The organism is Natronorubrum marinum (assembly GCF_052040125.1).
Taxonomy (GTDB): Archaea; Halobacteriota; Halobacteria; order Halobacteriales; family Natrialbaceae; genus Natronorubrum.
Genome location: NZ_JBPPFV010000001.1, coordinates 1,793,528 through 1,848,732 on the forward strand (window position 1 = coordinate 1,793,528; position 55,205 = coordinate 1,848,732).

Annotated in this window: 55 protein-coding genes (2 of these 55 running past the window's edge); 29 read left to right on the top strand and 26 right to left on the bottom strand. The window is 64.6% G+C overall.

Annotated features, from left to right (window positions below; genetic code table 11):
- Positions 1-247 carry the end of a competence/damage-inducible protein A gene (locus ACSFC5_RS08825; protein ID WP_440764843.1) on the top strand. Its footprint begins 539 nt before the window's first position, so only the last 247 of its 786 coding nucleotides appear in the window; the start codon falls outside the window, past its left edge; the stop codon is at positions 245-247.
- Here ACSFC5_RS08825 and ACSFC5_RS08830 read toward each other — a convergent pair.
- Positions 226-498, bottom strand: a complete 273-nt coding sequence (locus tag ACSFC5_RS08830; protein ID WP_440764844.1) for a DUF7521 family protein — start codon at positions 496-498, stop codon at positions 226-228. The two genes, ACSFC5_RS08825 and ACSFC5_RS08830, sit on opposite strands and share 22 nt — an antisense overlap.
- Positions 499-571: 73 nt before the next feature.
- Positions 572-922, bottom strand: coding sequence for an ArsR/SmtB family transcription factor (locus ACSFC5_RS08835; RefSeq protein ID WP_440764845.1), 351 nt, complete (start codon positions 920-922; stop codon positions 572-574).
- 294 nt (positions 923-1,216) lie between these two features.
- Between ACSFC5_RS08835 and ACSFC5_RS08840 the strand changes: the two genes are divergently transcribed.
- The 3 genes from ACSFC5_RS08840 (at position 1,217) to ACSFC5_RS08850 (ending at position 2,464) form a co-directional block, all read left to right on the top strand.
- Positions 1,217-1,417 carry a DUF7835 family putative zinc beta-ribbon protein gene (locus ACSFC5_RS08840; RefSeq protein ID WP_436343880.1) on the top strand — a complete coding sequence of 67 codons (201 nt, stop codon included), beginning with the start codon at positions 1,217-1,219 and terminating at the stop codon, positions 1,415-1,417.
- Between the two features lie 132 nt (positions 1,418-1,549).
- Complete coding sequence (locus tag ACSFC5_RS08845) at positions 1,550-2,260, top strand: helix-turn-helix domain-containing protein (RefSeq protein WP_440764846.1); 711 nt, start codon at positions 1,550-1,552, stop codon at positions 2,258-2,260.
- Positions 2,261-2,266: 6 nt separating this feature from the next.
- A complete protein-coding gene (locus ACSFC5_RS08850) occupies positions 2,267-2,464 on the top strand; it encodes a hypothetical protein (protein WP_440764847.1) in 198 nt (65 codons plus the stop codon).
- Positions 2,465-2,473: 9 nt separating this feature from the next.
- On the opposite strand, the gene ACSFC5_RS08855 is transcribed toward ACSFC5_RS08850, so the two are convergent.
- From ACSFC5_RS08855 to ACSFC5_RS08870, 4 genes are all read right to left on the bottom strand, one after another.
- Positions 2,474-3,619 (bottom strand): GIDE domain-containing protein, encoded by a 1,146-nt coding sequence (locus ACSFC5_RS08855; RefSeq protein WP_440764848.1) that lies wholly within the window; start codon positions 3,617-3,619, stop codon positions 2,474-2,476.
- 92 nt (positions 3,620-3,711) lie between these two features.
- On the bottom strand, positions 3,712-4,095 hold the full coding sequence (gene gcvH, locus ACSFC5_RS08860; protein WP_440764849.1) for a glycine cleavage system protein GcvH: 384 nt from the start codon (positions 4,093-4,095) through the stop codon (positions 3,712-3,714).
- Between the two features lie 2 nt (positions 4,096-4,097).
- Complete coding sequence (gene gcvT / locus ACSFC5_RS08865; protein WP_440764850.1) at positions 4,098-5,204, bottom strand: glycine cleavage system aminomethyltransferase GcvT; 1,107 nt, start codon at positions 5,202-5,204, stop codon at positions 4,098-4,100.
- 676 nt (positions 5,205-5,880) lie between these two features.
- Positions 5,881-8,136, bottom strand: a complete 2,256-nt coding sequence (locus ACSFC5_RS08870; RefSeq protein ID WP_440764851.1) for a S8 family peptidase — start codon at positions 8,134-8,136, stop codon at positions 5,881-5,883.
- A 303-nt stretch (positions 8,137-8,439) separates the two neighbouring features.
- Here ACSFC5_RS08870 and ACSFC5_RS08875 point away from each other — a divergent pair, with 303 nt between their 5' ends.
- From ACSFC5_RS08875 to ACSFC5_RS08890, 4 genes are all read left to right on the top strand, one after another.
- Complete coding sequence (locus tag ACSFC5_RS08875) at positions 8,440-8,916, top strand: NYN domain-containing protein (protein ID WP_440764852.1); 477 nt, start codon at positions 8,440-8,442, stop codon at positions 8,914-8,916.
- 281 nt (positions 8,917-9,197) lie between these two features.
- Positions 9,198-10,040, top strand: a complete 843-nt coding sequence (locus ACSFC5_RS08880; RefSeq protein WP_440765036.1) for a TatD family hydrolase — start codon at positions 9,198-9,200, stop codon at positions 10,038-10,040.
- An 83-nt stretch (positions 10,041-10,123) separates the two neighbouring features.
- Entirely contained in the window at positions 10,124-10,702 is a 579-nt protein-coding gene (locus tag ACSFC5_RS08885; RefSeq protein ID WP_440764853.1) for a DUF2150 family protein, read from the top strand.
- Positions 10,703-11,193: 491 nt separating this feature from the next.
- On the top strand, positions 11,194-12,165 hold the full coding sequence (locus ACSFC5_RS08890) for a phosphoadenosine phosphosulfate reductase family protein (protein ID WP_440764854.1): 972 nt from the start codon (positions 11,194-11,196) through the stop codon (positions 12,163-12,165).
- Positions 12,166-12,278: 113 nt separating this feature from the next.
- Here the strand turns inward: ACSFC5_RS08890 and ACSFC5_RS08895 are convergent, their stop codons facing one another.
- The 3 genes from ACSFC5_RS08895 to ACSFC5_RS08905 form a co-directional block, all read right to left on the bottom strand.
- Positions 12,279-12,470, bottom strand: coding sequence for a DUF7333 family protein (locus ACSFC5_RS08895; protein ID WP_440764855.1), 192 nt, complete (start codon positions 12,468-12,470; stop codon positions 12,279-12,281).
- A gap of 88 nt (positions 12,471-12,558) precedes the next feature.
- The gene (locus tag ACSFC5_RS08900; RefSeq protein WP_440764856.1) at positions 12,559-13,329 is read right to left on the bottom strand and encodes a hypothetical protein; all 771 of its coding nucleotides are present in this window, start codon (positions 13,327-13,329) and stop codon (positions 12,559-12,561) included.
- Between the two features lie 114 nt (positions 13,330-13,443).
- Entirely contained in the window at positions 13,444-14,286 is an 843-nt protein-coding gene (locus ACSFC5_RS08905; RefSeq protein ID WP_440764857.1) for an aldo/keto reductase, read from the bottom strand.
- Positions 14,287-14,436: 150 nt separating this feature from the next.
- Here ACSFC5_RS08905 and ACSFC5_RS08910 point away from each other — a divergent pair, with 150 nt between their 5' ends.
- Positions 14,437-15,120, top strand: a complete 684-nt coding sequence (locus ACSFC5_RS08910; protein WP_440764858.1) for a trimeric intracellular cation channel family protein — start codon at positions 14,437-14,439, stop codon at positions 15,118-15,120.
- A gap of 21 nt (positions 15,121-15,141) precedes the next feature.
- Here ACSFC5_RS08910 and ACSFC5_RS08915 read toward each other — a convergent pair whose 3' ends face one another.
- The 5 genes from ACSFC5_RS08915 to ACSFC5_RS08935 all read right to left on the bottom strand — a co-directional run bounded on the left by ACSFC5_RS08915 (position 15,142) and on the right by ACSFC5_RS08935 (position 21,132).
- A complete protein-coding gene (locus ACSFC5_RS08915; RefSeq protein WP_440764859.1) occupies positions 15,142-16,569 on the bottom strand; it encodes an amidase in 1,428 nt (475 codons plus the stop codon).
- 83 nt (positions 16,570-16,652) lie between these two features.
- Positions 16,653-18,011, bottom strand: a complete 1,359-nt coding sequence (gene chrA / locus ACSFC5_RS08920; protein WP_440764860.1) for a chromate efflux transporter — start codon at positions 18,009-18,011, stop codon at positions 16,653-16,655.
- A gap of 321 nt (positions 18,012-18,332) precedes the next feature.
- Positions 18,333-19,709, bottom strand: a complete 1,377-nt coding sequence (locus tag ACSFC5_RS08925) for a geranylgeranyl reductase family protein (RefSeq protein ID WP_440764861.1) — start codon at positions 19,707-19,709, stop codon at positions 18,333-18,335.
- 155 nt (positions 19,710-19,864) lie between these two features.
- The gene (locus ACSFC5_RS08930) at positions 19,865-20,320 is read right to left on the bottom strand and encodes an RDD family protein (RefSeq protein WP_440764862.1); all 456 of its coding nucleotides are present in this window, start codon (positions 20,318-20,320) and stop codon (positions 19,865-19,867) included.
- Positions 20,321-20,391: 71 nt separating this feature from the next.
- Complete coding sequence (locus ACSFC5_RS08935) at positions 20,392-21,132, bottom strand: proteasome assembly chaperone family protein (RefSeq protein ID WP_440764863.1); 741 nt, start codon at positions 21,130-21,132, stop codon at positions 20,392-20,394.
- A 94-nt stretch (positions 21,133-21,226) separates the two neighbouring features.
- On the opposite strand from ACSFC5_RS08935, the gene ACSFC5_RS08940 reads away from it, so the two are divergent.
- Complete coding sequence (locus ACSFC5_RS08940) at positions 21,227-22,138, top strand: RsmB/NOP family class I SAM-dependent RNA methyltransferase (protein ID WP_440764864.1); 912 nt, start codon at positions 21,227-21,229, stop codon at positions 22,136-22,138.
- On the top strand, positions 22,135-22,716 hold the full coding sequence (locus ACSFC5_RS08945) for a DUF7122 family protein (protein ID WP_440764865.1): 582 nt from the start codon (positions 22,135-22,137) through the stop codon (positions 22,714-22,716). Before ACSFC5_RS08940 ends, ACSFC5_RS08945 begins: the two co-directional genes overlap by 4 nt.
- Before the next feature lie 44 nt (positions 22,717-22,760).
- On the opposite strand, the gene ACSFC5_RS08950 is transcribed toward ACSFC5_RS08945, so the two are convergent.
- The 3 genes from ACSFC5_RS08950 to ACSFC5_RS08960 all read right to left on the bottom strand — a co-directional run bounded on the left by ACSFC5_RS08950 (position 22,761) and on the right by ACSFC5_RS08960 (position 25,935).
- Positions 22,761-23,687: a ring-cleaving dioxygenase gene (locus tag ACSFC5_RS08950; RefSeq protein ID WP_440764866.1), complete on the bottom strand. Its 927-nt coding sequence runs from the start codon at positions 23,685-23,687 to the stop codon at positions 22,761-22,763.
- A gap of 92 nt (positions 23,688-23,779) precedes the next feature.
- Positions 23,780-24,205 carry a response regulator gene (locus ACSFC5_RS08955; RefSeq protein WP_440764867.1) on the bottom strand — a complete coding sequence of 142 codons (426 nt, stop codon included), beginning with the start codon at positions 24,203-24,205 and terminating at the stop codon, positions 23,780-23,782.
- Between the two features lie 185 nt (positions 24,206-24,390).
- A complete protein-coding gene (locus ACSFC5_RS08960) occupies positions 24,391-25,935 on the bottom strand; it encodes a DUF790 family protein (protein WP_440764868.1) in 1,545 nt (514 codons plus the stop codon).
- Between the two features lie 121 nt (positions 25,936-26,056).
- On the opposite strand from ACSFC5_RS08960, the gene ACSFC5_RS08965 reads away from it, so the two are divergent.
- On the top strand, positions 26,057-26,719 hold the full coding sequence (locus ACSFC5_RS08965; protein ID WP_440764869.1) for a hypothetical protein: 663 nt from the start codon (positions 26,057-26,059) through the stop codon (positions 26,717-26,719).
- Between the two features lie 57 nt (positions 26,720-26,776).
- Here the strand turns inward: ACSFC5_RS08965 and ACSFC5_RS08970 are convergent, their stop codons facing one another.
- Positions 26,777-27,106: a DUF7501 family protein gene (locus tag ACSFC5_RS08970; protein ID WP_440764870.1), complete on the bottom strand. Its 330-nt coding sequence runs from the start codon at positions 27,104-27,106 to the stop codon at positions 26,777-26,779.
- A 44-nt stretch (positions 27,107-27,150) separates the two neighbouring features.
- Between ACSFC5_RS08970 and ACSFC5_RS08975 the strand changes: the two genes are divergently transcribed.
- A complete protein-coding gene (locus tag ACSFC5_RS08975; protein ID WP_440764871.1) occupies positions 27,151-27,576 on the top strand; it encodes a DUF7522 family protein in 426 nt (141 codons plus the stop codon).
- Between the two features lie 170 nt (positions 27,577-27,746).
- Here ACSFC5_RS08975 and ACSFC5_RS08980 read toward each other — a convergent pair whose 3' ends face one another.
- Complete coding sequence (locus ACSFC5_RS08980) at positions 27,747-29,222, bottom strand: DEAD/DEAH box helicase (protein WP_440764872.1); 1,476 nt, start codon at positions 29,220-29,222, stop codon at positions 27,747-27,749.
- Positions 29,223-29,403: 181 nt separating this feature from the next.
- Between ACSFC5_RS08980 and ACSFC5_RS08985 the strand changes: the two genes are divergently transcribed.
- The 8 genes from ACSFC5_RS08985 to ACSFC5_RS09020 all read left to right on the top strand — a co-directional run bounded on the left by ACSFC5_RS08985 (position 29,404) and on the right by ACSFC5_RS09020 (position 38,688).
- Positions 29,404-30,531: a nucleotide exchange factor GrpE gene (locus ACSFC5_RS08985; protein ID WP_440764873.1), complete on the top strand. Its 1,128-nt coding sequence runs from the start codon at positions 29,404-29,406 to the stop codon at positions 30,529-30,531.
- Between the two features lie 190 nt (positions 30,532-30,721).
- The gene (dnaK, locus tag ACSFC5_RS08990) at positions 30,722-32,656 is read left to right on the top strand and encodes a molecular chaperone DnaK (RefSeq protein WP_440764874.1); all 1,935 of its coding nucleotides are present in this window, start codon (positions 30,722-30,724) and stop codon (positions 32,654-32,656) included.
- A gap of 236 nt (positions 32,657-32,892) precedes the next feature.
- Positions 32,893-34,062 carry a molecular chaperone DnaJ gene (gene dnaJ / locus ACSFC5_RS08995; protein WP_440764875.1) on the top strand — a complete coding sequence of 390 codons (1,170 nt, stop codon included), beginning with the start codon at positions 32,893-32,895 and terminating at the stop codon, positions 34,060-34,062.
- 173 nt (positions 34,063-34,235) lie between these two features.
- Positions 34,236-34,733 (top strand): GNAT family N-acetyltransferase, encoded by a 498-nt coding sequence (locus ACSFC5_RS09000; RefSeq protein ID WP_440764876.1) that lies wholly within the window; start codon positions 34,236-34,238, stop codon positions 34,731-34,733.
- A gap of 202 nt (positions 34,734-34,935) precedes the next feature.
- A complete protein-coding gene (locus ACSFC5_RS09005) occupies positions 34,936-35,535 on the top strand; it encodes a DJ-1/PfpI family protein (RefSeq protein WP_440764877.1) in 600 nt (199 codons plus the stop codon).
- A gap of 188 nt (positions 35,536-35,723) precedes the next feature.
- Positions 35,724-36,470, top strand: coding sequence for a hypothetical protein (locus ACSFC5_RS09010; protein ID WP_440764878.1), 747 nt, complete (start codon positions 35,724-35,726; stop codon positions 36,468-36,470).
- 132 nt (positions 36,471-36,602) lie between these two features.
- On the top strand, positions 36,603-37,148 hold the full coding sequence (hpt, locus tag ACSFC5_RS09015; protein WP_440764879.1) for a hypoxanthine/guanine phosphoribosyltransferase: 546 nt from the start codon (positions 36,603-36,605) through the stop codon (positions 37,146-37,148).
- Between the two features lie 160 nt (positions 37,149-37,308).
- Complete coding sequence (locus ACSFC5_RS09020; RefSeq protein WP_440764880.1) at positions 37,309-38,688, top strand: uracil-xanthine permease family protein; 1,380 nt, start codon at positions 37,309-37,311, stop codon at positions 38,686-38,688.
- A gap of 120 nt (positions 38,689-38,808) precedes the next feature.
- Here ACSFC5_RS09020 and ACSFC5_RS09025 read toward each other — a convergent pair whose 3' ends face one another.
- Complete coding sequence (locus ACSFC5_RS09025) at positions 38,809-40,023, bottom strand: DUF418 domain-containing protein (RefSeq protein WP_440764881.1); 1,215 nt, start codon at positions 40,021-40,023, stop codon at positions 38,809-38,811.
- A 377-nt stretch (positions 40,024-40,400) separates the two neighbouring features.
- Between ACSFC5_RS09025 and ACSFC5_RS09030 the strand changes: the two genes are divergently transcribed.
- Both ACSFC5_RS09030 and ACSFC5_RS09035 read left to right on the top strand, forming a co-directional pair.
- Positions 40,401-40,682, top strand: coding sequence for a MoaD family protein (locus ACSFC5_RS09030; RefSeq protein WP_440764882.1), 282 nt, complete (start codon positions 40,401-40,403; stop codon positions 40,680-40,682).
- Positions 40,683-40,820: 138 nt separating this feature from the next.
- On the top strand, positions 40,821-42,044 hold the full coding sequence (locus tag ACSFC5_RS09035) for an MFS transporter (protein WP_440764883.1): 1,224 nt from the start codon (positions 40,821-40,823) through the stop codon (positions 42,042-42,044).
- A gap of 262 nt (positions 42,045-42,306) precedes the next feature.
- On the opposite strand, the gene ACSFC5_RS09040 is transcribed toward ACSFC5_RS09035, so the two are convergent.
- Positions 42,307-44,193 (bottom strand): S9 family peptidase, encoded by a 1,887-nt coding sequence (locus ACSFC5_RS09040; RefSeq protein WP_440764884.1) that lies wholly within the window; start codon positions 44,191-44,193, stop codon positions 42,307-42,309.
- A gap of 71 nt (positions 44,194-44,264) precedes the next feature.
- Positions 44,265-45,941: an aldehyde ferredoxin oxidoreductase C-terminal domain-containing protein gene (locus tag ACSFC5_RS09045; protein ID WP_440764885.1), complete on the bottom strand. Its 1,677-nt coding sequence runs from the start codon at positions 45,939-45,941 to the stop codon at positions 44,265-44,267.
- Between the two features lie 114 nt (positions 45,942-46,055).
- On the opposite strand from ACSFC5_RS09045, the gene ACSFC5_RS09050 reads away from it, so the two are divergent.
- From ACSFC5_RS09050 to ACSFC5_RS09065, 4 genes are all read left to right on the top strand, one after another.
- A complete protein-coding gene (locus ACSFC5_RS09050; protein WP_440764886.1) occupies positions 46,056-46,721 on the top strand; it encodes an HAD family hydrolase in 666 nt (221 codons plus the stop codon).
- Between the two features lie 239 nt (positions 46,722-46,960).
- Positions 46,961-47,896 carry a DUF7983 family protein gene (locus ACSFC5_RS09055; protein WP_440764887.1) on the top strand — a complete coding sequence of 312 codons (936 nt, stop codon included), beginning with the start codon at positions 46,961-46,963 and terminating at the stop codon, positions 47,894-47,896.
- 159 nt (positions 47,897-48,055) lie between these two features.
- Complete coding sequence (locus ACSFC5_RS09060; protein WP_440764888.1) at positions 48,056-49,012, top strand: phosphatase PAP2 family protein; 957 nt, start codon at positions 48,056-48,058, stop codon at positions 49,010-49,012.
- A 173-nt stretch (positions 49,013-49,185) separates the two neighbouring features.
- A complete protein-coding gene (locus ACSFC5_RS09065) occupies positions 49,186-49,770 on the top strand; it encodes a GNAT family N-acetyltransferase (protein ID WP_440764889.1) in 585 nt (194 codons plus the stop codon).
- A 76-nt stretch (positions 49,771-49,846) separates the two neighbouring features.
- On the opposite strand, the gene ACSFC5_RS09070 is transcribed toward ACSFC5_RS09065, so the two are convergent.
- Positions 49,847-50,086 (bottom strand): DUF8142 family protein, encoded by a 240-nt coding sequence (locus ACSFC5_RS09070; RefSeq protein ID WP_440764890.1) that lies wholly within the window; start codon positions 50,084-50,086, stop codon positions 49,847-49,849.
- A 177-nt stretch (positions 50,087-50,263) separates the two neighbouring features.
- On the opposite strand from ACSFC5_RS09070, the gene ACSFC5_RS09075 reads away from it, so the two are divergent.
- A complete protein-coding gene (locus ACSFC5_RS09075; RefSeq protein WP_440764891.1) occupies positions 50,264-51,946 on the top strand; it encodes an acyl-CoA mutase large subunit family protein in 1,683 nt (560 codons plus the stop codon).
- Positions 51,947-52,028: 82 nt separating this feature from the next.
- Here the strand turns inward: ACSFC5_RS09075 and ACSFC5_RS09080 are convergent, their stop codons facing one another.
- Positions 52,029-52,376, bottom strand: a complete 348-nt coding sequence (locus tag ACSFC5_RS09080) for a hypothetical protein (RefSeq protein WP_440764892.1) — start codon at positions 52,374-52,376, stop codon at positions 52,029-52,031.
- Between the two features lie 232 nt (positions 52,377-52,608).
- Positions 52,609-53,562, bottom strand: coding sequence for an NAD-dependent epimerase/dehydratase family protein (locus ACSFC5_RS09085; RefSeq protein ID WP_440764893.1), 954 nt, complete (start codon positions 53,560-53,562; stop codon positions 52,609-52,611).
- 262 nt (positions 53,563-53,824) lie between these two features.
- Here ACSFC5_RS09085 and ACSFC5_RS09090 point away from each other — a divergent pair, with 262 nt between their 5' ends.
- Entirely contained in the window at positions 53,825-54,805 is a 981-nt protein-coding gene (locus ACSFC5_RS09090) for a DUF1616 domain-containing protein (protein WP_440764894.1), read from the top strand.
- A gap of 17 nt (positions 54,806-54,822) precedes the next feature.
- On the opposite strand, the gene ACSFC5_RS09095 is transcribed toward ACSFC5_RS09090, so the two are convergent.
- On the bottom strand, positions 54,823-55,205 hold the 3' end of the coding sequence (locus ACSFC5_RS09095) for a glycosyl hydrolase family 28-related protein (protein WP_440764895.1). 1,003 nt of this gene lie beyond the right edge of the window; 383 of the gene's 1,386 nt are visible here — the last part of the coding sequence; its start codon lies beyond the right edge, outside the window; the stop codon is at positions 54,823-54,825.

The window sequence follows — 55,205 nt, forward strand, 5'->3', positions numbered from 1 at the left end:
GATTTACACGCCCGCGCCCGAGGGATCGCTGCACGACGCGCTCGAGGGCGTGACCGACGAGTTCGACGTCACCGTCGGCAGCTATCCCCGCAGCGAGGATCGGCCCGGGCGACTGCGCGTGCGGGGAACGGACGAGCGCGCGGTCGAGGCGGCGATAGCGTGGCTCGAGGAACACGTCGAAACGACCGACTCACCGGCGTCGGAGACCGAGAACGAGGGCGGGGATCAACGGTACAGCGAGAGATAGAGCATGCCGAATCCGACGATAAAGGGGACCGTCTCGGCGACGTAAAACAGCGTCGGGGCCGACGAGAGTTGCGAGTTGATCGTCGTGAGTCCGACGCCCATACTGAGGAAGGCAAAGCCGATGAACGCCGATTCCAGCCGCTTCGATTTGGTTTGCGTGTACGACTGAAAGCTGATGAGCGTCAGTCCGAGCGAGAGCGCGAAGACGGCCATCTGCATCAACATGAGCACCGCGTCGACGATTTCGTTCATTCGTACTCACCGATCCGCGACTGGAGCGTGTGTCCGCTACGAGCGTGAATTGTGCCGTGCATCTGTACGGGCGTTATTTCACACCGAGTTCGTCCCAGAGCTTCGTGAACCGGTCCGGCAAGTTCTCTTCCCGGAAGATTCGGACGTCGTACTCGTCGTCTTCTAACGAGATGACGGTGCTGTTGAAGTTACACGTATACTCCTTGTAGTGGTTCCCGTCGTCAGCGACGAGGGTTCGATCCTCGATTAGTTCGTTCTCCTCGAGCAGTTCGAGGCGTCGATAGATCGTCGGCTGGGAGAGATCGAGGCGCTCGGCGAGTTCTTTCGCCGAGCCGGGTTCGCGGCTGATCGAGGCGAGGACGGTTCGAGCGTGCTCGTCCCCGATCGTATTCAGAATTTCCTCGATGGAGGACTCGTCATCCATATGCTATTGCGTTGGGGGACTCATAGCAAAAGGTTTTCCGAGTATCGAGAAGATTCAACGTCACTAACAGGTTCGGCCGAGAGCGACCGATACCGACCGCCGGAGAGGACGTCACGAACGGTTACCGCCGAAACGAACTCTGTGTTCGGTGTCGCCCCGTTTCCGCTGATAATTTTCTGACATACGGCCGATCGGCGGGGGCGTTTTCAGATCGCGAGAACACCTATTTATACCCCTTCTCTCGCTCCGAAGTCCGTGTCGGTGATATATCGTGGATGGATCTAATGGGCAGGTATGGCAACGACAGGTGGCGTATCAAACGGGATGACCGAACCGTGTGACGTCTGTGAAACCAATACCCTGCACGAGGTCAGCATCCAACTCGTGACAGAAAGCATGAACGAAGACAACGCGCAGTACTCCCGCGAACCCTACCGGGTCCGAGAGTGCACACGGTGTGGCAACCGCGACAGTCAGCGAATGAACAACGCGTAACCAGTTCGTATTCCCTTACTACTGGTTTTCTCGGCGTTTCGCGTCGTCTCGAGGAGACGAGACTCGATCGACGCGTAACTGGCGGCGACTCGTCTTCAGTAGGTACTTGAGTCGACCGTCCGACCGTCGTATATGAGCGGCCGTGGGCCAAAACGAGAACTCGCGGAGAAGATAGCCGGGGAGATCACGCTGAGCGACGACCCCGGCGCCACCCTCCGCAAGTGGCGGACCGATTTCGATATCTCGCAGACCGATCTAGCGTCGGAGCTGGACATCTCCTCGTCGGTTATCTCCGATTACGAGAGCGGCCGGCGCGAGAGTCCCGGCATCGGCGTCGTGCGCCGACTCGTCAGGGGACTACTGGCAATCGACGAACGACGGGGCGGCGACCGAATCCGACAGTACGGCCGCGTCCTGTCGGCCGGCTTCGACAGCGACGTCGTGTACGATCTCCAAGAGTACGCGACCTCGATCCCGCTCGCGCGACTCCACGACGATCTCGAGGCGACCGTAGTCTCCCCGGGCAACACCGACCACATCAGCGGCCACACGGTGATCGACAGCATCGAGGCGATCACCCGCCTCTCGAGCGAGGAGTTCTTCCGACTCTACGGCCAGAGCACGAACCGCGTGCTGGTGTTCACCAACGTCACCCGCGGCGAAGGCGTCGGCATCGCCCTGCGCGTGCTCAACCCGACGCCGAACGCCGTGATCCTCCACGGCCTCGAAGAGGACGAACTGTGGGACCACGCGGCTGAACTCGCCCGCATCGACGGCTATTCGCTCGCCGTGACGAACGTCGGCTTAGACGAGATGCTCGAGCGACTCGCCGGCCTCGAGTGACCCAAGATGCTCGACCAACTCGACCGGGCTGAACGACTGACAATCGCGTTGACGGCCGTCTTCGCGGTTACCTTGGGACTACCGTTGCAGACGGAGAGCGCGATCGTTTGGATCGTCTGGGGAGCCGCGATGGTGCTGCTGTCGGGGGCCGCGCTCGTGTTGGTGAATCGATCCGATTCGCCCGCGGACGAAACCGCCGACTGAGCCGACCGGTCAGCCGTGGCCGGCCAGGAGCCACAGGAGACCGATTCCCGTCCCCGTCAACGCGACCGCCGCGAGCGCACAACCGGCGATCGTTCGCCGAAACTGGTGATCGACGCTGCGTTCGCATCCGCTGGCGACGGCGAACTCGCCGAACGAGTCGCTGGCCGTGATCGTCGGGAGCGACGTCAGACGCGAGTCAGTTCTCGGCGTCGGTCCGGATTCGGTGTCACTCTCGCGGCCGTCCTCCGACTCTCCTCGTGCGGTCAGTTCCGCAGTGTCGATCGATTCGATGGACGAGTTGGGACGAGCGACGCCGATGACCGACAGTTCGTCACCCGGTTCGATTCTCCGTTCTCGGTAGCGCTCTCGACGCTCGGTCGGCTCGTACTCCGTCTCACGGACGAGATACCGGAGCAGCGATCCGGACGGGCGATCCCCGCCGGGGACGACCGTCGTCGTCTCGGTCTCGAGTCGAAGCGCAGCGTCCGTCGGGTCGACGGCGATCCGGCCGGTCTCATTCTCGAGGACGAACGTCGTTCGGACGTCGTCGACGGGAATCGTTTCCCGAAACGCCGACGAGAGCAAACCGGTCGAACCGCCGGTCTCGACGTCGTCGTCCGGCGTCGACTCGTCCTCGACGAGGTCTCGAGCGACGGTCAATTCGTAACAGACGGCGTCGCGACCCGAGAGCGGGGCTTCGTGCGAGTCCGTCGACGCTCGAACCGTTCCCGAAACCTGAACGCGGCCCGTCTCGACGGCGGCGGCGTCGACGACGGGCGTTCGTCGAACGGCGGCGTACGTCCGGAGGGTGGTCACCGCGCCGCCCGCGTAGTAGAATCCGGCCCAGACCGCGGCGAAACTCCCGACCAGCAGGACGATAGCGAGCCGTCGCTCACTTCGAGCGCCGCCAAGCGCGACCGGGTACGTGCCGCCGAGCGCGAACGGGAGCCAGGCGACGACCGTCGCGAGCAACGCGATCGACGCGTACTGGCGGATGCCGAGGTCGATGCGCCGACTCCAGGGGAGCCCGGAGCTTTCGCTGTAGGCTGCGAGACCAACGCCGACGAGCCAGACGTGGAGCAACAAGAGGAGCGCGAGGAGGTCCAGCCCCGTGATCGACGAGTACGCGGCGACGCCCGATGACGGGACCGACATAGTGTGTTACTGCGGACAGTTCTCTGTGAGTGAAAGTGCATCTTTCGGAATAACGGATCGGACCGGGGTTGTCGGTCGGAGCGCAGCGACGCTCAGGCGATCTGGTCTTCGTACTCCGCGGCGCTCAGCAGGGCCTCGAGTTCGTCGGTATCGTCGGCGTCGATCTCGAGCATCCAGCCCTCGCCGAAGGGATCCTCGTTGACGAGTTCGGGGGCGTCGAACAGGTCCTCGTTGACGGCCGTGACCTCTCCGCTGACCGGTGCGTAGAGGTCCGAGACGGCCTTGATGGATTCGATGACGCCGAACTCCGCTTCCTGCGTGAGTTCGTCGCCGGTCTCGGGGAGTTCGACGAAGACCACGTCGCCGAGTTCGTCCTGTGCGAAGTCGGAGATGCCGACTCGAACGGTGCCATTTTCCTCGAGTGCCCACTCGTGCGATTCCAGATAGCGTCTGTCGTCGTGAATTTCGAAACTCATAGTTATACGGTATCGATGAAGGGTGTCGTTTCAACTCTTGCCTTTTTGGACTGGCCGCGGACGACGACCTGTAAGGTCGTTCCTGGCTCCGCGTACTCGGTCGGCACGTAGCCGAGCCCGATCGCTTTCTCGAGCGACGGACTCATCGTCCCGCTCGTGACGGTGCCGACGACCCGGCCCTCGGTGTTCGTGATGTCGTAGCCGTGACGGGGGACGCCGCGGTCGATCAACTGGAAGCCGACGAGTCGCTCCTCGACGCCGTCCTCGTTGACCTGCTCGAGGGCGTCCCGACCCACGAACTCGGTGGCCAGATCGACCGTGAAGCCGATGCCGGCCTCGTAGGGGGTTCGCGGATTCGACTCGAGGTCGAAGTCCTGGCCGGCCAGCAAGAGCCCGGCCTCGATCCGCAGCGTGTCTCGAGCGCCGAGTCCGCAGGGCTGGCAGTCGAACAGCGACCAGATCTCCGTCGCTGCCGACCAGGGAACGATCAGCTCGAAGCCGTCCTCGCCGGTGTAGCCCGTCCGGGCGATCCAGCAGCGGACGTCGTCGATCGTCCCGTATCGGGCCTCGAACCGGGAGAGGTCGGTGACGGACTCCTCGGTGACGTCCGCGACGAGATCGGCCGCGTTCGGTCCCTGAACCGCGAACATGGCGTACTCGTCGGTTCGGTTGTCGACGGTCGCCTCGAGGTCCCACTCGTTTCGGTAGCCGATCCACCGTTCGTGGGTCGACTCGTCGGTCCCGGCGTTGGGGACGAAGAGGTAGGTCGGCTCGCCGACGGCTTCGTCGTCGTCCGGCAGCCGGTAGACGACGGTGTCGTCGATGATGTGTCCCTCCTCGTCGGTGATCGCAGCGTACTGGGAGTCACCGACTGCGAGCCGGCCGACGTCGTTCGAGGTGAGCCGTTGCATCAACTCGGTCGCGTCCGGTCCGGTGACGTGAATCTGACCCATGTGCGAGACGTCGAAGATGCCGACGTCATCGCGGACGGCCTCGTGTTCCGTCCGGATGGAATCGAACTCGACCGGCATATCCCAGCCGCCAAACTCCGTGAACTTCGCGCCTCGGTCGGCGTGAACCCCACGTAACGGCGGCGTCTGAAGCGGCATATGCGGGTCATCGCCCGCGGAGTAGTAATGTCTTTTCGTCGGCCGGCGGCAATGCGGGGGTTCCTGCAGGTCAACTAACTGTTTTGGACTCGTGCAAGTCAGTACAGGGCAAGGCGTTACCGGAGCAACGGTCTACTTCTACGATAGCTGCCAAAATCGGCGTGCTGAATACAGAGCGGAGATGCAGCACGACGATCCAATTTGTTTCACGTCGAAGGCAGTGACTATTTGACCACTACACGTTCGAACTAATCGGTATCCTTTTCAACATATTAGTTCGAAAATGGGATTATGATTGAACTCATTATTGGAGTCGCTGTCTTATTCGTGATTCTTTGGGCAGCGGTATACTCCGGGACGAAAGCAGCTCTCCGCTCGTTTTTTCGTCGAGATTACTACGATCTTGACGAAGGGATATCTGGACATGAAAGAGATGATTAAATATATCATCAATAAAATATTCATGTCCTCATCCTGAACGTACGATCTCTGTACTGAACGATCACTACCCTAGCAGATCGGCGCTCAATCTGTGCCACATTCGCGCTCTGTATTCAGCACGACTCGTCCGACATTATCTGTAACTAGGAGGATCCACAGGGGTTAGTTCGCCCAGCGAGTGAGCGACGCGCTGTTACGAGACCGAATCCGCTGAGCCGGTGTCGCTACGACCCAGTTATCGCCCTCGTTCGTCGATACGAAGCTCGTACTCGCCGCTGCCGCTATCGGCATCGACCCGTACCCTGATCTCTTCGTCGCCCGAAAGCTCGAGCGAGACTTCTTCTGACGCGCCCGATCCCGTCGACGACTCGTCGTGGATCCATTTGCTCGGCGGGAGCCCGTTGGTCGTCACGTAGAGGTCGAATTTGGCGTTCGAGGGTCCCTCGAGCGTGAACGTCGCCGAACACGGGTCGGCCGTCCGAAGCGAGTATCTGTACCGGTCGCTGTCACCCGTCCAACCGGCGTCGAGTTCGCCGTCGAAGCGTTCGCTCGCGGTTTCGTTGCCGCATTTGGGTTCCTCGTCGCCATCGTCTGGTTCGTCTTCGTCGGGGTCGTTGTCGTCAGGTTCGTCTTCGTCTGGGTCGTTGTCGTCGGGGTCGTTGTCGTCAGGTTCGTCTTCGTCAGGGTCGTTGTCGTCAGGTTCGTCTTTGTCGGGGTCGTCTCCGTCTGGGTCGTTGTCGTCGGGGTCGTTGTCGTCAGGTTCGTCTTCGTCAGGGTCGTTGTCGTCAGGTTCGTCTTCGTCAGGGTCGTTATCGTCGGGGTCACCACCAGTTTCGTCGATAACCTCCTCGGGGGCCAGTTCTTCCCTGTCGAGTTCGATCCACATCACGTCAGGCTTGTCGATATCGATCGACGTCACGGGGCCGGTGACGGTGAAGGCGTCGCCGTAGCCCCCGCCGGTAACCCCGCCGGCCCGAACCGTCTCCCCTTCCTCGTCGATGAAATCCACGCCGGTGTACGTGCCGCCCTCGATGTTCCTGCCGGAGGGACTGTCGTACGGCGCGTCGGCGAACTCGACGGTACCTTCGGCCGTGAACTCGTAGCCCGCGTTGCTGGCGTCGGGTTCGGTGATGAACGCGAGGAGACGTTCCTCGAGTTCACCGTCTTCGTCGTCCTGGTCGTCCTCGTCGTCGTCTTCCTCGTCGTCGCGTTCGTCGCCGTCGTACCCCTCCGGAACGGTAGTTACGGCCTCGCCGGCGTCGACGCGACCGTACCCCTGCGCGTTCGAGGAGAGACCGACGTCGACGGCCGTCGACTGCAGGTGCTCGCGCAACTCGCTACCCGACAGCCCCGGATAGGCCGACAGCACCAGTCCGGCGACGCCGGCGACGACCGGAGTCGCCATCGACGTGCCCGACATTCTGGTGTAGCTGTTCCAGGGAACCGCCGAAATAAGGCGGGTACCGGGCGCACCGAGATCGATCTGTGATCCTCGGTTGGAGAACGACGCGAGCGAGTTGCTGCTGGTGAGCGCTGAGACGGCGACGACGTCGTCGTAGGCCGCCGGATACGCGACGCCGTACGATCCCGAATTGCCGGCGGCCGCGACGACCAGCACGCCGTTGTTGACGGCGTACCGACAGGCCCGACGGAGCGTCCGATAGTTGCTCGAGGAGCCCAGCGAGAGGTTGACGATATCCGCGCCGGCGTCGACCGACCACTGGACCGCGTCGGCGATGTCGGAGAGCGAGCCCCGACCCTGCCGGTTGAGCGCTCGAGCGGAGAGCAACGAGCAGTTGCTGATCCCGGCGTGGCCGGTGCCGTTGTTCGTTCCGCCGCCGGCGATACCGCCGACGTGGGTGCCGTGTCGTTCGTCGCCGGCGATCGGGTACGGATCGCTGCCGCCACTGACGAACTCGCGACCGTGGTTCGAGACGCTATCGTCCATGTTCTCCTCGAGCACCGGGTGATCGTACTGGATCCCCTGATCGACGATGGAGATCGTGACGTCGTCGCTCCCGTAGGTCGTCTCCCACGCCGTCTCGCAGTTGACCTGCTGGGGTGCGTGCTGTGAACCGTAGTGGGGATCGTTGGGCGTGCTGAGTGCCTCGAGCGTCGCGTTCTCTTCCGCGTACTCGATCTGGTCGATGTTCGTGAACGTTTCGATGAGTGACTCGCGAGTCGACTCCGACACTTCCTCCGGGAGGGAGATGACCGCGTAGTGGATCGTCTCGTTCGTGTGCTCAACCCGCGCGTCGCCGGGAATATGCGGTCCGACTTCGCGCTCGATATCCGACACCGACGGCGAAACACCGATGAGAATCTCGTCTGGTTTCGGGCCCGGGTCGCGACCGCCGTCACGGTCATCAGCGCTGACGAGTCCGGTCGAAGCGAGCAGCCCACCAACCGAAACCGAACCGGCGCCGGTCAGAACCGTCCGCCGGTTGTATCCGCTTGTATCGTCATCCCCTGGGGGTTCGTTCTGTTGCATGGAACGAAAGTCATCAAAACCTGAACTTAGTAAAATCTTATCGAACTCAGATGCGTTTATTTCTAGAAATATGCGCCACACACACTCAGGATTAAAATACAATAGCGCATAAAGAAGGAATATTTGAATTACCGTCCTTAGGTACTCGCGAAATGATGAACAAACACGTCGCGGGTTTCCCCGCCGTGCGTCGATTACGAGAGCGACTCGAGCCGAGTTGATGCCCGCTAACCGACGTTATCGATCCCGCCTCAGTCGGTGCCTTTCGGTAGATCTATCTCGGGCGCGCGGAAAGCCGGGTGCATGTTCGACCGCGTTCGCGCCCGTCTTGCCCGCCTCGCAGGACCCGACCCCGAACTCGAGACCGAGCCGACGGTGGGCCTGCTCGTCGACGGGCCGAACGTCCTGCGCGACGAGTTCGACGTCGACCTGAACGACCTTCGCGACGTCGCCCGCGATCTCGGTCACGTCGGCGTTATTCGCCTCTATCTCGACGAACACGCCACGCCGGGACTCATTCAGGCAGCCGAGGCCCGCGGCTTCGAGGTGATCATCACCAGCGGTGACGTCGACGTCAAACTCGCCGTCGACGCGACCGCGTTGTGCAGCGAGGGAACCATCGACCGGCTAGCGATCGCTTCCCGCGATACGGACTTCAAACCTGCCCTCGAGTACGCGGGGACCGTCGGCGTCGAAACGATCGCCGTCGCGCCCGGGTCACACGGTCGCTCGGACGCGCTGCAGAACGCGGCTGACCAGGCGATTACGCTCGGCAGCTGACAACCGATTCGCTCGAGGCGCACGTCCGATCTTCGATGCACAACGAGAGAATCGATATTGAGCCTGGCGAGCAGGGCCGCATCTTCGAGGTGTTCGACCGCCTGCACAGCCGCGACGAGTACCGCGGAATCGGACTCGCGCTCTGCCAGCGGATCGTCGAGCGCTCGACGTTTTCGGTGGTACTCTCGGCGGTAGACTCCGAGACGTGGTCGCGGGTGTCGGTCGCCTCGGCTCGATCCGAAGTCGGAGATTTTTCCCGCGCGGGTCGCCCACCGTCGGCTATGATCGACGACGAGACGCCGGTGCTGGATAACCACCTCCACCTCGATCCGGACAATCACCGCGGCATCGACGCCGTCCGGGACTTCGCTCACATGGGTGGCACGCACCTGCTCGTGGTGAACAAGCCCTCCTGGCACCTCAGCGTCGAGGCCGAGACCGGCGAGGACTTTCGGGACGTCTTCGAGCGCACGATTGATATCGTCGCCGAGGCTGACGACGAACTCGAGGGGCGAGCCTGGCCCGTGCTGGGCGTCCATCCCGGCTTGGTCTCGCGACTGGTCGACGACCGCAGCTTTAGCCCCGAGGACGCACGCGACTTGATGCAAGCCGGAATCGACGTCGCGGCCGAGTACGTCGAGGCCGGCGACGCGCTGGCGCTGAAGTCCGGCCGTCCGCACTACGACGTCGAGGACGCCGTCTGGGAGGCTTCGAACGCGGTGATGCGGCGGGCGTTCGAGCGCGCCGCCGATCTCGAGTGTGCCGTCCAGCTTCACACCGAAGCCAGCGAGGATCTGAGCGAAGTGGCGGAGTGGGCCGAGGAGGCGGGGCTCCCGCGACACAACGTCGTCAAACACTACGCGGGCGGCCGGCTCGAGGGACCGATCCCGAGCGTGATGTGTGAAAAGGACGCCCTCGAGACGGCGGCCGAACGGGGCGAGCCGTTCCTGATGGAGACAGACTACATCGACGATCCGGACCGGCCCGGGGCCGTTCTGGGGCCCAAGACCGTTCCGCGACGAGTGCGGTGGCTGCTCGAGAACGGCCACGCGGACGCGGTTCGAAACGCACACGTCGAGACGCCGGAACGTGTGTACGGAATCGACACGGAAGGAACACTCTAACCGACATAGGCCGTCCGTACGGCTTCGTTCGGTTCGGCGTACAGTAGAGAAAGGCATTTCAAGCGGCCGGTGTAGGTGTCTGTATGAGCAATCCCCCAACCGAGTTCTACTCGGAGGAACGCTGGCAGAACTGGATCGGCCGCATCAAAGACGAAGAGATCGATCCGGAAGACGAAGACTCGGCGCGACTCCTGCTCAACCTGCAGGACGACACGGCGATCGCGATCGCGAAGATCGTCGCCGCCTACGACGACGGGGACCTCGAACAGGAGGAAGCGCTCGAGGAGATCAACAAGGTCCGCGAAATCGTCCTCAGCGAGGTCGATATCGAAGACGAGGAGAAACTGATCCTCGTCGACGGCGTCCAGACGAGTCTCGTCTGCGTCTTCTTCGCCGCCGAGGAGTACATCGCCGGCGGCCCGCCGGAAGAGGGCAGCGTGGGCGACTATCTCGGCGCTGCGGCCGACGCCGAGGCCGAGGAGGAACTCGACGCCGCACTCGGCTACGCCGCACAGGCCGGGACTCTCATCATCGACGGCGAAGAACTGGATATGGGCGTCGCGGAGGACCTCGAATACGGACTCGTCACGGAGTGGATCAACGGACTCGACAGCCTTCAGAGCGCGATGAGTGATCCGGAAGTCGTCGAAGAAGACGAGTAGCGACGTCAGCCCCGTCGTTCGAGCGGGCGATGCGGCCCGCCCGAACCGAGGCATTCCGAACTGGGGATTCGATCCGATCGCCGTTCGGCGAACGTGATTCTTCGAGTCGTTCGTCACTCCCAGCGACTGATACGCCGTGGTTCTGGATCGAGCGGGTGGGAGCAACTCGAGTATCTCTCGGCACGTTTCAGATTGGGGTAGTATCAATATTGGCCGCATATTGTCGCCGGCGATAGTTCCACCCCCACCGCTGGACTGGCCGTATTGTGACCGAGCCACACGGAGATAGCGGCTGCTTCTACCGACGGCGTGTGGCCCCATCGTAGTGGCAGTACAGGGGCTTTCGGCCCCGAATCTCGACGACTGTCCCACCATCCATCCACTCGAGACACGGACGTGATCACCCCCGCCAGTGGCTCGTCGCAGATCCCGTCAGACGTTTCCGGTCCCCCAAAGGGTTTAAATGTGGTAATTATATCTCATTACACGATATGACGTCAAACTTCCCCGACTACGTCGACGTCGACTACGAGGATGGTGAGGGCGAAGATCCCGAGGACTACCCACACGTTCAGGATCGAATCGAGAAGGCCATCGAGGTCACCCGAAAAGGCCTCGAGGAGTACGAGAACCCGGCCGTGATGTGGACCGGTGGCAAGGATTCGACGCTCACGCTGTACTTCATCAAGGAGGTGGCCGAGCGCTTCGACCTCGAAGTCCCGCCCGCGGTCTTCATCGACCACTACCAGCACTTCGACGAGATCCACGACTTCGTCGACCACTGGGCTGACGAGTGGGATCTCGAAGTCATCTACGCGCGCAACGAGGATATCGGCGAAATAGTCGAGGAACAGGGCCTCGAGCCCGGCGACGAGATCGAAATCAGCGACCTCTCCGACCACAACCAGCACCACGTTCGGGAGATTCTCGAGTACGAGGAAGACGAGTTCCCGTTCCTGCTCGACACCTACGTCGGGAATCACCTGCTGAAGACCGTCGCGCTCAACGACGCGCTCGAGGAGTACGACATCGACGGCGTCATCTCCGGCGTCCGCTGGGACGAACAGGAGGCCCGCGCCGACGAGACGTTCTTCTCGCCGCGTCACGATCCCGATATCTACCCGCCTCACGACCGCATCCAGCCCATCCTGCAGTTCGACGAGGCCGCGGTGTGGGAGGCGTTCTGGAGCTTCGTGGTTCCGGACACCGTCGAGAACTTCCCGGACGACGGCTACGTCCCGCAAAGCAACGACGACCTCCCCGAGGGTGTCGAACAGGAGGATATTCCGGTCTCGCCGAAGTACTTCGCCGGCTTCCGCTCGCTGGGTAGCGAGATCTCGACGGAGAAGAGCGAAGAGGAGCCTGCCTGGCTGCAGGACCTCGAGGGAACGACCGAGCGCGCGGGCCGCGCCCAGGACAAGGAGGACCTGATGGAGCGCCTGCGCGACCTCGGCTACATGTGATCACGGTCGAGGGCCGCTAACCGACGCACTTCGATTTTCTTCCGTTTGCGCTCCGTTTCGGATCGACTCAGGCCTTGCAGTCGCGCGCTACTCGAACCGAAACCCGATGGCACTCAGTTCGTCGCGCGGTACTCGCCGAATTTGGTCCCGATCCCGAGCATGATCGCGCCGAAGACGAACATCGACGGCGCAACCATCATGAGAATGGTGTCCGTCGGCATCATGTCCGAAGCGATCATGCCGCCGACCCCGATAGCGATCAGGCCGATGAACGCGACTGCTGTCGTGACTTCGTTGAACTCCATACGAACCAGTTGGGAATCGGCCACCTAATGATATTGGGAATCGGCAGCCCGTTGTGACCGGTTGGAAAAATCGAGGCAATGACCAACGCTACTGCGAGGGTCGAACCAGATTCGCCAGCGCGACGACGAGTCCGAGGAACCAGCCCAGCGGAATCGAGATGCCGAGCCACATCGCCGCGTAGGCAGCCCCCTCGAGTTGGTAGTTACCGCGCAGGTACTCGTTCAGCCCGCCGACGAAGAGGACGTTGTCGAGCGCCCACGCCGCGAACTCGTAGCTGGGGTCGAGAATGTAGGGATGGAGCGACGGCGTCACGAGCGCGGCGACGACCGGTGGCAGAAACAGCGCCGTCATCGCGAACGGGTACGCGAGAACGACCGTCACGGCGCGTCCGCCGACTTTCGAAAAGGTCGCGGCGAGCGCGGTCGAGAGCGTCGCGACGCCGCTTGCGGCGGCGACTGCGAGGACCGCGTCGAGCGGGATGTCGGCCTGATCCATGTACGACATCGCCCCCCAGACGAGCGTCAGTAGTCCCCAGCCGAGTAGCGCGATGCCGGTGACGCCGACGATGCCGAGTCGGGTGCGCGTCGAGTCGAGTTTCGCCGCGTAGAAGCGGGTTGCGAGGCCGATAACGGTGAGTGGGTAGAGGAGCAGTAAGCCGAACAAGCCGAGAATGCTCCACGCGTGATAGCCGACCTTCTGGGGGAGCGTCTCGGGTTTCCACTTCCCCATGACGGAGTGGCCGCGGCCGCGTTGCCGTGGAAAGACGAGTTCCATCCAGGCACCGTGTAACCGCTGTACGTCGGTCTTGATCGCACCGACGACCCCACCACCGCCACGTTGTCGTGAGCGGGTGGACATACGCGTGCCAAAAAGCCGGGCTACCGTAAACTTTCCTGCTTATTCCCGATCGATGACTGATCAATAATAGGGTAGTTCTCCCGCCGCGCGCCCTCGGCTACCGGCCAGCGGCCGTCAGTTCCACGGTGCGAAGCCGGGATCGACCTCACGATTCGTCTCGTCGATACTGTCGATTTGCTCGATATCTTCGCGGTCCAACTCGAGCGAGAGCGACGCCCAGTTGTCGCGGAGGTGTTCCTCGCCCGTAGCTTTTGGAATCGCTATCACGCCCTTCTCGCGCAGCCACGCCAGACTGACCTGCGCCTCGCTGACGCCGTGTTTCTCCGCGACGTCCTGGATCTCGGGCTGATCAAACACCGCCCCCCGAGCGATGGGCGAGTAGGCGACGACCTCGACGCCGGCGTTCTCGCAGGCATCCCGAAGCTCCGGCTGCGGGAGCATCGGATGCAGTTCGACCTGGTTCGCCAGAATCGGCGCGTCGCAGCTATCGACGGCGTCGGCGACTTGCTCGGGCAGGAAGTTACTGATGCCGACGTTCTCGATCAGCCCCTCGTCGTATAGCTGCGAGAACGCCGCGAGCGTCTCCTCGCCCTCGTACGCTCGAGCCGGCCAGTGGACGTACAGCAGGTCGACGTAATCGACGCCGAGTCGGTCGATGCTCTCGCGGGCCGTCTCGAGGACGTCGTCGGGTGCGAGGTTCGACGACCAGATCTTGGTCGCGAGGAAGACCTCCTCGCGGTCGACGTCAGCCCGTGCGATCCCGTCGCCGACAGCCGCTTCGTTGTCGTAGATCTGTGCGGTGTCGATGTGGCGGTACCCCATCTCGAGCGCCGTTCGGACGCTCTCGGTGCACTGTTCCGGATCGTCGTTCTGCCAGGTTCCGAGTCCGAGCATCGGCATCCCGTTCGCGGTTGGACACGTTCCCGGCGCGACGGTGTCGGCGTTTTCTGTTCCCATGTACGAGACGAGGGCCAGGACGCGAAAATGGGTTTGGATTGCGGTGAGCGGTTCGGGTTCCGACGCGGCAGCGTTTGCCGTCCCGTTGGACCGCGACGAACCGCCGCTGCGGACGGGGCTTCGCAGCGCTCAAGGCGATCCGGGCTGTGGATGGAACCAGTGGTTCAGCTGCTCGAAACCGTCCTGTTCGCCGATCCGTTCGTCGCGATGAACGCGATCGGGCTCGTCGCGTTCGCGCTCGTCGGTGCGAGCAAGGCGATCCGCGAGTCATTCGACCTGTTCGGAATCGCCGTCGTCGGGCTCGCCACGGCGTTCGCCGGCGGCGTCACCCGGGACCTCCTGGTCAACCGCGTGCCGCTCGCGCTCAGCGACCCGAACGAAATCGCGCTCGGCTTGCTCGGTGTCGGGCTAGCGATCGGCCTGTCGATCGCGCTCGAGTCGCCGGACGATCACCCGATCACGCTCGTCTCGGACGCCGTCGGCCTCGCGGCCTTCGCGACGGCCGGCGCCATCGTGGCGACCGAAGCCGGGGTCTCGAGCTTCGGCGTCGTCGCCATCGCGACGATCAACGCGGCCGGCGGCGGCGCGATCGCAGACGTCCTGCTGGATCGAACGCCGTTCATCCTCTTCGAAGATTTCTACGCGAGCTGTGCCGTGCTGGGCGGCACCACCTACTGGCTCGTCGTCGCCGTCGGCGCCTCCGGAAGCGCCGCCGCAGCCACGTGCGCAGCCGTCACGGTCGGAACGCGGCTCGCGGCGGTCACCTACGGCTGGACGCTCCCGACGGCACAGACCCTCCGCCCGGCGCGCGAGAAGTTCGGCAGGGATCGGTGAACGGCCGGAACGCCGGGCTACTCACCAGTCGTACAGCGGTTCCCAGGGACGCTCGCGCTCGAGTGCGGCGCTCGCCGCGAGCACCCGATCGTCCTCGAATCGGGAGCCGACCAGCTGTAGCCCGACGGGGTGGCCCTCCCCCGTCAGCCCCGCCGGCGCGGCGCCGACCGGATGGCCCGTCCAGTTGAACGGCCAGGTCAGCGGCCAGTCCCACGCGCCCGACTCGAGGTCCTCCTCCAGCCCGACATCGGCCCGCGAGAGCGTCGGCGTCACGATGAGGTCGTAGTCGGCCAGCGCGTCCTGGACGGCGTCGAAAAAGCCCGTGCGAACGACGCCTGAGCGGGCGAGTTCCTCCGGACCGAACGCCTCGCCGATGTGGATCATCGCGAGCAGGCTGTCGGTGACCTCCTCGGGATGGTCGCGAAAGTCGATCCCGTGGGCCTCCTCGACGATGGTCGCGGTCTCGAGGATCGAGGTCATGTACGTCGCCATCGTCGCCCCCTGTAGCTCGGCCATCGAGTAGCCGTGATCGATCGAAACTTCGTCGACGGTTGCGCCCGCCGACTCGAGCGCGCCGACGGCCTCCTCGACGACGGCACCCACCTCCGCTTCGACCGGGAACACGTCGAGATCCGGACTGTACGCGATCCGGTAATCCTCGATCGGCTTCTCGACGGCACTTCGGTAGTCGATATCGACGGGAACGCTGGAGGGGTCCGCCGAGTGCGGGCCGGCCATCGCCTCGAGCATCACCGCGGCGTCCTCGACGGTCCGGGCCATCGGTCCCTTGGTGACGTGCTGGGTCGTCCGGCCGAAGGCGTTCGGCCGGCCGTCGTCGGGAACCAGTCCGAACGTCGGCTTGATCGCGTAGATGCCACACGCCGCGGCCGGAATCCGCAGCGAACCGCCCGCGTCGCTGCCCGTCGCGAGCGGGGCCATTCCGGCAGCGAGCGCCGCCGCGGAGCCGCCCGAGGAGCCGCCGGCGTTGAGATCGGTGTCGATCGGCGACGCCGTTGCCCCCACGAGTTCGTTGGTCGTCGTCCCCTTGTGCCCGAACTCCGGCGTGTTCGTCTTGCCGATTACGATCGCGCCCGCGTCCTCGAGTCGTTGGACGATCGCCGACGTCTCCTCGGCGATATTGTCCGAAAAGAGCGCCGAGCCGTAGGTGTGGCGAACGCCTTCTTTGAGCGCGCCGAGATCCTTCAGCGCCAGCGGGACGCCGTGGAGCGGGCCGACGTCCTCGTCGGCCTCGAGCGCGCGATCGGCTTCTTCCGCGGTTGTTCGGGCCTCCTCCGCACAGACCGTGACGAACGCGTTGATCTCGTCGTCCAGTCGATCGATTCGCTCGAGATGGGCCTCGACGGCCTCCCTCGCGGTCACGTCGCCGTTGCGAATTCGGGTCGCCAGTTCGGTCGCGGAGAGCGATGTGAGTTCCGACTCGAGTGACATACCGTTAGCAGCGATGCGCGGTGTGATATAAGTTAACTCGAGCTCCGACGTCGGCGGGGGGTTCGTCTACCGCGAGCAACCGATCAGATGACGAGGAAGTACCACGCCGTGCCGACGGCACCGCCGCCGACGATGAGATACGCGGCGTGGACGCCGCGCACGAACAGGCCGACGGTGACGATGGCCAGCAAGACGGTGAAGAGATCGACGAAGGATTCGATCGCGAGCGTGACGGTCGCGCCGAGAATCGCGCCGACGACCGCCGCGTTGACGCCCGTGAGTGCGGTCTGCACGATGTCGTTCTCGCGGACCCTCGCGAAGTAGGGGAAAAAGCCCATAATAAACGCAAAGGAGGGGCCGAACGCGCCGACCGTGGCGACGAAAGCTCCCAGGACGCCCACCCAGAGCAGCCCGCCGGAAACGTCGAGCATGAGTTTGTAGCCGACGAAGGCGGTCGTCATCACCACCGGGCCGGGCGAGAGCTGTCCGATCGCGATGCCGTCGACGAACTCCCGGCCGGTCACCCAGCCGAACTCGCGGACGACGTACAGTTCGATGAACGGGATCAACACGAGTCCGCCGCCGTAGATGAACGACCCGGTGTACACCATGAAGGCGAACAGCTGTACCCACGGGTTCGACCACAGCGCGAGCAAGAGCCCCCACGCCGGACTCGCTTCGATCGTCCGACGCACGGCGGGACCGAGCAGATCCAGGAGCCGATCGCGGAGGACGAACAGCGCGCCGAGGATCGCGATGCCGACCGACCACAGGGTAACGCGACGGGCGTTCTCGCGAACCCACGACGAGCGATAGATCGCGACGGCAACGAGACCCGCGAGGACGAACTGCAGGACGGGATTTGAACCGAGCACCGCGGTGACGACGACCGCGGCGGCGAGCAGCCCCACGAGAAGGTAGTCGATCGACCACGTCTCCGTCCCGACGGCGAACTCGGCGTGCGTTCGTCCCTCGGCGAGCGCGCTCTGAGCCATCGACCAGGCGGCGCCGACGATCAGCCCGATGACGACGGGGTTGATGCCGTAGAACATGGCCTCGACCGCCGGCAGTTCCTGATACGCGAAGTAGAGCCAGGAGAAGAAGACGACGATGACGAACGTCGGCAGCATGAAGAAAACCCCCGCCACGAGCGCCCCGAGCTTGCCGGCGTAGATCCAGCCCATGAAGATGCCTAGTTGCGTCGAGGCGGGACCGGGAAGCATGTTACAGATGGCGAGCCCCTCCATGAAGATCGAGTCGTCCGTCCACCCCTTGCCGTCCTCGCCGACGAGGTCGTCTTCCATCATCGCGATGTGGACGAGCGGCCCGCCGAAGCCGACGATGCCGATAAACAGAAAGTAGCGCGCGATTTCGACCAACTTCTCGGGCGACGCCTCACCCTGATACGTCTGACCGGCGTCACCCGTCGACGTTTCGGTCACGATCGACCCACCCTGTGGCGATGACGGGACCGCGGAGGGTCACTCAAGGGGATCGAACGCGTCAGTTCGGACGGCGACCCCCGGAGTGATTTCATCTCTCGAGTGCGATACGATAACGGGAGGCAAAATACTTCGCTGGGCTCGAGATGACTCGGTATCGGCCCGCGGTATCGATGGCAGTTCGAACAGCCATCCTGCCGGCAGCGCACCGTCGCGTCTATGCGGTGACCGATCTCCGAACGGTCACCGACGGCGCGGCGAATCGGTCGAGACCCTCGAGAGAACGCGAAGCGGACGAACAATCCGCATCCAAGAACGAACCTAGTACTTCGGATCGGCACCCGTGATGTCGTAGACGCGATCCATCACGGAGTCGCGCTCTTTCTGCCAGGCCGCAAACTGTCCGGGGTCGTCGGGATAGCTGTCGTAGACGTCTTTGAGCGAGCCGGCCGCGTCCTGGACCTTGTAGAGGTCGTAGAGGGTGTCCCAGTGGCCGAACGTCTTCACGAGGGTTTTGAGCTTGAGCCCGAGGCTCATGTTGGTGGTCCCCTTCTTGCCGATGGCGTCGATCAGTTGCTGGCCGGGGAGCGCCGTGACCATCGAGACGAGGTCCTCCTGATCGCGGGCGGTGCCGAAAATATTGTACAGGTCCATCGCGGCGAAGCGCTTGCCGAAGTCTGTCTGGACGCGGCGGTTGTACTCCCAGAGCGCGGCTTCGCTCACGTCGCCGTCCTCGATGGCTTCGACGGCGATTTCCGCCGCCCAGTGACCCGCCTTCGCAGCCCCGGGGATTCCCCCGCCGGTACAGGGGTTGACGTGCGCCGCCGCGTCGCCGACGGCCACGTAGCCGGGGTGGACGGCCGAGTCGTAGGGCCGCCGCGTCGGAAGCGCCGCACCGAGTTTGTTCTTCACCGTCGCGCCCGCGAACTCCGCGCGGTTCGCGATGTCGTCTTTGAGCACGTCGACCAGTTCCAGGGGCTGCTGGCTCATCTGGAAGCCCAGTCCCGCGTTGATCTCCGTCGACGAGCGCGGGAAGTACCAGAGGTAGCCCAGTTCCTCGGTCGGCTTGAAGACGAGCGCGTCGTCCCAGTCGACCGGTTCGGGCACCTCGAGCACCTCGCGATACGCCGAGCAGAACTGCGAGTAGTTGACGTTCGTATCGAACGTGGACGTCGAGAGATCCGTCTTGTCCTGCAAGATAGAGAGGGCGCCCGCGGCATCGACGACGACCTCGGCTTCGTACTCGAGTGGCTCGCCCTCTCTGATCGCCGTCACACCCGTCACCTGGCCGTTCGGCTGGATCACGTCGTTGACGACGGTGTCGTAGTGCATCTCGACGCCGGCGCGGTCGGTCTCCTCGAGCAACACCTGTCCGTACCGGAACCGGTCGACGACCGCGCCCGTTTCGCCGAAGGGAATCTCGAGCGAGTCGCCCGACTGCGGGTTCTCGAAGATGCCGCGCGTGATCCCCTCGTTGGTGAACGATTCCTCCCTGAGTCGGTCGCGGTCGACGACGTCAGGGAACGTGCTCTTGCCCTTGATCCCGTCCCCGCAGGCGATGTAGCCGCCCTCGTCCTCGCGCTTTCGCTCGAGGAGAACGACGTCGAGTCCCGCTCGGGCGGCGGTCGCCGCGGCGAAACAGCCACCCGTCCCGCCGCCGACGACGACCATGTCGTACGACTCCGACTTCGTTGTCATTGTTATCCGCTCGAATGGGTTCGGGAATTAAAAATACGTGGGAAGTGTTTTGACGGTTACATACCGACAGAAAGCGCGGGTCGGTTCGAGAGCCGATTGCACGGCGGAGACGGAACTAATTTCGTTTCGGGTCTCGGCCGATTCGCTGCACAGCGTCACGACCTGACGACGGTCGTCTCGGCGATCCGGTCGCCGAGCCGTCTCGAGGGCGTCGAGAACGCGAGCAGCGCGATCCCGACGAGGTAGCAGAACGGAAGCCAGTCGACGAGTCGGAGGACGTTTCGCACTAGCGACGCGCGCGGCGTCGGCGGCGATCCGTCGGCGCTCGTCACGCGAATACCGACGAGATACTTTCCGACGGTCCGTCCGAACCGCCACTCGAAAATCGTGTGATAGCCGATCGAAAGCACGAGCCAGAGGCCGATACCGGCCAGCGCGGCGAGCCCGTCCAGATCGGCGTAGGTCGTCCCGTTCGTTTCGATACTCCCGGTGAGTACGCCGACGGTCGGCATGGCGACGAACGTGAGGGCGACCCAGACGACGGAGTCGAGAGCCATGGCCGCGCCTCGAGCACCGATCCCGGCTGCCGTCCGCTCGCCGTCGTCGCTCATCGTTTCATGAACGTCAGTACGGATACAAGAATTCGACGATCGAACGAGGAGCGACTCTCAGTCGAGCCCGGTCACTGGTACATCCGCAGCGGCTGGGCCTGCGAGCTCTCCTCCTGTCCGATCTGTTGCATCTGCTGGGCGAACTGCTCGCGTTTTGCTTTGATCTCTTCGGCACGCTCGAGGAGGTCTTCGACGTCGATCTCGAGGTCGGCGATCGGTGCGATCCCCTCCTCGAGGAGGACGCTCGCGGCCTCGGGGTCGGGGAACTGCGGACTCGACTCGACGACCAGGCCGACGCTGTCGAGGTCGCGGTGTGCGGCGCGGTTGATGAGCGCCCCCGTCGGCCCGGTGATGACGCCGTCCTCGGGCGGAACGGGAATATCGTGGGTCTCGAGCATCTCGCTGGCGTCTCCGGTCGCGATGCCGTAAATCTCTGGTGTCTCCTCTCGTTCCGACGGCAGTCCGCTGAGATAGATCGGCGTCGCCTCCTGGGCGGCGATCCACTTCGTCACACAGTCGGCGACGGTGCCAACGGCCTCTGATCTGATCGGTGCGTCGCTCTGCAGGGCGAACAGGTCGTGTTCCTCACTAACGTAGATCCGCACTGGCGGGCGAGCCGTCCGGTCACCGCCGCGGTAGACGCCGATCCGGGGCAGCCCCTCGCAGTCGACGCCCGCGTAGTAGCGCATGTCGAGTTCGCGGACGAGGTGGTCGGTCGCGATCTTGCCGACGAGACCCAGCCCGGGGAAGCCCTCGATCAGCGTCGGGTCCTCGAGGTCGGCCGCCGACTCCTGTAAACAGATCTGTGCCATGTGTGAGAGGACTGTCGGCGGCGTCTTAAAATCGAGGGCGGACGTCCCGGGCGCTTCGAAACCCACAAACGCCGGGCGCTCGAATTCCGGGCCAATGGAGCCATTCGAGCGGTATCGACCTATCGTCAACGATTTCGAGGCGTTTCTCGCGGCCTGCGAGCGACCGCTCGGCAACGCCGTGCGCGTCAACACCATTAAGGCGTCCGTCGAGCGCACGCTCGAGGTCCTGGACGAGGACGGCGTCGCGTACGAACAGGCGGACTGGAACCCGCGAGTGTTACGGCTCGAGACCGATTCACCGGGCTCGACGTGGACCTCGTTCCACGGCTTTACCCACGGTCAGGAGGAGGTGTCGGCGGTGCCGCCGGTCGTCCTCGATCCCCAACCCGGCGAGCGGGTCTGGGACTGCTGTGCCGCGCCCGGTGGGAAAGCGACCCAGATCGCGGCGCTGATGGACGACCGCGGGACCGTCGTCGCGAACGACAACAACCTCGGTCGCATCTCGGCCCTGCGATTCAACGCGGAGCGACTCGGGGCGACGAGTCTGGCCGTGACGGTTGACGACGCGCGCAACTACTCGCTGAACCGGTTTCCTTTCGACGAGTTCGACCGAACGCTCGTCGACGCGCCCTGTTCCTGCGAGGGGACGATTCGAAAGAATCCCGACGCGCTCGACAACTGGTCGGAGGGCCACATCTCCTCGATCGCGGGCATCCAGAAGGGCATCCTGCGGCGGGCGATCCAGGCCACCCGCGAGGGCGGCACGGTCGTCTACTCGACCTGTACGTTCGCCCCCGAGGAGAACGAGGCCGTCGTCCAGCACGCACTCGAGGCAGAGTCCTGTCGCGTCGTCGACTTCGATATCGGACTCGAGCACTCGCCGGGACTCACGGAGTGGAAGGGCGAAACCTTCGACGAGAGCCTCGAGCGAGCGATCAGGATCTATCCCCACCAGAACGATACTGGTGGCTTCTTCGTCGCGAAACTGGAGGTGACCGCCGAATGACCGACGGATCCGACTCGAGCGACGAGGTGCACAACGACGGCCAGCGATTCGATCGACTCCCCGAAACGTCCGACGAACGAACCGTCGAGGGTCGGGCCAGTCGCGAGGAGGTCGTCGACTACTTCGCGGATCGGTTCGGCATTCCGCCGGAGACGTTCGACGACTACACGTTCTGGGAGAAAGGCGCCGGCAAGATCTGGATCTACGCCGGCCAGGCGGAGACGCCGCTCGAGATCGAGGCCATCGGAATGACCTGCCTGCGCACGCGTCAGGAACACTGGAAGCCGACGACTGACTTCGCCCAGCGCTTCGGTCGGTACGCCACCGACTGCGTGATCGAACTGGATCGAGAGCAGGCGCGTGCGTTCGCGACGGGCGAGGATCAGGATCTCGAGTGGTGGGACGGCGACTGGGGCTACCTCATCGGGGCCCACGAGATCGGAGTCGGATCGGAGGACCGATCAGGCCAAGAGGGCGACGCCGTCGAGCGAGGCGACCTCGAGCCGCTGGGGATCGGCCTCTACGTCCACGGGGAACTCCGATCGATGGTCCCCAAGGGACGACAGCGCGACTTGTAACGCGACTCACTCGGCTCTCTGCCGACGGGTCGAGAGTCGGCCGATCAGGGGGACAGCGCCGGCAATCCGGCTTCAATCTCCTCGCGTCTGTCCTCGAGCCACTCGGTGAGGACGAGCCGTTCACCCAGCTCGTCGAGTTCTTCGTCGACCGTGTAGCCCGGTTCGGCGGTCGCGTACTCGAAGAGCACGCCGCCGTGCTCGCGGGCGTAGACCGACTCGAACCACTTGCGGTCGATGATCTCGGTCGGGCGGAGCCCCCGGTCCATCAGGAGTTGGCGCCACTCGGGTTGGTCGTCCCCCGTGACTCGGAACGCGACGTGGTGGACGGTTCCCGCACCGGGGACGCCGCGGGGCGCCTGTGGATTCTCGAGCACGTCGACGACGTACCCCAGATTTCCGTCGGCCTCGTAGCGGTGTCGGTTCCCGTCGCGGTCGGTCTGTCGGTACCCCATCTCTGTCAGTAGCTCGCCGGTGGCGTCGCCGCTGGTCAGTGAGAGCGTGACGCCGAAGAAGCCACGAATCGCGTGAGCGTGGGGAACCGGGCTCTCGGGAAGGTTCGCCGACGGCGCGTCCTCACGGGCGACCAACTCCAGCGGGAGCCCGTCGGGATCGGTAAACGGCAACACGGTGTCGCCGAACCGCTCGCGGGGCTCCTCGAGGTCGACGTCGGCGTCCGCGAGTCGGTCGCGCCAGTAGTCGATCGATCCGGTGGGGACGAGAAACGAGACGGCACTGGCCTGGCCCGCCCCGACCCGTCCGGGTCGGGCGTCGGTGTAGGGAAAAAAGGTCATACTCGTCCCCGGCGTTCCCTCGTGATCCGCGTAGAACAGGTGATAGACCGAGACGTCGTCCTGATTGACGCTTCGCTTGACGAGTCGCAGACCGAGCGTCTCCGTGTAGAACTCGTAATTCCCTCGTGGGTCGCTCGCGATCGCGGTGACGTGGTGGATGCCGGGCGTATCGTCGGGCATGCTCGTTTCTACGTCGCCTGCGGAGATAATGCTGGGGCCATACCGACTGCGATTTCGAACGGTCAGAAAGTGTGAGAATCGGAATCGCCGGATTAGGCCGGGGCCGGGGGCAGCGTCGCCTCCTCGAACCAAAACGCTTCGACGGCTTTTCCCAGTTTGGTGAACTCGTCGGGGTTGCTCGGCTTGGTGAGATACGCGTTCGCACAGAGTTTGTAGCTCCGGGCGATGTCCTCTTCGGCCTTCGAACTCGTTAGGACGAGCACCGGCGGCGCGGTCAGCTCGTCGTCGTTCTTGATCTCCGCTAGGACCTCGAATCCGCTAATCCGTGGGAGATTCAGATCGAGCAGCGCGAGGTCGAGTTCGGTGGTCGAGCCGGATCGCTGTCGCTCCCGAAGCAACTCGAGGGCCGCATCGCCGTCGTGGACCGTATGGAACGTCGTCTCGACGTCCACTTCCCGGAACGCTTCCTCTATCAGACGAACGTCGCCGGGATTATCCTCGACGAGCAAGATCTGCATGGGTTCGGTAGAGCGAGAATCCTTCACGAGTCGTGCACATACGAATACTGACACCTCAACGGGTTAAGGCTGCCCACTAATATCGTTGGATCGACACACGCTCTCACGAGCAGAAATCGGCGGGTGTGGGAAATCCGACTACTCTCTGGTGATCGAATCGCCGTTCGGCGTCCCGCCGGCTCCCGCTACCGCTCGACCAGTGTCCCACCTGCCAGCCCCTCCCACTCGACGCGATAGCCGAGCGCCGAGAGGAGCGTGCTCGAGTCGGTGATCCCGACCTCCTCGAGTACGTCCTCGGCCTCTGCGAGATCCATCCCGCTTTCGAGATCGGCGGCGAGCGAGTCGAGGACCGCCGGGCGAACGAGCGTCCGACCGACTCGCTCGTGCTCGGGCGTCGAGACGTCCGCGAGTGCGTCCTCGCTCACGCCGCGGTCCCGAGCGAGGGTCTCGAGCGAGACGACGTCAGCGTCGGGCCGCAGTTCGTCGGGCAGCGCCGCGGCGCTTTCGGCGACCAGTTGGCGTTCGTACTCCCGGAGGACGTCGGCGACGTCCTTGACACGGACGGTGTTAGTGTAGGGAATCGCTCGAAAGTCCCGGGCGGCGATCTTTTCGCCGACGCCCAGCGACTCGTCGACTGCCACGATCAGTTCGACGTCCTCGAGTCCCTCGAGTTGGGAGAGCTTCTTCGCGACGTATTCCGGCGTCCAGAAACCCATAATTTCGAAGTAGACGCGGAAATCTGCGTGCTCGTAGTCGAAGGCGAAATCCGGGATCATCACGCGCGTTCCGGTCGCGAGCGGCTCCGGCTCCCGTACGAGATCCCACTCGAGACCCAGACTCGAGAACCGTCCGGCGAAGTCGGCTTCGACGCCGCTGTCGAAGGAGACCTCGGCGACCGGATCTGCGTCGGGGACGCGAACGGGATCCTCGTGAGACAGCGCGAGCGTACGTTCGGTCCTCCGATCGTCGACGGTCGCCTCGAGGTGCCACTCGTCGGCTTTCGCGACGGTTTGCAGGAGTCGCGCGAAGCGGGTGCCGTACCGACGGGTTGCCCGGAAAAGGCGTGTGGGCCCGGTGACGATCACCTCGCGTTCGACGATGGCTTCAGACCCGCCGTCGCCATCGCTCGCACCTTCGGTCTCGAGCCGCCGGATCTCGTACATCAGCCGGAGTCGCTTGATCGCCGAAATCAGCGCCTTCGGGTCGCTCGAGCGCACGCGAATCTCGGTCGCGTCGAACAGCGCCGTCTGGGCCAGCGAGAGGTTGTACTGCGCGACGAGGTCGTCGGGATCCCACGGCGCGTCGAGTTCGGTCAGAAGCTGACGTTCCTCGAGGTCGGCGTAGAGCGCTCGTTCGAGGTTGTCCGCCGAGATCCCGAGCGACTCGCCGGCCCGGACGAGCGCCATCGTTCGTTCGTCTTCGGTGACGACGCCGACGGCCTCGGCGGCCTCGAACGCCGCCTTGCGGGCGCGTTCGGGATCGAGGACGGCGTCCGTCTCGAACGTCGCTTCGCGCTCGAGCAGGGCGGAAAAGCCGCGGATGAGTTTGAAGTCCTCGGCGTCGCGCTCGAGATCGGTGAGCGCATCCTCGAGCGCCGAGCGAGGCTCGCCGACGTGGCCCTGATAAGTTCCGATCACCCGGGCGGCCAGCGGTCGATGCTTCCGGTCGGCGAACTGGGGGTGGTAGCCGCCGCCGGCCCGCGAGACGCGCAACAGGTCCTTCGTCAGCATCCGTCTCGGTATCGGCGCGGGGCGCTCAAAAGCACCTCGCTCGGTCGACGGGCCGGACCGGACCACCGAACCGCCACCGTTCAGGCAGCGACATTACGGGGATCCGCCACGTACGGACGGTATGGACGACGACCTCCGGATCGCCTACGAGGACCACGAGGGGGTCCAGGAGTTGATCGACTGTCTCACCCACACGCTCGAGTCGATCAGCCTGAGCTTCGACCGCTGGGACGAGCAGTACGTCAAGGGACCCGGAATGTACGTTGCGGTCGTTACGGGTCCCTCGGTCGCGGAGTTCGCGGACCCGATGGGCCGAAACCGGTGGCCGACGGATCGCTGTCGCGACGTCTGTCTGGACATCCAGAACTTCTTCGAGACGGCCCGAGAGGTCGCGATGAACCGAGACGGGGCGCTCGTCGTCAGCGTCGACGGGGTCGTCCAGGAGCAGATGATCCGCTTTACCGATCTCCTGCCCAGCGAACTCGAGGCCGTCGACCCGGACGGAGCCGAGTACGAGGACTGGATGGGATTGCGCCACATGAGCGCGCTGGACACCTCGCGGCGGCAGAACGTGATCTCGACGCTGACGCTGAGCGAGGAGACCGTTGATGAGGAACAGGTCGCGGAGAGCGTCGGCGTTTCCGCCGATCTCGAGGAGCACGTGGCGTGGCTCGAGGCCGACGTCGAACTCGACGTGGACCGGGTGTTCGTCCACAACGTCACTACGAATCAGGCGGCGTTCATCGAGGCGTTCGGAGAAGCGGTACTACCACGGTTCGAGTGAGCCAACCGTACCACCTCGAGTGCTCTCGGTCTCGGCGGGGCGACCGTGGACGCGTCGCTACCCACTCCACTCCCCGCCGATATCGTCAGCGACGTTCTCTCGCCATTGCTCGAAGCGGTCTCGACAGGCCTCGTTCTCGTCGTTCTCGACGTGGTCAATAAACCCTGGACCGCCGTCCGAGAGCCCGTAACCACAAAACGGGCAGAAATCCGGGCTGTTCCACGCGTCCGACTCTTGAGGCGGATGATCGTGATCGGTCACACTCGTTTCACACCGCCGAACTATATCAATCGTCTCCCGAACGCGATCCGGCCTTCGTCGGTCGGCAGCGACTGCGATCCGAATCGCTCGAGACGACTCGTTCTGTGCGCTGGTCCGCTGTGACACCTGTAGGCGAAACGCTTGATATCGTACGACTCCTCTAACACTCGATGATTAACGAAACGTATCGCACGGACATCAGTACCGACACCGCGACCGAACTCGCGAGCGTCGCACGTACTAGCCTCGGTGACACGCTCCGAAGCGTCATCTACTTTACACCGTCGTCGTTCGACGTCATCTATCTCCGTCAGGGCCTCTACGATTCCCCAGACGCGGCACGGCCGGACAAGCAGCAATTGGTCGAACTCGAACGAGTCGGTTTCGCGGAGGTCCCCATTCGAACGACAACCGCCGAGCGCGGGGACGGCTTGAGTATCGGTCCCTACGAGTTCACCATCCGATTCCACGACGACGGGTTCGTCATCAGAGTCCTGCAAGACGACGCAGGAGTGATCCTGACGGCCGATAGCATGGACGTCAACGCGTTCGAAGACGCGGCAATCGCCATCCGACGGCTGCTCAGTAGCGAGTAGCCGAGGCGGCGTGAACGGAACGACACACCGATCCGGACGGATCCGATCCCGATCGAAACAGGGTGTTCTATTGGCTTTCCCCCTCGTTAGCGGCGATTGCGTAGCAACACGACGACGATATTACGTCCCGTGAATCGAACGACCTGTACTCTACGAGACTACTCACGGAGCTACGTTCCGTCTCGTCGACGACTCGAGACGCCTTCCTCGCTCGTGTCCGCCGAAACGACCTCGTACAGAACTGCCCGACTCCCGTCGGCCTTCGGGCGCAGAATTCGTCCCAGCCGCTGGACGAACTCCCGTTCGCTCCCGCTTCCCGAGAGGACGACCGCGACCGAGGCGTCGGGAACGTCGACGCCCTCATCCAACACGTTTGAGGTCGCGATTCGCGTGTACGTCCCGTCGCGAAACCGCTCGAGGAGTTCCCGACGCTCCGCGGTCCCGGTCTGGTGGGTGATCGTCGGCATCAGAAACCGTTCGCTGACGTCGTACGCGAGGTCGTTGTGGGCCGTGAAGACGATCGTTCGCTCCTCGCGGTGGTCGTCGAGAATTTCCTCAAGCGCCTCGAGTTTGGCCGCACTCCCGTACATGATCTCGCGAGCGCGCTGGCGAGCGAGCAGCGCCTCGCGGGCCTCGGGATCGGAGCCGGAGCGTTTGACGAGTTCTTGGTAGTCTGAGCCGCTCTGCATCCGAATTCCCGACCGCGCGAGGTAGGTCGTGAACGTCTCCTGGGCTCGCTCGTACGCCTCGCGTTCGTCGGACGCGAGCGCCACCTCGAGTCGCTTCAGGTCGTAGTTCGCGAGGTGGTCGCCCGCCAACTCGTCGACGTCGACGCGGTGGACGAGCGGGCCGGCGATCTCCTCGATGATCTCGTGGGCGTCGTCCGGACGCTCGAACGTCGCCGTGAGTCCGAGTCGGGCGGGCGCGGCGAGCAAGCGAGCGATCTCGCGGTAGCCCTCGCCGCCGAGGTGGTGAACTTCGTCGAAGACGACCAGCCCGAAGCGGTCGCCCACCGAATCGGCTTTCAGGTACGCCGAGTCGTACGTCGAGACCGTGATCGACTCGAGGCGCTGTTCGCCGCCGCCGAACCGGCCGATGTCGCAGTCGAACTCGCGCTCGAGTTCGCGCTGCCACTGCTCGAGCAGGTCGATCGTCGGGACGACGACGAGCGTCGGGACCGAGAGTCGTTCGATCGCCTTCAGGGCGATGACGGTCTTCCCGCTGCCCGTCGGGAGTTCGAGGACGCCCGCGGGCGCAGTGATGATCCGGAGGTCGTTCGGATCGTCGCCCGAAGCGTTCTCCCCCCATCGGTCCGTCTCGAGCCACGTCTCGAGCGCCTCCCGTTGGTACGACCGAAGTTCGTACACCGACCGAAGCGCCGGGAGCGAGTCGAGGGCGAGCACGCGGTCGTCGATTCGATTCGGTTCGGTCACGGCGTCCAGCAGGGCGGTTCGGAGCGCCGCGTACCGAAAGGCCGGCACGCGCCAGCCGTCGGTTCGCGGGTCGCGCTCGAGGTCGGGAACCGACTCCCGAAGAGACGATGGGGAGACGAACGCCTCCTCGAGTCCGTCGATTCGGACGGTGCCGTCGTCGTAGCGGAGCGTGATCGGTGTCGGACCCGCTCGCTCGTCGCGTGGCCGCGTCACGGTGACCGATCCGAGCGGAGCGAACAAATACTGTCGGGATAGCGACGGAGCAGTTGGGACAACGGACGCGGTCGAACCGAGTCCGCGAATACGACCGGACGGAATCGACGGCCGAGGGCAAATCGAGAGCCGTCGGCCCCCTACCTCAACCCTTTTATTACCGGTGTTCCTTGACTGGCACATGAGCGAAGACGAGGGCACGAACTCCTCAGCCCAGGGTGTCCCGTCCGAGGAGCAATCCGACGACGGCGAGATGATCGACGGCGAATCCGACTCGGCAGGCACGGACGAGTCGGACGCCGAATCCGTCCCTGTTGGCAACTCCGAATCGGACGGCGACGACTCGAGCGTCCCTGCGTCGGACGCCGTCGATGAATCCGACGGCGAACCGTCCGCAGCGCCTCAGACGAGCGAGGACATTCAGCAACTGCTCGACGACGTGACCGAGTACGACGACGAACTCGCCCACCAGGTCAGCGCCATCGTCGACGAAGCCCGCGATCTGAACGGCACCGTCGCCCACCAGCGCGAGGAGCTCGAGGACCTCTCCGAGCGCGTCGAGGAACAGGCCGAGACCATCGGCGAGCTACAGGACGAACTCGAGACGCAGGAGGAACAGGTCGAGGAGCACGAGGAGACGGTCGAGGATCTGAAAAGTCGCCTCAAGCGCAAGCAGGCCGACTTCCAGAACTACAAGAAGCGAGCCAAGAAGCGCCAGCAGCAGATCAAGGACCGAGCGACGGAGGACCTCGTCGAACGGCTGCTCGGCGTTCGCGACAATCTGAAACGCGCCCTCGAGGAGGACAGCGACGACGCGGAGAGCCTCCGGCAGGGCGTCGAGATGACGAAACGGGAGTTCGACCGCATCTTGGAGGACGAGAACGTCTCGGAGATCGATCCCGAGCCCGGCACCGCGACCGACCCACAGCGCCACGAGGTTATGATGCAGGTCGGCAGCGCTCAGCCGGAGGGGACCGTCGCCGACGTCTACACGCCCGGCTACGAGATGGGCGACAAGGTCATCCAGAACGCACAGGTAACGGTCTCGAACGGCGAACTCGAGGCCGAGGAAGAGACGACGGACGAAAGCGACGGCGAGGACGGCGGCGAGGAGACCGAGGACGCGTCCGAAACGTCGGACGCGGATGCGGACTCGAGCGGTGACAGTGCGGCTGCCGACGACGCCGAGAAATCGGTCGGCGGGGAGGACGAGGAGGCAGCGATCGAACTCGGCGGCGACGTCGCGAGCGACGAGTCCGCGGACGCCGAAGCGGACGGCCCCACCGACTCCGACGGACCTGCCAACTGAAAGAGTAGTCGGTCGCTCATCGTCTCATCATTCCCGGCAACCGACACGATATTATCGTCGCCAAAGTCGAATAGACTCGAGCCGTTACAGCCGCTTCTCCCGTCGTCTCCGGGCGTTTGAGTGGATTTTATTCGACTCACGATACTGCCTAGTAACCTTTAAAACAAAGTGCGCACAATAGCCTGCCACGATGGCCAGCAACAAAATTCTCGGAATCGACTTGGGGACGACGAACAGCGCGTTCGCGGTGATGGAAGGTGGCGATCCGGAAATCATCGTCAACGCCGAGGGCGAACGGACGACACCCTCCGTCGTCGCCTTTACCGACGACGACGAGCGACTCGTCGGCAAGCCGGCGAAGAACCAGGCGATTCAGAACCCCGAAAAGACGATCGCCTCGATCAAACGCCACATCGGCGAGGAAGACTATACCGTCGAGGTAGACGACGAGGAGTACACGCCGGAACAGATCTCGGCGATGATCCTCCAGAAGATCAAACGCGACGCCGAAGACTACCTCGGCGACGAAGTCGAGAAGGCCGTCATCACGGTCCCCGCGTACTTCTCGGACCGACAGCGCCAGGCGACCAAAGACGCCGGCGAGATCGCCGGCTTCGAGGTCGAGCGCATCATCAACGAGCCGACGGCCGCCTCCATGGCGTACGGCCTCGACGACGACTCCGACCAGACCGTGCTCGTCTACGACCTCGGTGGCGGTACGTTCGACGTTTCTATTCTCGATCTCGGCGGCGGCGTCTACGAAGTCGTCGCGACGAACGGTGACAACGATCTCGGCGGCGACGACTGGGACGAAGCCATCATCGACTGGCTCGCCGACGAGTTCGAGGCCGAACACGGCATCGACCTGCGCGACGACCGACAGGCCCTCCAGCGGCTCAAGGACGCCGCCGAGGAGGCCAAGATCGAGCTCTCGAGCCGAAAAGAGACCGAGATCAACCTGCCGTTCGTTACCGCGACCGACGACGGCCCGATCCACCTCGAGGAGTCCATGACGCGCGCGAAGTTCGAGTCGCTCACCAGCGATCTCATCGAGCGCACCGTCGAACCGACGGAGCAGGCGCTCGAGGACGCAGGCTACGAGAAAGACGACATCGACGAGGTCCTCCTCGTCGGTGGCTCGACGCGAATGCCACAGGTCGCAGAGAAGGTCGAGGAACTGACCGGCAAGGAACCCCAGAAGAACGTCAACCCCGACGAAGCCGTTTCGCTGGGCGCCGCGATTCAGGGCGGCGTCCTCGGCGGCGAAGTCGACGACATCGTCCTGCTCGACGTGACGCCGCTCTCGCTCGGTATCGAGGTCAAGGGCGGTCTCTTCGAGCGACTTATCGAGAAGAACACGACGATTCCGACGGAGGAGTCGAAGATCTTCACCACCGCGGCGGACAACCAGACCTCCGTGCAGGTTCGGGTCTTCCAGGGCGAACGCGAACTGGCCCAGAAAAACGAGATGCTCGGCGAGTTCCACCTGACCGGTATTCCGCCAGCCCCCGCGGGCACGCCGCAGATCGAGGTCACGTTCTCCATCGACGAGAACGGGATCGTCAACGTGAGCGCGGAGGACAAGGGCACCGGTGAAAGCGAGGAGATCACCATCGAGGGCGGCGCCGGTCTCTCCGACACCGAGATCGAGAAGATGCAGGCCGAAGCCGAGAAACACGCCGAAGAGGACAAGGAAAAGCGCGAGCGCATCGAGGCCCGCAACACGGCCGAGGCCACGATCCAGCGCGCCGAGACGCTCCTCGAGGAGAACGAGGACGTTGACGACGACCTCCGCGGTGACATCGAAGCGGCCGTCGAGGAGCTCGAGGAGACGATCGACGACACCGACGCGGACGCCGACGATATCGAAGCCGCGACCGAGGACCTGAGCAAGGAGCTTCAGGAGATCGGCAAGCAGATCTACCAGGAAGCCGGCGCGGCGGGCGCTGGCGGTGCCGCAGGCGGCGCGGCCGGCGGTGCCGCGGGCGCAGGCCCAGGCGGCATGGGTGGTGGACCGAACCCAGGCCCAGACGGCGCTGCAGCCGGCGGCGAAGGCGAGGAGTACGTGGACGCCGACTTCGAGGATATCGCCGACGAAGTCGAGGACGAAGAAGAAGACGAGTAAGTCGTCGTATTCAGCTCACTCCATCACTTGATGGACGGACAGTGACTGCGGCGGTGTTACCGTTGCGGATGAGACGCAAGCACTGCACCCGCGAGCGAACGAAGTGAGCGAGCGGCTTTTTTAGCGTAGATTTTTGGAGGAGCGGTGAGCGAGCGAAGCGAGCGAACCCGACGAGAAAAAGGTACGTGTGGAACGTTCGTTTCAAGTGCCTCAACCGAGTATCGGTTCGACAACGAATGAGCGAGGACTTCTACGACGCACTCGGCGTGAGCCCCGATGCGTCGACCGAGGATATCAAACAGGCGTACCGGAAGAAAGCCACTGAGTACCATCCGGACGTCAGCGACGACCCCGACGCCGAAGAAAAGTTCAAACGGATCCAGAAGGCAAAGCAGGTCCTCACGGACGAGGAAAAGCGCAAGGCGTACGACCGGATGGGTCACGACCGCTACGAGCAGGCCGAAAAACACGGCTTCGACGCCGGCGAGGCGGGCGGCGCCGGCGGGATGGGTGGCGGACCGTTCGGCGGCGTGGGCGGTGGCGGCGGTGGCATGGGCGGCGGGCTCGGCGACATCTTCGAACAGGTCTTCGGCGGCGGTGGCGGCGGCCGCGGCCGTCGTCGACCGCGAAAGGGACGGGATCTACGAACCGAACTCCGGATCGACCTCGAGGAGGCCTACGACGGCGTCGAAAAGCAGTTCACCGTCGAACGGCCGGAGGAGTGTAACACCTGCGACGGCGAGGGGCACCCGCCCGACGCGGATTCGGAGACCTGCCCCGAGTGTCAGGGTCGCGGCCAGGTCACCCAGGTCCAGCAGACGCCGCTGGGGCGAGTCCAGCAGACGACGGCCTGTCCCCGCTGTGAGGGCGACGGGACGCTGTACTCCGAGACCTGCGGCGACTGTCGCGGCGAGGGCTACGTCCGGAACGAGGCCTCGCTGACCGTCGACGTCCCCGAGGGCATTCAGGAGGGACAGACGCTCCGGATGGAAGGCGAGGGCGCACCCAGCCCCGAAGGCGGACGCCACGGCGACCTGCTCATCGACGTCTCGATCCGCGACCACGAGGAGTTCGAACGCGATGGCGACGACCTCCAGTATCGGCTCCCGATCTCGTTCCCGCAGGCGACGTTCGGCGACACCGTCGAAGTGCCCACCCTCGACGGCGCCGCGGAGTTCGAGATCCCGAAGGGGACCCAGAGCGGCGAGACGTTCCGCCTCGAGGGCAAAGGCATGCCCCGCCTCCGCCGTCGCGGGCACGGCGACCTCTTCGTGCAGGTCCAGATCGTCACGCCCGACAGCCTGAACGAGGACCAGCGCGACGCGCTCGAGGCGTTCGCCGAAGCCGGCGGCGACGAGATCGAAGTCAAAGAGGGCTTCTTCGAGAAAATCAAGCGAGCGTTCTGATCGTCGCGAGCGAGCCCTGCCACGGCCGGTTACGCCTTCAGCCGGTGTGCGGTTCCAATTTTGCGATCCAATTTCCAGGCAGTAGACGGGAGTACGTATTTGATCAGGTAGAACACGTGCGAAACTCGCAGCACAGACAAAGAAAATAAACGCCTGACATGCGATCGGATTGCATGGAACCACTCGTAAGAGAAGCCACCAGATCGGATGCAGAGGCGGTGGCTACTGTGCACGAAAAATCCATCCGCGAACTCGCCCCAATGGCGTATTCGCGGGATGTTGTCTCTGCGTGGGCAGCGGGGAAGGACCCGGACAGCTACCAGTTCGAATCGGCCGAGACCTACTTTCTGGTGGCCGAGATTGATGAGAGGATTGTAGGTTTCGGGGAGTTACGACCCGAGGCAGCCGAGTATTTTCGAGCCGACGTCGAAGGCGAAATTCGCGCAGTCTACGTCCATCCTCATTTCACCCGGCAACGTGTTGGAACGTCACTCTACCAGAAACTGGAGTCCGAAGCGAGGAGACGGCGACTCGATTCCGTAGGATTGTGGGCGTCAATCAACGCTCGCGAGTTTTACGCAGAGCTTGGATTCGAAACCGTCGAAACGATCACTCACAAGTTCGGCGGCGAAGTCAAGGGACCAGCCGTCGAGATGAAAAAGACGTTGTGAGTGACACATCCAACCGCTATGTCAGAAATGCGTTTATTCGGAACTGATGTGCCTGTACACGTGTCTCCAAATCGGTACACCGAAACTGTCTCATCAACTACTGCAACGATTCGCTCGAGAACGTCACTGGAACGTGTCACGATATCGCCCCACACAGGTTAAGGTGGTTGTTGGAGTAGTAACACGTGGAGAGACGATACCCATGTCCAACAAACGAATTCTACTCCTCGCCGGCGATTACGTCGAGGACTACGAGATAATGGTCCCGTTCCAGGCCCTACAGATGGTCGGCCACGAGGTCCACGCCGTCTGTCCCGAAAAGGCCGAGGGCGATACCTGTCCGACCGCGATCCACGACTTCGAGGGCGACCAGACCTACACCGAGAAGCCGGGACACAACTTCGAACTGAACCACGACTTCGACGCGGTCGACCCCGCCGACTACGACGCGCTCGTGGTTCCCGGCGGCCGCGCGCCCGAGTACCTCCGGACGTACGACGAGGTCCTCGAGATCACCCGCCACTTCTTCGAGGAAGACAAACCCGTCGCCGCGCTGTGTCACGGCGTCCAGATCCTCGCCGCCGCGGACGTCCTCGAAGGTCGAACCTGTACCGGCTATCCCGCGCTCGAGGCGGACGTCCGAATCGCCGGCGGGGACTGGGCGGACGGCGTCACGCGCGAGGGGAACCTCGTGACGGGACAGGCCTGGCCCGACCACCCCGAGTGGCTCGCCGAGTTCCTCGAGAGCCTCGGCACCGAGATCGATCATCAGGACGCCGCGCCCGCGGCGGCGGACGACTGATACGGTTTGCTGTAACGATGTACCGGTGCAACCGCAGGACGGTCGTGGTTGCACCGGAAATGACTTACAGCAAACCGTATGACAACAGCGGCCACCGGGACGAACGTCCCGACGTATGGCGGCCGCTGGCCGCAGTACCACCGCCTCGAGTCGGCGTCCTTTTTTCGACCGGGCCTCGAGTCACGCACATGACCGCCGAGACAGTGGACGACCTGCTCACGCGCGACCGCCGTGACGATCGCACGGCGCTCGTGGACGCGACGGGCCGGGAGTTCGACACGCACTGGCTGTGTACGACGTCCTGGAAGGCCGGGAACTTCCTGCGGCACGCGGGCGTCCGGAAGGACGTCACCGTCGGCATCGTCGGCGAGGAACCGCTTCCCCTGCTCGCCTTTTTCGGTACGACGCTCCTCGAGGGGACGACGCGGTTCGAGCCCCCGATGGACCTCACCGACGAGGAGAACTTCCGCGCGCTCGTCGCTCCCGTTGTGGCTCTCGAGGTCGGGGGCTACACCCTTCCGCGGGGCGCCCAGCGGGTCGGCTACGGACAGCAACCCGATGAACCCGATATCCATCACTTCGACGCCGGCGTCTGGAGCGAGAACCCAGCCTTCCCGCCGCTGGATATCGATCCCGAGACGACGCTTCTGACCGACGGCGAACGGGACGTGAGTCACGGAGATGCGCTCGAGGCAGCCAGCGAGATCGTCGAATCGTACGGCCTCGAGGCCGGCGACCGCGTCGTCGTCCGCGAGTCGCTCGCGGACCCTCGAGCCGTAATCGGGGGCGTTCTCGCACCGATGCTCGCTGACGGCGTGATCGTCCTCACCGGCGAGGAGGACGAGACGACGGCCGAGCGCGGCGAGTACGGACTCTCGAGCGAGTCGGTGCCGGAGCCGACCCGGATCGAACTGCGCGACGTTTCCCTCGAGTGACCGGCCGCTGACAGGGACGCGTCGGCCACGAAGACGCGGGAGGTGAACCGGTCTCGAGGACGCGGACGGCGAACCGGTCTCGAACAGACGCAAGAGCGAACCGCTTTTCCCCCGATTGCGCCAATCGACTCCATGGAGAAACTTCTCGCCTCGCTGGACGACGCGCCGATCATCGACAAAGACGGCTACGAGTACCTCGTGCACCCGATCAGTAACGGCGTGCCGATGCTCGATCCGGCCCTCCTGCGGGAGGTCGTCATCGAGGTCATGCGGACGGCCGATCTGGACGTCGACAAGATCGTCGCTCCGGAGGCCATGGGTATCCACCTCGCGACCGCGCTCTCGCTCCAAACCGACATTCCGCTGGTCGTGATCCGCAAGCGACCGTACGGCCTCGAGGGAGAGGTCTCGTTACACCAGCAGACCGGCTACTCGGAGTCGGAAATGTACATCAACGACGTCGAGGCGGGCGACCGCGTCCTCATCGTCGACGACATGCTCTCGACGGGGGGAACGTTGGCGTCCATCTGCACCGCACTGGACGACATCGGCGCCGAGATCGAGGACATCGTCGTCGTGATGCGGAAGGTGGGGCCGTCCGCGCTGGACGAGACCGAATTCGAGGCGACCAGCCTCATCGACATCACCGTCGAGGACGGGGAAGTCACCGTCCACTAACCGATTCCGAGCGAAAATCGACGACGCCGAGAGCCTGTCGTGTGTCGCCACGGACCATTCGACTATACACGTTCGTGGATAAACGGTGACGTTCGAGACGCCAATATACGCTCACATACGAATCTTTTTGGTGAGTGCTCCGCAACGTGGCGGCCATAGCATGTCGAACGAAACGGACGGGAGTATTCAACTGGAGTACGGGCTCGACGACAAGCCACCGTGGCCGAAGTCGGTCCTCCTCGGCTTACAACACGTCGCGGTCATGATCGTCCCGGCGACGGCAGTGGCCTTCATCGTCGCCGGCGACGTCGGCCTCAGCGTCGCCGACACGGCGTACATCGTCCAGATGGTCCTCCTGTTTTCGGGACTGGCGACGGTCGTGCAGGCGTACACCGTCGGCCCCGTCGGCGCGCGCCTGCCGATCGTGATGGGCTCGAGTTTCACGTTCGTCGGCGCGGCGGTGACGATCGGGATCGATTACGGCATGGCCGCGGTCTTCGGGGCGATTCTCGTCACCGGTTTCGCCGTCGAGGGCCTGATCGGCTGGCAGTTCAAACGCATCAAACCCTTCTTCCCGCCGCTCGTCACCGGACTCGTCGTCGTCATCATCGGCCTCTACCTCATCCCCGTCGGCATGGACTACGCCGCCGGCGGCGTCGGCGCGGACGACTACGGCGCGCTTCACAACATCGGCCTGGCCGCACTCGTCCTGGCCATCGCCGTCGGTCTCAACCTGTTCACTCGAGGCGTCGCGCGACTGCTGAGCATCCTCGCCGGAATCGCCATCGGCTACGTCGTCGCCGTCGCGTTCGGGCTGGTCGACTTCTCGCCGATCGGCGAGGCGGCCTGGGTCGCCGTTCCCTCGCCGACCAGGTTCGGCTTCGAGTTCGAACCGATCGCCATCGTCGTCTTCGCCTTCCTCTTTCTCGTCTCCGCGATGGAGACCGTCGGCGACATGTCCGGCGTTACGGCCGCCGAAGGCCGAAATCCGACGGACGAGGAGTTCCGCGGCGGGCTGTTCAACGACGGCCTCCTGAGTTCGATCGGCGCCGTCTTCGCCGCGTTCCCGATCACGTCGTTCTCCCAGAACGTCGGCATCGTCAACTTCACGGGCGTGATGAGCCGTCACGTCGTCGGCATCAGCGGCGTGATTCTCGCGATTCTCGGACTCAGCCCGAAGGTGGGTGCCGCGGTCACGACGATCCCCAGCGCGGTCTTCGGGGGCGCCGTCTTGCTCATGGTCGGTATGGTCGCCGCCAGCGGCGTCCGGTTGATCGTCCTGCACACCGACCTCGACCGGCGCAACATGGTTATCGTCGCCGTCTCGCTCGGCCTCGGACTCGGCGTCGCGACGACCCCCGAGGCGCTCTCCGGGCTCCCGAACGCGGCCGAGACGTTCTTCGGCGAACCCGTCATCATGACCGCGCTGTCGGCCCTGCTGCTCAACACGTTTGTCCCCGGCGAGCAGAGTCCGCTGTTCGACATCCCGGTGGAGGATTCCGCCGACCCGGAGCCCGCGGTCGGTCCGAGCGACGACTGACTCCGATTCATCGTTTCTCTTCCCCGTCATCGATCGTTCAGTAGCCATCGTCACCAGTCCTGATTCGGAGCCGGCGATCCGGGCGCCGACGCGACCGACGGCAGGAGCGTCGCTCCGTCCTCATCTCACGGTCCGGTCCAGTCGGAACGGCTGGCGACTCCGATACGTGAGCACGCGCCACAGCCACTCTATCGGACCGAACCGAAAGTACCGCAGCCAGAGCACCGAGAGCGGAATCTGTACCGCCCAGATGGCCACGACGATTCCGAGCGCTTGGACTCGAGTCACCTGTCCGAACAGCCCGAGTCCGTGTCCGTAGAAAATCGACGTGGCGAGCACCGTCTGCAGGAGGTAGTTGCTGAACGCGGTCCGACCGACGGCTGCTAACGCCAGAACCGTGGCGCTCTCGGGACGCCACCGACAGTACAGCATGACCGCGCCGACGTAGGCGCCGGCGAGGGGGAGGCTCCCCCAGTAGTTGAACTGGCGCCAAAACAGCGCCGCCCCGGCGCTCCAGTCACTCGCCTGAATGTACCAGACGCCGGCAAGAACGAGGGAGAGGCCGCTGATAGCGCCGATTCCGATCAGTCGGCGGTAGAACTGCGACGGACGGTCGTTTGTCAAAACGCCCCACCTGAAAAGCGCCATCCCGAGCAGCATCGATCCGCTCACGCGAAACACAGTGTATCCCAGAAATCCAGACGTCTGTCGCTGAAACGCCGCCGGAGCCCGGTGTTCCATCTGGGTCAGCCACCCGCTTCGGTACGTTTCGACTTCGGCTTGCAGAGCCGTCTCCGGCGGTCGCCACGTACTCGCAATCACAGTCGGGTCCAGAGCCAATCCCGCCAGCACTTCGATGGCGGACGGAATCAGCAGCAGGACGACCCCGAGACGTGCCAGCGGCCGCGGCGGATGGTCGCGAAGGACGACGACGCCGAAGGCACAGACGCCGTACGCGACGAGAATGTCGCCGTACCAGAGCAAGTAGGCGTGCCCGAGGCCGAACACGACGAGCCACCCGAACCGCCGGACGTGTAATCCGAGCGAGGAGCGTCCCCGCTTCTCGACGCTCCGCGTAAACAACACGACGCCGGCGCCGAACAGAAACGTGAACAGCGTGATAAACTTCCCCTCCACGAACACGTGTCCGACGAACCAGACCCAGTAGTTTCCGCCGGACAGATCGCCGTACGCCGTCGGATTGGACAGGACCACCTCGGGCATCGAGAACACCCGAATATTGATCACCAGAATGCCGAGAAGCGCGACTCCGCGGAGCGCATCGAGGGCAACGACACGTTCCGACGGCGACATTGGACCGTTTTCGGAACTCATCCCGTCCCGTCTCGTAGTGTGGCCGACGCGAAATGCGTTTCCCGCCGACCGTCGGTAGACCCGACTCACGGAGATAGCCCTAGTCACGTCGTACTTTCCTCCGCCCGTCCGACCCGAGAGCCACTCGCGAACCGCCGGTCACCTCACCTCGTGGGTCTCCGCGGCGGCCGAGGTGCCGACGTGCTCGGTTGGGTACTCGGTGATCGACGTGTCCTCCCCGGGGATCGCCTCGAGAAAATTGACGGAGAGGTGAATCGTACAGGTCGGACGATCGGGAGCTGTCTCCCTGCACTGTCTGCGAGCGCCGAAGTCAGGATCGCCGTCTGGCTATCGGCGGAACCGTCGATTTCAAGAGTTGTGGCGCCGAACCTCGTGTCGTGCAACTCGAGTGCGTCTTCTTCGGCCCGTTTCGCGACGCCGTCGGCGAGAAGACCGTCCGCCACGAGACGGACGCCGAGCACGTAGGCGAACTCCTCCTCGATCTCGAGTCGACGTACCCCGATCTCGAGGGGGAACTCGTGTCCGACGACGGGAACGAACCGGTTGGAAAGGCGGTCGTCACGAAGAACAAACGAGACGTGACGCATATCGACGGTCTCGAGACGGAACTCGAGAAGGCTGACGTGATTCGGCTGGTACCGTCAGTGTACGGTGGCTGATCGGCCAACGGGGTCGCCGCGTCGAACTGCGACGCTAGACTGTCGCTACGAACGGGCTGACGATCGCGTGCTCGCCCTCGAGCACCTGCCACCTGTGCCGATCGGAACGACTAACCAATACACCTGATTAGCCACGCTATGGACCGGAACGATCGCGCAATCGCCCGATTCGCGATGATCGGGCACGCGACGTTCCACCTGTACGAACTGACGATCCCGCTGTTCGTCGTCGTCTGGCTGGACGCGTTCGACGTCTCGCCGGCCGTCCTCGGCACGGTGGTCGCGGTCGGCTACGCGCTCATCGGACTCGGCGCGCTGCCGAGTGGCGCACTCGCCGACAGGTACGGCTCGAGACGGCTGGTCGTCCTCTCGATGATCGGCATGGGCGCCGGCTTCGTGCTCGTCGGTCTCGCGCCGACCGTCTGGCTGCTCGGCGTCGCGCTCGTGCTCTGGGGCGCCGCGGCGAGCCTCTATCATCCCGCGGGACTCTCGCTGATCACCCGCGGTTCGGAACAGCAGGGGACCGTCCTCGCGTACCACGGCGTCGCGGGTAACGTTGGGACCGCGGTCGGTCCGCTCGCGGCGGCGATCGCGTTGACGCTCCTGGACTGGCGGCTCGTCGCCGCACTGTTCGCCGTCCCCGCCGGCGTCGCCGTCCTCGCGGCCTCGATCTTTCGCTTCGACGAGCGGGCGGGCGTCGACGCCGATTCCGCTTCGACACCCGACTCGGGAAACGGGCTCACGACGCTGCTCGAGCGAACGAAACTGCTCTTCGCCGGCAGCTTCGCTGTCGTGTTCGTCATCGCGATGCTCGCGGGGACGTACTACCGGGGCGTCTTTACGTTCCTTCCGGACGTTCTCGCGGCGTTGCCCGTCTTCGATCCCGTCATCGTCGCCGGCGAGACGTTCGAACCGAGTCAGTACGTCTACGCCGGCCTGCTGTTGATCGGTGCCGTCGGTCAGTACGTCGGTGGACGGGTGAGCGACTATCGCTCGCCCGAGTGGGCCATCGTCGGCGCGTTCGTTGCGCTGATCGTCGTCTCGTTGCTCTTTCCCGTTGCCACGAGTGCCGGTCTCGTCGCGACGCTGCTTGTCTGTGCGGCGCTCGGCTTTTTCGTCTACGTCGAAGCCCCGATTCACCAGGCGCTGATCGGAAAATACGCCACTGCGGACGTCCACGGGCTGTCGTTCGGCGTCACGTATCTCGGCGTCTTCGGCATCGGAGCCGCGGGGGCGTCCATCGCCGGCGTCGCCCTCACCTACGGCGGGACGTCCCTGCTCTTTCTCGTCCTCGCCCTCTTCCCGGCGCTCGGACTCCTGCTAGCCGGCTTCCTCGCGATGACGAAGCGGGGGACTGACTGATCAGTCGTTCGATTGTTCCGAAACGAGCCTCCAGTTTGGTCCGGCACGCCGCTCCGGCAAGTCGAGATCAATCCAGCCCCACCACACCTTGCATGAAGTTGACTGGCATGGATTTATGCGACTGAGGAGACGAGGCTGTCGTGCGGTCGGGCGATAGCAAGTCCGATGGTAGGCTGGTCGCATCGTGTCCAAGCACGATAACGGGCCGCACACTGCACGCCGACAATACCCGTGCGGCCCGGTTTTGCATTTCGCTCGTCGATCAGGCGTCCGCTCGCTCTCCGCCGACGCGCCGCTCGAGGAAGTCCGTCAGCAGCCGAAAGAGCCGGAGCTTCTGCGCCTGGTCGGAGGAGGCGTGGCCCTCCTCGCCGAGTTCGTGGTACTCGAACGCGCCGGTTTCGCCCGCCTCGAGTCCGCGCTCCTCGAGCGCCTCGCGGAACAGCCGCGCCTGCGAGACGGGAACGCGTCGGTCGTTGACTCCGTGGACGATGCAGATGGGGGCGTCGAGGTTCTCGACGTGCGTAAGCGGCGAGCGGTCCTCGTAGAGGGCCGGATTCTCCGCGGGCGTGCCGAGGTACTTCTCCATCAATTCGATGCGGAAGTGGTCCATCGTGGTCTCGTACATTTCCTCGAGGTCGGTGAGACCGATCCACGCGATTCCGGCGTCGTAGAGGTCGGGGTACTGGACGAGTTGCCAGTACGCCGAGTAGCCGCCGTAGGACCCCCCGAAGACCACGACGCGGTCCTCCTCGAGCCAGTCGTGGCGCTCGAGGGCGTGCTCGACGGCCGTCGCGACGTCGCCCTGTTCGGCGCCGCCCCAGTCGTCGAGCAGTTCCTCGACGAACTCGCGGCCGTGGCCGGTCGATCCCCGGTAATTGACCTGCAGCACCGAGAACCCCTGCGAGACCAGCGTCTGCGCGTAGAGGTCGAACGACGTGTCGTCGCGACCGCGCGGGCCGCCGTGGGGGTTGACGATCAGCGGCGAGGGTCGTTCGCCTGAGTCGTAGAGGAGCGCGCCGATCTCGAATTCGTCGTACGGCTCGTGCTCGACCGCTCGAGCCGGCGTCTCGGGGACGCCGTCCGAGTCGAACGTCAGGTAGTCGGCGTCGGCGAAGTCGTCGGGATCGAACGGCCCGTACTCGGCCTCGAGCAGCGTCTCGTATTCGTCGGTCTCAAGATTGTAGACCAGCAGTTCCGGACGCCGCGTCGGGCTGGTGTGCTCGAGGAGGATCCGATCCTCGTCGATACTGATCCCCGTTGGCCCCATTCCGAACGAGGTGACGCCCTCGGGGAGGTCGAGTTCTCGACCCGCACCCGACTCTCGATCGTAGACGACGGGAACGGCGTTCGCGTTCCGACTGCGGGTGGCGAGGAGTCGGTCGCCGCCGGAGAGCACCGCGATCGGCTGCTCGTCGTACTCGCCGTCGCCGTACCAGGTTACGTCCTCGGCCGCGAGGTCGTAGACGCCGATACGGCCGAGATCGGTCGTGTTGTCGCCGACGAGCAGCCACTCGCCGTCCGGCCCCCAGTCCGCCGGCGTGGCTTCCGCACCGGTCTCGCCGATCTCGAGATTTCTGGGATCCGAGCCGTCCGCGTTCGCGACGTAGACGTCTCGGTTGTCGAAGTCGTCGGTCTCGTTGGTCGCGTACGCGATCCGCTCGCCGTCGGGCGAGAGATGAGCCTCCCAGACCGCCCGCTCGTAGTCGGTGATCTTGGTCGTTTCGCCGCTCGAGAGGTCGTGCCGGTAGACGTTCAGTTGCCCGTCCCGGTTCGAGCCCACGAGGAGCGTCTCGCCGTCCTCGCCGACCTCCTGCAGGACGACCTGACCGTCCATCTCGACGATCGGTTCCACCGACCCGTCGCGGGACAGCGCGTAGATGTCGTTCTGCTCGTCCCCGGCGTCGTCGAGGTGGAAGAAGACGCGGTCGCCGTCGGCACCCCAGGCGACGTACCAGCGAGCGTTGCGCGGCACCTCGCCGTCGGACCAGCGCTCGAGATCGCCGCTCTCGACGTCGACGACGTGCAGTTCGTTTCGGCCGGTGACGTCGTAATAGCACGCGACCTCGTCGCCGGCCGGCGAGACGGTCGGGTGGGCGATCGTCGGCAGCCCTGCGAGTTCCTCGAGCACGGATTCGTCTGAGTCGCTCATTGTTGCACCGTTTCAACGAACTGACTTAAGCGTTCGAGAAGTAGCAAGGGAGGTACCGATCGGGCCCGTTCCTAATCGTCGGAGCGCACAGTTCCGGTCACGGACTCGAGTCTCGCGTCGGTGACAACCCCGTCCTCAGACCAGCCGCGGGCGTCGTAGTACTCCGCGATCGCGTCCTCGATGTCCGGCAGGTCGTAGGGCACGCCGTCGTCGTCGCGGTCGAAGCCGCGCTGATTGTTGAAGTGGCGCTCGAGTTCGACGGTCCGAGCGCCGACGAGCATGAGGTCCGCGTAGTCGGCGTCGAACAGGGTCTCGAGGCGCTCTTCGGTGACGTAGTCGTCGCCGAAGGCACAGACGATCCCGGTGTCACGGAACGCGTTGTGGTTCTCCTGGTCGACGAGCGTCTCCGCCTTCCCGAGCGTGCCCTGCGGATCGACCTGGCCGGCGTACTCGAGGCTCAGCATGCTCGCGTACATGTGGTCGGCGCCGCGGTTCGCGACGGCGTAGGAGAGTCCTTGTCCGTGGAGGACGCGGCCGTCGTGGGCGGCGAACTCCATCCCCTTGACCGTATAGTTCTCGACACCGAGTTCGTCGTGACAGCGGGCGACACCCTCCGCGAGCGTGTCGCCGATGCCCGCTCGGTACGCAATCCTTTCGGTGATCTCCTGGGCGAGTTTGGCGTTGCCGAACTCGTCGACGCTCTCGAGGTAGGCCGCGACCGTCACGCCCGCCGAAATCGTGTCCATCCCGAGCGTGTCACAGAGTTCGTTGGCCCGCATGACGTCAACGATGTCGTCGACGCCGTGCTGGGAGCCGAACGAGTAGACGGTCTCGAACTCCGGCCCCTCGGTCTCGACGCCGGTCTCTTCGTCTCGCGTCGGAAGTTTGCAGGCGTAGGCACAGGCCGAGCAGGCCCCCTTCTTGTACTTTTTCTCCTCGACGGCGTTGCCGCCGATGTCGGCCGCGCCCTCGAACTCGTACTCCCGGAAGTACCGGGTGGGAAGCGAGAAGTTGTCGTTGATGAACTCCGTCCCACCCGTGGTTCCCTGGCGACGCATTCGGTCGTCCGAAGTGGCCGCCTCCCGGTGGATATCCATCTCCGGCGGGTTCGGGATCTCGAGCGGCGGTTCGACGTTCCCATCGAACGTAACGCACTTGACGTTCTTCGAACCCAGCACGGCTCCGAGGCCGCCGCGGCCGAAAGCCCGCGAGTCGAACGTCATCACCGACGCGAACCGAACGCGGTTCTCGCCCGCGGGACCGATCGCGATGCAGTGTTCGGGGCCGAGGTCGTGCTGGTCCTCCATGTAGTCGGAGGTCTCCGGCACCGTCGCCCCCTCGAGCGCCGGCACTTCCTCGAACTCGACGCCGTCACCCGTGACGTGAACGGCGAGCAGTTCGTCGCTCTGGCCCGCGACCTCGAGGACGCTGTAGCCCGTCGCGACGAAGTTTCGCGAGAGGTAGCCCCCGGCGTTGGTCGAGACCAGGCCGTCGGTCAGCGGCGAGAGCCCGGTCATGTTCATCCGACCGGTGAAAGACGTCTGGGACTGCTGGAGCGGCCCCGTCGAGAGGTAGGCCCGGTTTTCGGACCCGAACGGATCCGCGTCGAAGGGAATTCGCTCGTAGGCGAGCGCCGTCGCGGTCGCCCGACCGCCGACCGTCGCCTCGAGCACCTCGTCTATCATCGTCTCGTCCGCAGTTCGCTCACCGACGTCGACGGTGAGCAGTGGCCCTGTGGCGTGGAGCATATCACGGACTTGTAGATTGAGGACCTTAGTGATATGCCAATATAATACACGCAAATAGCAGCGTGCGCGTCGCCTCAGTAGAGTTATCATCTCGGAGCAAATACCCATCCCGTGATGCAGTACGACGCGGTTCTGTTCGACTTCGACGGCGTCGTCGTCGAGACGCCATCCGCCCGGCGACTATCCGACGCGCTCGGCCGCACGTACGAGCAGTTCGACCGCTCGGGACCGGCGGCCGAGACGCTTCAGGAACTCGTACGCGGCGACTTCGAGTCGATCGCCGACCGGTGTCGGAGCCTCGGGATCGACACCGACGTCTTCTGTACGCGGGCCGCGCGCGAACTGATCCGCACCCAGCTCGCCGAAATCGAGCGCGGACTCCGTTCCGTCTACGACGACGTGAGCGTCGTTCGGTCACTCGACCTGCCGCTGGGCATCGTCAGCGACAACCACCCCACCGTGGTCACGACCGTCCTCGACCGAGTCCGGCTCCGATCGCTCTTCGAGACCGTCTACGGCTGTGCGCTGACGCCGGACGGTCTCGCCCGGCGAAAGCCCGACCCGACGAACATCGAAGACGCGATGGAGACCCTCGAGGCCGAGTCGGCGCTGTACGTCGGCGATCGATCGGTCGACGTCCGGGCCGCCGACAACGCGGGCATCGACTCGATGTTGCTCTCCCGCGAGCTCTCGGACGACGAGTCCGTCGACGACACCTTCGACGTGACGCCAACGTACCACTGCTCGTCGCTCGCGCAGATACCGTCGCTCCTCGAGTGAGCCGACTCTCGGCCGACGGGGACGTATCGACAACGTACACTGACAACTGCAACGGTTCGTACACTAATCGCCGACCCGTCCGGCGATCAGGTGTGCACTGACTTGCAGTGGCTACGACAAAACGGCGGCCGGTGGGGACCCCCCTCGCGTGTGTTACACGCCCCCCACGATCCGATAGCGGGGACGACCGGGCAGATTCCAGCCGTCGCTTTTTGCTGACGACGGTGGGAGTGGACCGCATGAACGACGAGAACTGGGCTGAACTTCGGTCGCGATGCGAGGACGTCTCGGCCGGCGCGCAACTACTGACGCCGCTCTCCGACCGGCCGTTCGGAATCGAGGCGACCGCGGACGACCGGATCCTCGTCCGCTTTGTGGACAGCACCGAAGAACGACCCCTCTGGCGCGAGCAGTTCGGCGTCTTCGACGAGCAACTCGAGGGCGGCGCGATGGCCGTCGACGACCTCCAACCGGGCGTCGAACCCTACGCCGCGGTGATCTCGCTCTCCGAATCGTACACCGTCGAGGACGGGTCGATCGTCACCGCTCCCGCGGACGCAACCGGCGGCGAAAGTCCGTTCCTCGTCTCCGCGGCCGACGCGCGGACGCCTCCCGAGCGCGTCCACGACGACGCCATCCTGCTAGCGCACCTCGTCGAGCGACTCGAGATCGACGACCTCGAATCCCTCGATTCGTTGGATACCGACTCGCTGACCGACTACTACGTCCTCGCCTCGGACGTCCAGCGCGGCGCCGACGGCGTGCGGTCGACGGCGCGAGACGAACTGCTCGAGCGCCTCGGGCCCGATCAGGAACTCCACGGTCGCTTCGGGACGGTCCGACGAACGACCCGCGAGCGTCGCCGGCCGAAGGACGACGAAACCGTCCTCGCCGCCCTCGACGAGCGCGGCATCCCTCGCGAGTGGGTGCTCGGCGTCGACCGAGACAAACTGGACGTCGTCCTCTCCGTCACCGACCTCGCCGACGACGACGTCTACGACACCAGCGAGGACGTCTACGTCCAGAAAATCGGCGTCGACGAGGACGAAAAGTACTCGCGGCTGCAGGGGCTCGCAGATCGAATCGAGGACCTCGAGGATGCCGACGGCGAGGCGTTACAGGACGAACTCGAGGCGATCGAGGATCGACTCGAGGAGGCGCTAACGGCTAACTGAGGAAGCGTGAGGAGTGAGCGTAAGGGACGACATCGGTTCCAGCAACCACCTGGAGAGTTGCCGTCGACCGTCTGCCGTGAGCAGCGCCGGTTCCGCGCCTTCGATAGCGTTCGATCTCGACCGTAAGAAATACTTATTATTGATTTGAAGTTTTCGCCGATGTGGTTTGACCCCGCTGTCGTCGAAGCCGTCCGCGACGCCGTTCCGACGTGGCTCGCCGTCGTCATGGTCATCCTCTCGTATCTCGGGAGCATCTACCTGATCGCCCCCTCCATGATCGCCGCCTACTGGGCCAACCGCGACCTCGTTGCGCCCTGGCTCGGAGGCATTATCGGCTGTTACGGCCTGATGTCGATCACCAAGTCCTCCCACACCGCGAGTCGACCGATCGTCGGCCCGCCAGTCGACGGAAGCGCCTTCCCCGGCTGGTTCGTTCCCTGGTACGAACACGCCGCGCACATCTCCTCGACGAGCTTTCCGAGCGGCCACGCGATGGCGGCGACGATCATGGTCGGCATGGTCGTCGTCGACCTGCGCGTGAGCACCGTCTGGAAGCGCGCCGTGGCCGGCACAGCCGTGGTCTGCTGGGTCGGCGTCACTCGAGTCGGACTCGCCGTCCACTTCCCGGGGGACGTCGCCGGCGGCATCGCCTACGCGCTGGGCTTTCTCGCCGTCTACTATCAGGGACGGCGGTACGTCCCCCAGCAAACGTCGTACGGCGAGACAACGGCCGCCTTCGCCGTCGGCTTCCTCTTCGCGCTGATCGCGGCCATCTACGTCGGGAGCCGGAACTCGCACATCGCCTTCGGCGGAGGCATCGGTGCGCTGCTCGCCTGGCAGTACGCGCCGGCGATCGCAGACCGATTGCGAGACACCGTCTGGGAGACGATGGTACCTCTCGTCGGCATCGCCGTCGTCGCCGGCACGTGGTTCGTCACCGATCTGGGGATCGGCAACCGCGCGTTCGTCGTCGCCTGGTCCGCGCTGTTTCTCGCGGCCGTCATCCTCGTTCCGTGGATCGCGCCGACGGGCGCGTGCTGGACGGCGACGAAACGTCGCAGCCGGCAACTGATCGGCTGGCGGATCGACCGCGGCGATCACGACTCCCGGCCGTAACGACAACTCGAGCGCGCTGAACGCTGCGGTCGCGTCAAACTCCCCATTTCCGTTCCGACACGACGGCGACGGTGCGACCGTAGCGCCTACGGAGACGACACCGGTCGAAAAACGGACTCTCGAGTTCGTCGCCGCCGCAAACGCTTTTGGAGATACACCCCCTAGTTCGAATCATGTACGTGCGGGACGCGAAAAACAGAGAGGAGGTCTGGTTGCTCGACGCCATCGAGGCGATGGAACTCGACGAGACGGCGTTCCGCTCGCGCGATTACGTCGTCGCCGTCGACGAAACGTCCGGCGAGAAGGCCGGCTTCGGTCGTATTCGCGTTCACAAGCCCGACGATGGCGTCGACATCTGCGAGCTAACCAGCATCGGCGTCCTCGAGAGCTGGCGCGGCCAGGGCGTCGGCGCACACGTCGTCGAACGACTCGTCGAGTACGCCGGCGATCAGGGGTTCGAGACCGTCTACACCCTGACGGGTGAAGGGAGTTATCTCGCCCAGTTCGGCTTTCGACGAATCGATGAATCGGCGCTGCCGGAGCCGCTACAAAATCGACTCGAGGACAAACGCGAGGGCGTCGATCCCGACGCGGTCCCCCTCGAGATCGACGCCGACGAGTTTCAACTGCCCGAACGACTCCGGGAGGCGTTCAAACGGGCGCCGGACGGTCGCGACGAGGCCTCGGACGACGACTCCCCCGAGGACTTCGGGATCGATCCCGAGTCGGCGACGTACAAGTACGATACCGGTCGCTAGCTCGAAGTAGCCGAGGGACGAACGCGAGGGGAGCGAGGGAGTCGACCGCGCGGTCGGTTCGCACACGTCCGGTCGGCTACTTTCGATGCGTGTCCGGCTGGTGTGGCTGGCGGTCGAAACCGTGGCGAAACGCGACCCACGCGATGGTAGTGACGGCCAGAATCGGCGGCAGGATGGCGAACGCCCAGAGCGGATCGACTCCCCAGCGGAGCAGGATGACCAGGTTGAAGAGTCCGACCAGCAGAAACGGGGCGACGTACAGCGCCGCTCGCCGGCGGTCGCGCGTCGCGTCGTCGTTCGGCACCGGCTGCTCCATATCGGTTCCACCACGGCGCCGGTGAAAAGCGGCCGTCCCGACTCGAGTGAGTTTCATCGACGCGTACCGATCCCGGTCGTCGACCGGTTAGCAACACACTGGTACCGATCGCAACTCGGGACGATACTGGCCGCCTTCATGAACCTTCAAGCCCCACCCCAACCTAGATAAACGATAATGTTCGATTCCGACGATCTCGAGGAGATCCGTGCCGGCCGGGAGGAGTGGCACGAGGAAGAAGTCGAGCCGGTGGTCGAACGGTTCGGCGAACGGAAAGAGACGTTCACGACGGATACGGGGGGCCAGGACGTCGACCGACTCTACACGCCCGAGGACGTCGACGATCTTGACTATCGGGAGGATATCGGCTATCCGGGCGAGCCGCCGTACACGCGCGGTGTCTACTCGACTGGCTACCGCGGCCGACTGTGGACGATGCGCCAGTACGCCGGCTTTTCGACGCCCGAGGACACCAACGAGCGCTACCACTACCTGATGGATCAGGGCCAGACCGGGCTGTCGATGGCGTTCGACCTGCCGACGCAGATGGGCTACGACTCCGACGCCAGCATGGCCGCCGGCGAGATCGGGAAGGCGGGCGTCGCGATCGATTCGCTCGAGGATATGGAGACCGTCTTCGACGGCATTCCGTTGGACGAAGTCTCGACCTCGATGACGATCAACGCGCCCGCATCCGTCCTGCTCGCAATGTATATCGCCGTGGGCGACCAGCAGGGCGTCGACCGCGAGGAGCTTCGGGGGACGATCCAGAACGACATTCTCAAGGAGTACATCGCCCGCAACACCTACATCTACCCTCCCGAGCAGTCGATGCGGATCATCACCGACATCTTCGAGTTCTGCGCCGCGGAGACGCCGAAGTTCAACACCATTTCGATCTCGGGCTACCACATCCGCGAGGCCGGCTCGACGGCCGCCCAGGAGCTCGCCTTCACGCTCGGCGACGGCATCGAGTACGTCGAGACGGCGATCGAGGCCGGCCTCGACGTCGACAAGTTCGCCCCGCAGCTCTCCTTTTTCTTCAACGGTCACAACAACATCTTCGAGGAGGTCGCGAAGTTCCGCGCCGCTCGCCGGATGTGGCACGACATCATCGACGAGCGCTTCGACGCGGACGATCCCAAATCCAAACAGCTCAAGTTCCACACCCAGACCGCGGGCTCGATGCTCACCGCCCAGCAGATCGAGAACAACGTGGTCCGGGTTGCCTATCAGGCCCTCGCCGCGGTGCTCGGCGGCACGCAGAGCCTCCACACCAACGGCAAGGACGAGGCGCTCGCGCTGCCGACCGAGCAGTCGGTCCGCACCGCCTTGCGCACCCAGCAGATCCTCGCCCACGAGTCCGGCGCGGCCGACACCATCGACCCCCTCGCGGGCAGCTACTACGTCGAATCGCTGACCGACGAAGTCGAGAAAGACGCCTACGAGATCCTCGAGGAGGTCGACGAACGCGGCGGCATGCGCGAGGCGATCGAACAGCAGTGGGTCCAGCGCCAGATTCAAGACACCGCCTTCGACCGCCAGCGGGAGATCGAGGAGAAAGAACGGATCATCGTCGGCGTCAACGAGTTCGAGGTCGACGAGGACCCCCAGATGGACGTCGAGGAAGTCACACCGGAGGACCAGCAGCGCCAGATCGACAGCCTGGAGTCGGTTCGTGCGGAGCGAGATAACGAAGCCGTCGAGGCGAACCTCGAGGCCCTACGCGAGGCCGCACAGGGCGAAGAAAACCTGATGCCGTACATCATCGATGCCGTGAAGGTGTACGCGACGGTCGGCGAGATCTGTAACGTTCTACGCGACGAGTTCGGGGAGTATCAGCCCGGCAGCGCGGTCTGAGCGAGTCGACTTGCGTACTCGCCGACCGCGGTTCGGGCGGGTCGATCCGGCCGCGTTCAGTTCAGGGCGACTAGCGATTCGCTCAGTCGCCATCGCCCCGTTCGCGAACGACCTCCGGTGCGCGATACGAGCGCCGCTCGAGAAGCGATGTCACGACGATAAAGATCATCAGCGCAACGCTCGCGAGTCGCACGGAATCGCTCTCGTCGAGGCGGTCTATGGTCCGATGAAACCAGAAGACGTCGGCGATCGGACTGTCGTGAAACGCCAACAGGGCCGGGTGCGATGCGAGTTTGGCTGCGTCGGGGATCATCGCCCATCCACCGCCGATCAGGACGAGCGTTCGCGGATACGGGACGTCCGGGACGAGAGCGATGAGGAGCGCAGTGAACGTTCCGCCGACGGCGAAGTGGAGGATTGCCTGAGACATTGGAATGACTCGAGTGCGTGCGAGGCCGGTTCGCCCGGCCGCTGATTAAGGGTTGTGAGCGTCGGACCGTCGAAACGGCTGTTTTCCGGCGGTAAGTAACCGTTGTTTCCGCCACCGATGCGCGGATCACGTCGGTGGCCCGCTTACGGCCCGACCGCGCGGGTCGTTCGATTCGAGGCGGATCACTCGACCGGCGCATCGAGCCCGAACTGCGGCCGCCCCGACTCGTCGGTCACCGAAACTCGCCGCGCCGGTTCGACGCAGCCACCCATTCGGCGGTTCGCTCGAGTCCCTCGCGAAGCGAGACCTCGGGCGCGTAGTCGAGGTCGGCTCGCGCCGCGTCGATATCGGCCCTGCTGTGGCGGATGTCGCCGACTCGTTCGTCCGCGTGAACGATTTCGGCGTCGGAGTCGGTCACGTCGACGATCAGTTCCGCGAGTTCCCGAATCGTCACGGACCGTCCCGTGCCGACGTTGTACGCGCGGCCGACGTGATCAGTCGTGGCGGCCAGGAGGTTCGCCCGAACGACGTCCTCGACGAAGACGAAGTCCCGCGTCTGCCCGCCGTCGCCGTGGATCGGAATCGGATCCCCGGCCAACGCCCGGTCGATGAAGGCGGTGACGACGCCGCTGTAATCGCTGTCGAACTGGCCCGGGCCGTAGACGTTGAAGTACCGAAGCGCCACGGTCTCGAGCCCGTAGAGGTCGTGATACTGGCGTGCGTAGTGGTCGACCGCGAGCTTCTCGAGTCCGTACGGCGAACTCGGGACCGTTCGGTCGGTCTCCGAAACGATCGACTGCTCCGGCTGCCCGTAGATCGCCGCACTGGAGGCGAGCACGAACCGCGCGTCGAGTTCTCGAGCCCGCTCCAACAGCGCGAGGGTCGCGTCGACGTTTATCGAGTGACTCGCGATCGGGTCCTCGACGGAACGCTCGACGCTAACGAGTGCGGCCTCGTGAAAGATCAGATCGACGCCCTCGGTTGCTCGAGCGAGCGCGTCATCGTCTCGCACGTCGCCCTCGACGACCGTCGCGTCGTCGGGGACCCGTTCCCGCCGCCCCGTGGTGAACGAGTCGAGAACCCTGAGCTCGGTATCGCCGGCGAGTGCGGTCGCGAGGTGGCTGCCGATGAATCCGGCGCCGCCCGTGACGAGGACCGTTCGGTCTCGGAATTCTTGCGTCGACATATCGAACGGACCACGGTGAAGCGTATGTTCCTTTGCCCCGCGAAGGCGGTCCGAGCGTCCGCGGAGGGCGTTTGCTCGGGCGAGACCGTTCGACTTCCTCTCACGACGACCTCGCGGCTGACCGGGTCTTCGTCCCGGTTTCGGGCCGCTTTGTTGCGAACCGATACGAGGGACAGTTCGGTCGTCCCCGCGTTCTCGAGGCCGTGAGAGTCAGCGTCTCCGTAATTCACTCTTTTACGGTCGACCGTGGTGGTTACGATCGATGATCGACGACGAGTCGCAGGGATCACCTCGCGCACGCGGCGGGCGGTCCCTCCCGATCGACCTCGTCGCGGTAGCCGCGGCGACGGTTCTCGTCGCTGCCGTGGGTCTCGCCTCGCAGTACTCCGGTGCGGCGGTGCTCGGCCCGCTCGCGGTCCCGTCGTTGCTCTTCGCGCCGGGATACGTTGCCGTTTCGGCCCTCTTCCCCGAACGCGACGGGCTCGGGGGATTCGAGCGCCTCGCGCTCTCGGTCGGACTGAGTCTGGCGATCGTGCCGGTGCTCGGCCTCGGGCTCGCCGCGACGCCGTGGGGTGTCCGCCTCGTCCCGCTCGTCCTCGTCGCGGCCGCCTTCACGCTCCTCGCGGCAGCGGTCGCGACCGTTAGGCGGCGAACCGTCCCCGAAGACGAGCGGGGTCGCGTCCCCGTCCGAGAGTGGATCGAGTCCGGGCGACGTGGCGCGTTTCGATCCGGCACGCGAGGGGACGCGGCACTGACCGTCCTCCTCGTGGTGTCGACCCTGCTCGTCGTCGGCACCGTCGGGTACGCGGCCGTGACGTCGCCGCAGGACGAGTCGTACTCGGCGATCTACCTCCTGACCGAGGACGAGGACGGCGAACTGGTCGCCGACGAGTACCCGGCCGAGTTCGAACCCGGTGAGGAGCGCGAGGTAATCGTCGGTATCGAGAACCACGAGCACCGACCGACGGAGTACACCGTCGTCGTCGCGGAACAGGAGGTCGACGTGAGCGACGGCGAGGCGATCGTCGACGAGCAGCGGGAACTCGAGCGGTTCGACGCGCGCCTCGAGCACGGCGAGACGCGGATTCTGTCGAACGAATTCGAGCCGACGATGGCGGGATCGGACGTCCGGATCGTCTGGTTACTGTACCTCGACGGAGACGTCCCGGACGACCCGTCCGTCGAGAGCGCGGACTACTACGTCTCGCTCTGGGGAGACGCGGCCGACGAAGCGGCGGACTGATGCGGCCGCCGGCTGCCTCAGTCGCTCGCCGGATCGGCGACGACCTCGCCGTTGTCGACGGTGATCCGGTACGGTTCGCCCGTCGACCGGTCGCGGACGATCACCCCGTCGCCGTTCGCACCGCCGCAGTAGAGGTCGCCGTTGATGCGGTACTCCGCGAGCTGGGAGCCGTCCCCGAGTTCGAGCCCGTAGGAACTCAACACCCACCGGAGGTCGAGGTCGCCGCCCTCGATCGAGGCGAATCGGGAGTTCTCGACGTGGATCAGGTCCGGATACCGGGTGTGAGTCTCGCCGCTCGTGTTGACGGAGACGACGGGCGCGTTCGCGGGTTCGACGAACGAAACGAAGTTCGACACCGTGACCCGCGCGAACGCATTGAACGAGAGCATCGGGTGGTCGT

What these genes read in the sequence shown, in the direction of transcription:
- ACSFC5_RS08830 (WP_440764844.1), bottom strand. Translation starts at nt 498, where the DNA reads ATGAACGAAATCGTCGACGCGGTGCTCATGTTGATGCAGATGGCCGTC.
- ACSFC5_RS08835 (WP_440764845.1), bottom strand. Translation starts at nt 922, where the DNA reads ATGGATGACGAGTCCTCCATCGAGGAAATTCTGAATACGATCGGGGAC.
- ACSFC5_RS08840 (WP_436343880.1), top strand. Translation starts at nt 1,217, where the DNA reads ATGGCAACGACAGGTGGCGTATCAAACGGGATGACCGAACCGTGTGAC.
- ACSFC5_RS08845 (WP_440764846.1), top strand. Translation starts at nt 1,550, where the DNA reads ATGAGCGGCCGTGGGCCAAAACGAGAACTCGCGGAGAAGATAGCCGGG.
- ACSFC5_RS08850 (WP_440764847.1), top strand. Translation starts at nt 2,267, where the DNA reads ATGCTCGACCAACTCGACCGGGCTGAACGACTGACAATCGCGTTGACG.
- ACSFC5_RS08855 (WP_440764848.1), bottom strand. Translation starts at nt 3,619, where the DNA reads ATGTCGGTCCCGTCATCGGGCGTCGCCGCGTACTCGTCGATCACGGGG.
- gcvH (WP_440764849.1), bottom strand. Translation starts at nt 4,095, where the DNA reads ATGAGTTTCGAAATTCACGACGACAGACGCTATCTGGAATCGCACGAG.
- gcvT (WP_440764850.1), bottom strand. Translation starts at nt 5,204, where the DNA reads ATGCCGCTTCAGACGCCGCCGTTACGTGGGGTTCACGCCGACCGAGGC.
- ACSFC5_RS08870 (WP_440764851.1), bottom strand. Translation starts at nt 8,136, where the DNA reads ATGCAACAGAACGAACCCCCAGGGGATGACGATACAAGCGGATACAAC.
- ACSFC5_RS08875 (WP_440764852.1), top strand. Translation starts at nt 8,440, where the DNA reads ATGTTCGACCGCGTTCGCGCCCGTCTTGCCCGCCTCGCAGGACCCGAC.
- ACSFC5_RS08880 (WP_440765036.1), top strand. Translation starts at nt 9,198, where the DNA reads ATGATCGACGACGAGACGCCGGTGCTGGATAACCACCTCCACCTCGAT.
- ACSFC5_RS08885 (WP_440764853.1), top strand. Translation starts at nt 10,124, where the DNA reads ATGAGCAATCCCCCAACCGAGTTCTACTCGGAGGAACGCTGGCAGAAC.
- ACSFC5_RS08890 (WP_440764854.1), top strand. Translation starts at nt 11,194, where the DNA reads ATGACGTCAAACTTCCCCGACTACGTCGACGTCGACTACGAGGATGGT.
- ACSFC5_RS08895 (WP_440764855.1), bottom strand. Translation starts at nt 12,470, where the DNA reads ATGGAGTTCAACGAAGTCACGACAGCAGTCGCGTTCATCGGCCTGATC.
- ACSFC5_RS08900 (WP_440764856.1), bottom strand. Translation starts at nt 13,329, where the DNA reads ATGTCCACCCGCTCACGACAACGTGGCGGTGGTGGGGTCGTCGGTGCG.
- ACSFC5_RS08905 (WP_440764857.1), bottom strand. Translation starts at nt 14,286, where the DNA reads ATGGGAACAGAAAACGCCGACACCGTCGCGCCGGGAACGTGTCCAACC.
- ACSFC5_RS08910 (WP_440764858.1), top strand. Translation starts at nt 14,437, where the DNA reads ATGGAACCAGTGGTTCAGCTGCTCGAAACCGTCCTGTTCGCCGATCCG.
- ACSFC5_RS08915 (WP_440764859.1), bottom strand. Translation starts at nt 16,569, where the DNA reads ATGTCACTCGAGTCGGAACTCACATCGCTCTCCGCGACCGAACTGGCG.
- ACSFC5_RS08925 (WP_440764861.1), bottom strand. Translation starts at nt 19,709, where the DNA reads ATGACAACGAAGTCGGAGTCGTACGACATGGTCGTCGTCGGCGGCGGG.
- ACSFC5_RS08930 (WP_440764862.1), bottom strand. Translation starts at nt 20,320, where the DNA reads ATGAGCGACGACGGCGAGCGGACGGCAGCCGGGATCGGTGCTCGAGGC.
- ACSFC5_RS08935 (WP_440764863.1), bottom strand. Translation starts at nt 21,132, where the DNA reads ATGGCACAGATCTGTTTACAGGAGTCGGCGGCCGACCTCGAGGACCCG.
- ACSFC5_RS08940 (WP_440764864.1), top strand. Translation starts at nt 21,227, where the DNA reads ATGGAGCCATTCGAGCGGTATCGACCTATCGTCAACGATTTCGAGGCG.
- ACSFC5_RS08945 (WP_440764865.1), top strand. Translation starts at nt 22,135, where the DNA reads ATGACCGACGGATCCGACTCGAGCGACGAGGTGCACAACGACGGCCAG.
- ACSFC5_RS08950 (WP_440764866.1), bottom strand. Translation starts at nt 23,687, where the DNA reads ATGCCCGACGATACGCCCGGCATCCACCACGTCACCGCGATCGCGAGC.
- ACSFC5_RS08955 (WP_440764867.1), bottom strand. Translation starts at nt 24,205, where the DNA reads ATGCAGATCTTGCTCGTCGAGGATAATCCCGGCGACGTTCGTCTGATA.
- ACSFC5_RS08960 (WP_440764868.1), bottom strand. Translation starts at nt 25,935, where the DNA reads ATGCTGACGAAGGACCTGTTGCGCGTCTCGCGGGCCGGCGGCGGCTAC.
- ACSFC5_RS08965 (WP_440764869.1), top strand. Translation starts at nt 26,057, where the DNA reads ATGGACGACGACCTCCGGATCGCCTACGAGGACCACGAGGGGGTCCAG.
- ACSFC5_RS08975 (WP_440764871.1), top strand. Translation starts at nt 27,151, where the DNA reads ATGATTAACGAAACGTATCGCACGGACATCAGTACCGACACCGCGACC.
- ACSFC5_RS08985 (WP_440764873.1), top strand. Translation starts at nt 29,404, where the DNA reads ATGAGCGAAGACGAGGGCACGAACTCCTCAGCCCAGGGTGTCCCGTCC.
- dnaK (WP_440764874.1), top strand. Translation starts at nt 30,722, where the DNA reads ATGGCCAGCAACAAAATTCTCGGAATCGACTTGGGGACGACGAACAGC.
- dnaJ (WP_440764875.1), top strand. Translation starts at nt 32,893, where the DNA reads ATGAGCGAGGACTTCTACGACGCACTCGGCGTGAGCCCCGATGCGTCG.
- ACSFC5_RS09000 (WP_440764876.1), top strand. Translation starts at nt 34,236, where the DNA reads ATGGAACCACTCGTAAGAGAAGCCACCAGATCGGATGCAGAGGCGGTG.
- ACSFC5_RS09005 (WP_440764877.1), top strand. Translation starts at nt 34,936, where the DNA reads ATGTCCAACAAACGAATTCTACTCCTCGCCGGCGATTACGTCGAGGAC.
- ACSFC5_RS09010 (WP_440764878.1), top strand. Translation starts at nt 35,724, where the DNA reads ATGACCGCCGAGACAGTGGACGACCTGCTCACGCGCGACCGCCGTGAC.
- hpt (WP_440764879.1), top strand. Translation starts at nt 36,603, where the DNA reads ATGGAGAAACTTCTCGCCTCGCTGGACGACGCGCCGATCATCGACAAA.
- ACSFC5_RS09020 (WP_440764880.1), top strand. Translation starts at nt 37,309, where the DNA reads ATGTCGAACGAAACGGACGGGAGTATTCAACTGGAGTACGGGCTCGAC.
- ACSFC5_RS09025 (WP_440764881.1), bottom strand. Translation starts at nt 40,023, where the DNA reads ATGAGTTCCGAAAACGGTCCAATGTCGCCGTCGGAACGTGTCGTTGCC.
- ACSFC5_RS09035 (WP_440764883.1), top strand. Translation starts at nt 40,821, where the DNA reads ATGGACCGGAACGATCGCGCAATCGCCCGATTCGCGATGATCGGGCAC.
- ACSFC5_RS09040 (WP_440764884.1), bottom strand. Translation starts at nt 44,193, where the DNA reads ATGAGCGACTCAGACGAATCCGTGCTCGAGGAACTCGCAGGGCTGCCG.
- ACSFC5_RS09045 (WP_440764885.1), bottom strand. Translation starts at nt 45,941, where the DNA reads ATGCTCCACGCCACAGGGCCACTGCTCACCGTCGACGTCGGTGAGCGA.
- ACSFC5_RS09050 (WP_440764886.1), top strand. Translation starts at nt 46,056, where the DNA reads ATGCAGTACGACGCGGTTCTGTTCGACTTCGACGGCGTCGTCGTCGAG.
- ACSFC5_RS09055 (WP_440764887.1), top strand. Translation starts at nt 46,961, where the DNA reads ATGAACGACGAGAACTGGGCTGAACTTCGGTCGCGATGCGAGGACGTC.
- ACSFC5_RS09060 (WP_440764888.1), top strand. Translation starts at nt 48,056, where the DNA reads ATGTGGTTTGACCCCGCTGTCGTCGAAGCCGTCCGCGACGCCGTTCCG.
- ACSFC5_RS09065 (WP_440764889.1), top strand. Translation starts at nt 49,186, where the DNA reads ATGTACGTGCGGGACGCGAAAAACAGAGAGGAGGTCTGGTTGCTCGAC.
- ACSFC5_RS09070 (WP_440764890.1), bottom strand. Translation starts at nt 50,086, where the DNA reads ATGGAGCAGCCGGTGCCGAACGACGACGCGACGCGCGACCGCCGGCGA.
- ACSFC5_RS09075 (WP_440764891.1), top strand. Translation starts at nt 50,264, where the DNA reads ATGTTCGATTCCGACGATCTCGAGGAGATCCGTGCCGGCCGGGAGGAG.
- ACSFC5_RS09080 (WP_440764892.1), bottom strand. Translation starts at nt 52,376, where the DNA reads ATGTCTCAGGCAATCCTCCACTTCGCCGTCGGCGGAACGTTCACTGCG.
- ACSFC5_RS09085 (WP_440764893.1), bottom strand. Translation starts at nt 53,562, where the DNA reads ATGTCGACGCAAGAATTCCGAGACCGAACGGTCCTCGTCACGGGCGGC.
- ACSFC5_RS09090 (WP_440764894.1), top strand. Translation starts at nt 53,825, where the DNA reads ATGATCGACGACGAGTCGCAGGGATCACCTCGCGCACGCGGCGGGCGG.